The sequence below is a fragment of the Helicobacter cynogastricus genome (assembly GCF_900197855.1).
Lineage (GTDB): Bacteria > Campylobacterota > Campylobacteria > Campylobacterales > Helicobacteraceae > Helicobacter > Helicobacter cynogastricus.
Map to the genome: position 1 here is coordinate 62,320 of NZ_FZMQ01000015.1, position 57,671 is coordinate 119,990.

The 57,671-nt window shown below is 44.6% G+C and carries 47 protein-coding genes, 4 tRNA genes and 1 pseudogene (2 of these 52 only partly in view); 29 read left to right on the forward strand and 23 right to left on the reverse strand.

Annotated features, from left to right (window positions below):
- The 3 genes in view from C6H00_RS06885 to C6H00_RS06895 are tightly spaced (at most 3 nt apart) and all read left to right on the forward strand, a layout consistent with a single transcriptional unit that may run on beyond the window.
- Nucleotides 1-417 carry the final stretch of a glycoside hydrolase gene (locus C6H00_RS06885; protein ID WP_233704470.1) on the forward strand. It extends 1,704 nt beyond the left edge of the window, so the window shows 417 of its 2,121 coding nt (coding positions 1,705-2,121); the start codon falls outside the window, past its left edge; the stop codon is at nt 415-417.
- Nucleotides 414-3,629: a hypothetical protein gene (locus C6H00_RS06890; protein WP_104750258.1), complete on the forward strand. Its 3,216-nt coding sequence runs from the start codon at nt 414-416 to the stop codon at nt 3,627-3,629. The genes C6H00_RS06885 and C6H00_RS06890 overlap by 4 nt, the downstream gene beginning before the upstream one ends.
- A 3-nt stretch (nt 3,630-3,632) precedes the next feature.
- On the forward strand, nt 3,633-7,049 hold the full coding sequence (locus C6H00_RS06895) for a hypothetical protein (RefSeq protein WP_158655753.1): 3,417 nt from the start codon (nt 3,633-3,635) through the stop codon (nt 7,047-7,049).
- Between the two features lie 14 nt (nt 7,050-7,063).
- Here C6H00_RS06895 and C6H00_RS06900 read toward each other — a convergent pair.
- The 5 genes and pseudogenes from C6H00_RS06900 to C6H00_RS06920 form a co-directional block, all read right to left on the reverse strand.
- Nucleotides 7,064-7,585: pseudogene (locus tag C6H00_RS06900) on the reverse strand (restriction endonuclease subunit S); the annotation flags it as partial.
- Nucleotides 7,586-7,673: 88 nt separating this feature from the next.
- On the reverse strand, nt 7,674-8,273 hold the full coding sequence (locus C6H00_RS06905) for a restriction endonuclease subunit S (RefSeq protein WP_233704471.1): 600 nt from the start codon (nt 8,271-8,273) through the stop codon (nt 7,674-7,676).
- A 95-nt stretch (nt 8,274-8,368) separates the two neighbouring features.
- The gene (locus C6H00_RS06910; protein ID WP_267892011.1) at nt 8,369-8,962 is read right to left on the reverse strand and encodes a restriction endonuclease subunit S; all 594 of its coding nucleotides are present in this window, start codon (nt 8,960-8,962) and stop codon (nt 8,369-8,371) included.
- Nucleotides 8,922-9,518 carry a restriction endonuclease subunit S gene (locus C6H00_RS06915; RefSeq protein WP_104750262.1) on the reverse strand — a complete coding sequence of 199 codons (597 nt, stop codon included), beginning with the start codon at nt 9,516-9,518 and terminating at the stop codon, nt 8,922-8,924. Before C6H00_RS06915 ends, C6H00_RS06910 begins: the two co-directional genes overlap by 41 nt.
- A gap of 38 nt (nt 9,519-9,556) precedes the next feature.
- Entirely contained in the window at nt 9,557-11,599 is a 2,043-nt protein-coding gene (locus C6H00_RS06920; protein WP_104750263.1) for an HsdM family class I SAM-dependent methyltransferase, read from the reverse strand.
- Between the two features lie 103 nt (nt 11,600-11,702).
- On the opposite strand from C6H00_RS06920, the gene C6H00_RS06925 reads away from it, so the two are divergent.
- The 6 genes from C6H00_RS06925 (at nt 11,703) to C6H00_RS06950 (ending at nt 17,450) form a co-directional block, all read left to right on the forward strand.
- Nucleotides 11,703-12,191, forward strand: a complete 489-nt coding sequence (locus C6H00_RS06925) for a KdsC family phosphatase (RefSeq protein ID WP_104750264.1) — start codon at nt 11,703-11,705, stop codon at nt 12,189-12,191.
- Nucleotides 12,188-12,952 carry a polysaccharide deacetylase family protein gene (locus C6H00_RS06930; RefSeq protein ID WP_104750265.1) on the forward strand — a complete coding sequence of 255 codons (765 nt, stop codon included), beginning with the start codon at nt 12,188-12,190 and terminating at the stop codon, nt 12,950-12,952. Before C6H00_RS06925 ends, C6H00_RS06930 begins: the two co-directional genes overlap by 4 nt.
- Nucleotides 12,949-14,175: a glycosyltransferase gene (locus tag C6H00_RS06935; RefSeq protein ID WP_104750266.1), complete on the forward strand. Its 1,227-nt coding sequence runs from the start codon at nt 12,949-12,951 to the stop codon at nt 14,173-14,175. The genes C6H00_RS06930 and C6H00_RS06935 overlap by 4 nt, the downstream gene beginning before the upstream one ends.
- Nucleotides 14,169-15,194, forward strand: a complete 1,026-nt coding sequence (locus tag C6H00_RS06940; protein WP_104750267.1) for a glycosyltransferase family 4 protein — start codon at nt 14,169-14,171, stop codon at nt 15,192-15,194. The genes C6H00_RS06935 and C6H00_RS06940 overlap by 7 nt, the downstream gene beginning before the upstream one ends.
- Nucleotides 15,191-15,934, forward strand: a complete 744-nt coding sequence (locus C6H00_RS06945; RefSeq protein WP_104750268.1) for a glycosyltransferase family 2 protein — start codon at nt 15,191-15,193, stop codon at nt 15,932-15,934. The genes C6H00_RS06940 and C6H00_RS06945 overlap by 4 nt, the downstream gene beginning before the upstream one ends.
- 61 nt (nt 15,935-15,995) lie before the next feature.
- Nucleotides 15,996-17,450, forward strand: a complete 1,455-nt coding sequence (locus tag C6H00_RS06950; protein ID WP_104750269.1) for a DASS family sodium-coupled anion symporter — start codon at nt 15,996-15,998, stop codon at nt 17,448-17,450.
- Nucleotides 17,451-17,482: 32 nt separating this feature from the next.
- Here the strand turns inward: C6H00_RS06950 and C6H00_RS06955 are convergent, their stop codons facing one another.
- From C6H00_RS06955 to C6H00_RS07000, 10 genes are all read right to left on the reverse strand, one after another.
- Nucleotides 17,483-18,391: a PDC sensor domain-containing protein gene (locus C6H00_RS06955; protein ID WP_104750270.1), complete on the reverse strand. Its 909-nt coding sequence runs from the start codon at nt 18,389-18,391 to the stop codon at nt 17,483-17,485.
- Entirely contained in the window at nt 18,381-19,034 is a 654-nt protein-coding gene (locus C6H00_RS06960) for a hypothetical protein (protein ID WP_104750271.1), read from the reverse strand. Before C6H00_RS06960 ends, C6H00_RS06955 begins: the two co-directional genes overlap by 11 nt.
- Nucleotides 19,027-20,682 (reverse strand): ABC transporter ATP-binding protein, encoded by a 1,656-nt coding sequence (locus C6H00_RS06965; protein ID WP_104750272.1) that lies wholly within the window; start codon nt 20,680-20,682, stop codon nt 19,027-19,029. The genes C6H00_RS06960 and C6H00_RS06965 overlap by 8 nt, the downstream gene beginning before the upstream one ends.
- Nucleotides 20,683-20,685: 3 nt before the next feature.
- Complete coding sequence (gene copP / locus C6H00_RS06970) at nt 20,686-20,886, reverse strand: copper-binding metallochaperone CopP (protein ID WP_158655755.1); 201 nt, start codon at nt 20,884-20,886, stop codon at nt 20,686-20,688.
- Nucleotides 20,864-23,062 (reverse strand): copper-translocating P-type ATPase CopA, encoded by a 2,199-nt coding sequence (gene copA, locus C6H00_RS06975; RefSeq protein WP_104750274.1) that lies wholly within the window; start codon nt 23,060-23,062, stop codon nt 20,864-20,866. The genes copP and copA overlap by 23 nt, the downstream gene beginning before the upstream one ends.
- On the reverse strand, nt 23,059-23,763 hold the full coding sequence (gene pssA, locus C6H00_RS06980; protein WP_104750275.1) for a CDP-diacylglycerol--serine O-phosphatidyltransferase: 705 nt from the start codon (nt 23,761-23,763) through the stop codon (nt 23,059-23,061). Before pssA ends, copA begins: the two co-directional genes overlap by 4 nt.
- Nucleotides 23,763-25,679, reverse strand: coding sequence for an ATP-dependent zinc metalloprotease FtsH (gene ftsH, locus C6H00_RS06985; RefSeq protein ID WP_104750276.1), 1,917 nt, complete (start codon nt 25,677-25,679; stop codon nt 23,763-23,765). Before ftsH ends, pssA begins: the two co-directional genes overlap by 1 nt.
- Nucleotides 25,680-25,688: 9 nt before the next feature.
- Nucleotides 25,689-26,603: a 50S ribosomal protein L11 methyltransferase gene (gene prmA, locus C6H00_RS06990; protein WP_104750277.1), complete on the reverse strand. Its 915-nt coding sequence runs from the start codon at nt 26,601-26,603 to the stop codon at nt 25,689-25,691.
- A gap of 15 nt (nt 26,604-26,618) precedes the next feature.
- Nucleotides 26,619-26,993, reverse strand: coding sequence for a chemotaxis response regulator CheY (locus C6H00_RS06995; RefSeq protein WP_013469703.1), 375 nt, complete (start codon nt 26,991-26,993; stop codon nt 26,619-26,621).
- Between the two features lie 81 nt (nt 26,994-27,074).
- Nucleotides 27,075-27,692, reverse strand: a complete 618-nt coding sequence (locus tag C6H00_RS07000; protein ID WP_104750278.1) for an XRE family transcriptional regulator — start codon at nt 27,690-27,692, stop codon at nt 27,075-27,077.
- Nucleotides 27,693-27,877: 185 nt separating this feature from the next.
- Here C6H00_RS07000 and C6H00_RS07005 point away from each other — a divergent pair.
- From C6H00_RS07005 to C6H00_RS07035, 7 genes are all read left to right on the forward strand, one after another.
- Nucleotides 27,878-27,954, forward strand: a tRNA-Pro gene (locus C6H00_RS07005).
- 23 nt (nt 27,955-27,977) lie between these two features.
- Nucleotides 27,978-28,054: transfer RNA gene (locus tag C6H00_RS07010), tRNA-His, on the forward strand.
- A 35-nt stretch (nt 28,055-28,089) separates the two neighbouring features.
- Nucleotides 28,090-28,166 (forward strand) — tRNA-Arg (locus C6H00_RS07015).
- 1 nt (nt 28,167) lies between these two features.
- A tRNA-Arg gene (locus tag C6H00_RS07020) sits at nt 28,168-28,244 on the forward strand.
- 113 nt (nt 28,245-28,357) lie between these two features.
- Nucleotides 28,358-31,909 (forward strand): bifunctional proline dehydrogenase/L-glutamate gamma-semialdehyde dehydrogenase, encoded by a 3,552-nt coding sequence (locus tag C6H00_RS07025; protein WP_104750279.1) that lies wholly within the window; start codon nt 28,358-28,360, stop codon nt 31,907-31,909.
- Entirely contained in the window at nt 31,899-33,374 is a 1,476-nt protein-coding gene (putP, locus tag C6H00_RS07030) for a sodium/proline symporter PutP (RefSeq protein WP_104750280.1), read from the forward strand. The genes C6H00_RS07025 and putP overlap by 11 nt, the downstream gene beginning before the upstream one ends.
- 18 nt (nt 33,375-33,392) lie before the next feature.
- A complete protein-coding gene (locus tag C6H00_RS07035; RefSeq protein WP_104750281.1) occupies nt 33,393-34,046 on the forward strand; it encodes a tetratricopeptide repeat protein in 654 nt (217 codons plus the stop codon).
- A 51-nt stretch (nt 34,047-34,097) separates the two neighbouring features.
- On the opposite strand, the gene C6H00_RS07040 is transcribed toward C6H00_RS07035, so the two are convergent.
- The 6 genes from C6H00_RS07040 to C6H00_RS07060 are packed head-to-tail and all read right to left on the reverse strand — an operon-like array spanning nt 34,098 to nt 40,523.
- Complete coding sequence (locus tag C6H00_RS07040; protein ID WP_104750282.1) at nt 34,098-34,841, reverse strand: MIP/aquaporin family protein; 744 nt, start codon at nt 34,839-34,841, stop codon at nt 34,098-34,100.
- A gap of 12 nt (nt 34,842-34,853) precedes the next feature.
- Nucleotides 34,854-36,341, reverse strand: coding sequence for a glycerol kinase GlpK (glpK, locus tag C6H00_RS07045; RefSeq protein WP_104750283.1), 1,488 nt, complete (start codon nt 36,339-36,341; stop codon nt 34,854-34,856).
- Between the two features lies 1 nt (nt 36,342).
- Nucleotides 36,343-37,899 carry a glycerol-3-phosphate dehydrogenase/oxidase gene (locus C6H00_RS07050; protein ID WP_104750284.1) on the reverse strand — a complete coding sequence of 519 codons (1,557 nt, stop codon included), beginning with the start codon at nt 37,897-37,899 and terminating at the stop codon, nt 36,343-36,345.
- Nucleotides 37,900-37,909: 10 nt separating this feature from the next.
- Nucleotides 37,910-39,745 carry a selenocysteine-specific translation elongation factor gene (gene selB, locus C6H00_RS07055; protein ID WP_233704472.1) on the reverse strand — a complete coding sequence of 612 codons (1,836 nt, stop codon included), beginning with the start codon at nt 39,743-39,745 and terminating at the stop codon, nt 37,910-37,912.
- A 1-nt stretch (nt 39,746) separates the two neighbouring features.
- A complete protein-coding gene (locus C6H00_RS08580; protein ID WP_158655756.1) occupies nt 39,747-39,902 on the reverse strand; it encodes a hypothetical protein in 156 nt (51 codons plus the stop codon).
- 48 nt (nt 39,903-39,950) lie between these two features.
- The gene (locus tag C6H00_RS07060) at nt 39,951-40,523 is read right to left on the reverse strand and encodes a DedA family protein (protein WP_104750285.1); all 573 of its coding nucleotides are present in this window, start codon (nt 40,521-40,523) and stop codon (nt 39,951-39,953) included.
- A gap of 48 nt (nt 40,524-40,571) precedes the next feature.
- On the opposite strand from C6H00_RS07060, the gene C6H00_RS07065 reads away from it, so the two are divergent.
- Genes C6H00_RS07065 through C6H00_RS07075 form a run of 3 tightly spaced genes read left to right on the forward strand, consistent with a single transcriptional unit; the run spans nt 40,572 to nt 42,536 of the window.
- A complete protein-coding gene (locus C6H00_RS07065; RefSeq protein WP_199769212.1) occupies nt 40,572-41,387 on the forward strand; it encodes a flagellar hook-basal body protein in 816 nt (271 codons plus the stop codon).
- Between the two features lie 55 nt (nt 41,388-41,442).
- Nucleotides 41,443-42,093 (forward strand): outer membrane protein, encoded by a 651-nt coding sequence (locus C6H00_RS07070; protein WP_104750287.1) that lies wholly within the window; start codon nt 41,443-41,445, stop codon nt 42,091-42,093.
- Between the two features lie 44 nt (nt 42,094-42,137).
- Entirely contained in the window at nt 42,138-42,536 is a 399-nt protein-coding gene (locus tag C6H00_RS07075) for a DUF4149 domain-containing protein (protein WP_233704473.1), read from the forward strand.
- On the opposite strand, the gene fliP is transcribed toward C6H00_RS07075, so the two are convergent.
- Nucleotides 42,533-43,291 carry a flagellar type III secretion system pore protein FliP gene (fliP, locus tag C6H00_RS07080; RefSeq protein ID WP_407645541.1) on the reverse strand — a complete coding sequence of 253 codons (759 nt, stop codon included), beginning with the start codon at nt 43,289-43,291 and terminating at the stop codon, nt 42,533-42,535. The two genes, C6H00_RS07075 and fliP, sit on opposite strands and share 4 nt — an antisense overlap.
- A gap of 68 nt (nt 43,292-43,359) precedes the next feature.
- On the opposite strand from fliP, the gene glmU reads away from it, so the two are divergent.
- The 10 genes from glmU (at nt 43,360) to C6H00_RS07130 (ending at nt 56,583) form a co-directional block, all read left to right on the forward strand.
- Entirely contained in the window at nt 43,360-44,667 is a 1,308-nt protein-coding gene (glmU, locus tag C6H00_RS07085; RefSeq protein ID WP_104750289.1) for a bifunctional UDP-N-acetylglucosamine diphosphorylase/glucosamine-1-phosphate N-acetyltransferase GlmU, read from the forward strand.
- 115 nt (nt 44,668-44,782) lie between these two features.
- Nucleotides 44,783-45,571 (forward strand): 30S ribosomal protein S2, encoded by a 789-nt coding sequence (gene rpsB, locus C6H00_RS07090; protein ID WP_199769213.1) that lies wholly within the window; start codon nt 44,783-44,785, stop codon nt 45,569-45,571.
- The gene (tsf, locus tag C6H00_RS07095; protein WP_104750290.1) at nt 45,558-46,625 is read left to right on the forward strand and encodes a translation elongation factor Ts; all 1,068 of its coding nucleotides are present in this window, start codon (nt 45,558-45,560) and stop codon (nt 46,623-46,625) included. The genes rpsB and tsf overlap by 14 nt, the downstream gene beginning before the upstream one ends.
- A complete protein-coding gene (gene metK / locus C6H00_RS07100; protein WP_104750291.1) occupies nt 46,618-47,766 on the forward strand; it encodes a methionine adenosyltransferase in 1,149 nt (382 codons plus the stop codon). The genes tsf and metK overlap by 8 nt, the downstream gene beginning before the upstream one ends.
- A 9-nt stretch (nt 47,767-47,775) precedes the next feature.
- Nucleotides 47,776-48,393 (forward strand): NAD(P)H-dependent oxidoreductase, encoded by a 618-nt coding sequence (locus tag C6H00_RS07105; RefSeq protein ID WP_104750292.1) that lies wholly within the window; start codon nt 47,776-47,778, stop codon nt 48,391-48,393.
- Nucleotides 48,384-48,953 carry a TlpA family protein disulfide reductase gene (locus C6H00_RS08865; protein ID WP_233704474.1) on the forward strand — a complete coding sequence of 190 codons (570 nt, stop codon included), beginning with the start codon at nt 48,384-48,386 and terminating at the stop codon, nt 48,951-48,953. Before C6H00_RS07105 ends, C6H00_RS08865 begins: the two co-directional genes overlap by 10 nt.
- A complete protein-coding gene (ftsY, locus tag C6H00_RS07115; protein ID WP_199769214.1) occupies nt 48,953-49,837 on the forward strand; it encodes a signal recognition particle-docking protein FtsY in 885 nt (294 codons plus the stop codon). The genes C6H00_RS08865 and ftsY overlap by 1 nt, the downstream gene beginning before the upstream one ends.
- The gene (gene radA / locus C6H00_RS07120; RefSeq protein ID WP_104750396.1) at nt 49,821-51,161 is read left to right on the forward strand and encodes a DNA repair protein RadA; all 1,341 of its coding nucleotides are present in this window, start codon (nt 49,821-49,823) and stop codon (nt 51,159-51,161) included. Before ftsY ends, radA begins: the two co-directional genes overlap by 17 nt.
- A 21-nt stretch (nt 51,162-51,182) precedes the next feature.
- A complete protein-coding gene (locus tag C6H00_RS07125) occupies nt 51,183-52,847 on the forward strand; it encodes a phosphoethanolamine transferase (RefSeq protein WP_233704475.1) in 1,665 nt (554 codons plus the stop codon).
- Nucleotides 52,848-52,863: 16 nt separating this feature from the next.
- Nucleotides 52,864-56,583: an Eco57I restriction-modification methylase domain-containing protein gene (locus C6H00_RS07130; protein ID WP_104750294.1), complete on the forward strand. Its 3,720-nt coding sequence runs from the start codon at nt 52,864-52,866 to the stop codon at nt 56,581-56,583.
- Between the two features lie 275 nt (nt 56,584-56,858).
- Here the strand turns inward: C6H00_RS07130 and hypE are convergent, their stop codons facing one another.
- Nucleotides 56,859-57,671: the 3' portion of a hydrogenase expression/formation protein HypE gene (gene hypE / locus C6H00_RS07135; RefSeq protein WP_104750295.1), read on the reverse strand. The gene runs 177 nt beyond the window's last position; only the last 813 of its 990 coding nucleotides appear in the window; its start codon lies off the right edge, out of view; its stop codon occupies nt 56,859-56,861.

The following is a 57,671-nucleotide window of genomic DNA, read 5'->3' on the forward strand; positions in this document are numbered from 1 at the left end:
TGGTGGACTCCTAAAGAGGCCCCGCTATGGGATTTGTATTATAAAAAACACATTGAGGCGTTTTTTGCCAACAAAGACTTTTATATAGACACGCTATTGCATCCAGAAAAAATTTCTGCAGATCGCCTACGCACCAACCCCACCCCCTGCTTGACCCCCAAATATTTAAACCAGCAGAGTGTGCAAGCTTGCCAACTAATCCTAGAGAAACAACGCTTTGACGAGTCTAAAATCCGCAACTATTTAGAAAGCATGAGACTTTTAAGCGTGGATAATAGCCCCTGCTTGTATCTACACGCCAAAGAGCAATTACGCGGGTTTAATTCTAAAAACCCTCTCTGTCAAGCCCTGCAAACACGACCCCCTGATTTCTCTCCCCCAAGCCATATTTTAAAAAGGACACTTGTCAACCGATGAAAAAACATGCAGTATGGCCCTGGTTTGTAATCCCTAGTTTTTTGGGAATCTTTTTACTCAGCTTTTGGTTTATCGCGCGCACCCAGCACACACCCCCCAACAGCGCGCAATTCCCCCTAGAAAAAGAGGCTTTTTACCAAGCGGCACAAAGTCTTTATGACTCCATGCTCAATGCCCATAAAGAAGCCTCTGAAAATGCCCGCTGTGGTGGTGGTGCGGACCCTGATTATGATTCTATAGAGATGATCAAGCGCCATGCTAAAACTTGGATCAAGTTAGCCACACAGATGGTAGATGCACTCCCCACCATTAAGCAGATTCAAGTTAGCTTACCCCAAGCCCTAGCTACGCGCATTAGAAACTTTGAAATCTTGCATGCCCTCTCTTTAGTGCGCGCCAAGATTCCAGATGTGGATTGTTATGGTGATCGCAGACCCCCGGACTACGATGCTGTGGATAAGTACTTTGATTCCTTTACCCCCTATGCGCTTAAAAAAGAAGAATTTTTACAAGATTATTCTACGAGCTTAAAGCTCGTTTATGCGCTCTTGATCCAAAGCGCACAACAAGGGCTAGATATTAGCGCTTACTTGCGCTTCTTAGAGGAACAACCTGACAACACGCCCCTTGAGCTCAGACATGCAGGCAATTACAACATGGACGCTTCTAAAAATCCTTTAGCCATGACGCAATTAAAAGCCTTGTACTTTAGCACAAACTCCTATCTTTTTTTTACTGACACCATGAGTGATCTAGGGCGTTATAGTGCTGAAGCCTATTATAAGGAGATTTATAAGCCCTTAAACTTAGATTTAGAATTTACTAGGGCTTTGAACCAGTATTATATGAGCGTGCTTTGGCGTGTTTATGGGGTGGCTAAACTATTCAATCAAGCCCAACCCCTAGAGCAAACCCTTAAAAATTTTCCCCACATTTGTTTTAGCACGGCTTTATCTAAAGAGATCAAAACGGCGTGTCGCGGGGTCTTGGCGCGCCCTAACGCCCCCCTGCAAGACTACTTGCGCAACTTTCGCCTCATAGGCTTTGATAACCAACCCTGTCTCTATCTCACTCCCCAAAACACCCTTAAAACCTTCCGCTCTAAAAATCCCCTTTGCCGTGTGTTGCAAGCCCACCCCCCTAACATGGGCGCGCCTGTATTTAAAGACTTGATTCTAGCGTTTCAAAACGCCCAAGATTTTTTGAAAAATACCGCACCCACGCGCGATGCCCAGAATCTGCAAGAGTGGTTGCCCACTGCCAAAGTATATCTTAACGCCATTTTGCAAGCCACCCCTCTAGCCTCTTTGCAAGGCTCTAAGTGGGATTATTTGCTAGATTATGAGAGCCTGCATCTCTTAGCCCTCTTAGAGGGCAAACTAGCAGATTCCGATCAATTCAACGATCTTAAATTTTATTTTACCAACACCCCGGCACCCCTGTTAGCACAAGATTACGCACGCTTGTTGGATTTTATCTACACCCCCCTCATCCAAGCCTCCAAACAAGGGCTTGATCCTAGCTTTTATTTGAAAAATCTTAAAGACTCTCAATTCCATGCCATCCACCCCTGCGCTACAAAAGATTATTGCACTCTGCCCCCTGACATTCCTCCTAGCCCATGGCTAGAGGACTTTAAAAGCGCCGATCTGGCTATGGACTTTGCAGCACACAGCGGAAGTTTTGGGTTGGATTGGTTTAATGCGGATACGTGGTATAAAAGCCTCTCTGTTAGCCAACAGCAAGCCTTTAAACTATGGGATCTGCACTATAAAAAACGCGTGGAAGCCTTTTTTTATGCCAAAGATTATTATGTAGATACCCTAAAACACCCCGAGCGTCTTTCTGCAATGTACTTGCGCGCCAACCCCACCCCCTGTTTTTACCCCAAATATCTCAGCCCAAAGAGCGCGCAAAATTGCCAACAAATCCTAAAAGCACAGAGTTTTAACCCCTTTAGATACCGCGAATATTTGAGAAGTTTCATGCTCTTAGGCATAGACAATAGCCCCTGTTTGTATTTGAACGCCAAAGAAGAATTACGCGGCTTTGACTCCAAAAATCCCTCTTGTAAGGCCCTGCAAGCATGGGCGCTCTACACTCCACCCAAAGAGATCGCTTTGCCCCCCTTGTTTTTACAGCATGTAGAGGCGATGCGCACGCGCCTAGAAAGTGCCCTGCAAGAGGCGCACACACAAGACCCCATATGCGAGCAAGATCGCGTGCAATTTTTGCAAGGCGTGTTGCCTCAGCTAGAACAACAAGCCCAAAGCGCGCTAGAATCCTTGCCCCTATTTTCTAATTTTAAACCCAAGAATGACAAAGAAAAGGCGTTATTAGAGGGTATGCAACAACAAGCCATGTTTTTGCTCTTTGCGCTCTTAGAGGGGGGCTTTAAGAATGATTGCCAAAAAAGCACCCCCACCACAAAAGAAATTGCCCAAACTTTTATGCGTGCTCTAAATTTTATCTACCAACCCCTTATGCGCGCCCACGCGCAGGGGCTAGATGTGGTGTGGTATGTGCACACCCTAGCACGGATTCAAAAGAGCCATGAAGAAGATTGTGCACGTCGGGGCTGTGAGACTTTAGGCGATGATCTAAAAAGCTTTGTGAGGAGACGCTACTTTGTGGGAAACACCTATGATGGTGCTAACGCCTACCACATCACCAAAGATGTAGAAATAATAGAAATGATCTATGATTTTACTATGGGTAATTCTAATCCCCATTTGGGTCATAACCTCTTGGATACGCTCCAAAAGAAAAACAACACAGATCAAGAGGACGCAGAGGATCAAGAATACACAGAAGATCAAGAGGATATAAAGAATCCTATTAATTACTTCATTCTTAGGCGAGTCGCCCAGTTTTTAGACGCTCAAGAGGTTCTCTCTGTCGATCAGGGCGATGATGTCTATAACACCCCTCTTTTCTTCCCTAGATACCCTAGCGCGTGTTTGCGCCCGGAGTATTTGCGCCCTAGTACGCGAGCCGAGTGTATGCAGATGTTTAAAAGTGAAAAATACGATGTGTCCGCCTTGAAAGTGTATCTACAAGATTATATAATGGTGAGCTTGCAGGGTGTGCCCTGTTTGTACTTAGATGAGAAAAAGCAAATTAAGGGCTTGGGTTCTTCTAGTAGGCTATGCCAAAGCTTGCTAAAACCCTTGAGTAAAAAGGGATGGTTTTACCACGATGAAGGGCATTAGTTGATGTATAAGCGTGTTTTATGGGGGTTGTCTTTAGGGGTTGTTGTTATAGCCTTGATCGTGGCTTTGTTGTTTAAAAACCGCTTGGATACGCCCCAAGAGCGCGCGCCCACGCAGAACACCCCAGACACAAGCGCGTTCATCAGGGCTGCCCAAGAGTTATATGGCTCCATGATAAGCGGGCACAAAGCCGCTTCTATGTTAGCCCTTAAAGATGCCCCATGTTGGGTACACATGTCAGATCCCACTTACTACTACACAGACATGGTCAAAAAATACGCCCCCACTTGGATCAATCTAGCGACCAAAATGGTAGATGCCCTCCCTTTCATGGCGCATATCCAAAAGAGTCTGCCCCAAGATGTCGCCCAAGAGATTAGAAAGTTTGAAATTCTGCACGCCCTCTCTTTGGTGCGCAATAAGATTCCGGGTGTAGATTGCTATAATTTTAAAAAGAATGACACTTCTGTCAATCGTAGTGATGACGATGATGATAATGACGATTACGAAGATTTTACACCCGATCCCCTCAATCCCCAAGCCCTTTTAAAAAATTTCTCTCAGAGCTTAGAGATCATTTACCCGCTTTTAATCAACTCTTTTAAGCAAGGACTCCCCCTAGAATCTTATTTAAAAACACTAAGCCACCAAGAAAACCTAAGTGTTTCTGGAGATGAGATTGATAAACATTTAGAGAGCGTGCGCACCAACGCCACTAACAACACACAACCCCTCATCACTTCCTTAGAAACCTTGCGCCCTGTGTTGTATTCCTTCCTCTTTGATACACGCCTAGACGATCACGAGAACCTTGACTACTATTTGAATATCTACAAAAAACTAGGGCTCAATTTAGCACAGATCAATGCGTGGACGAATTACTACTATAGCCATGTGCAAACCCTCCTCAATGGCGTATTAGCCTTAGAAAAGTTGGGAGCACCTAAAAAGTCTCAGAAATCTCAGAAGTCTCATTGCACGCTTGTGGTAGGAAGCCATGGCGGGATGCGCTTAGAGCGCGATTGTAAGAGCGCTTCCGCTCTTAAGCCCTCCAAGCAGGATTCCCCTTTTAAAAGCGACCCTTTTTTATGCCTAAACCCCCTGTCTAAAGAGTATCAACACAGCTGTCAGGCCATTCTCACACGCCCCAATGCGGCTTTGCAAGATTATCTGCAACGCTTCCATCTTTTAGCGCTCAATAACCAACCCTGTCTTTATTTGAACCCCGATAATACCATGCGCGCCTTCCCCTCCAAAGAACCCTTATGCGCGCTGATTCAATCTAACCCTCCTAATGTGGGCGCGCCCTTGCCTAAAGATCTGCTTAAAGCTTTCAGCACAGCCCAAGAAAAGCTTAAAAACGCCCTAAACGCCCTTTATAGCGATGATCAAGAACCACATCAAAGTCTAGCGCAGGTGATGCCCGCTTTAAAGCAAAGCTTACGGGCCATCTTAGAGCACACTCCCCTAGCCTCTCTTAAAGGGAGCGTGTGGGATTCTCTCTTAGATTATGAGAGCATGCACCTTTTAGCCCTACTGGAAGCTTCTATCCGTCAAGATGCCATGTTGGGTCTGAGTTGGACTATCTACTTTATCAGAAAACCCGTCTCTTCGATCATGCAAGATTATCTAAATCTCTTGGATTTTGTCTACACCCCCTTAATTCAAGCCATCAAACAGGGGCTAGACCCTAAAGATTACCTGCAAAACCTGCAAAAAAAGCAAACTCCCCCTACTCTATGCGCGTGTGATAACCCCTATTTATGCGAAGCGCGAGACTGCGCCCTAAATGTTACTCCTGAAAGTCCAGAAGATGTGCTTTGGATCAAAGATTTTAAGAGCGCTGTTTTAAGCGCGCGTTTAGCCGTGCGCCAAAATATTTACACCACACCCACGCAACTTAAGTGGGGTATTGCTTCTGATTGGAGCAAAAGTCTCCCTTTAGAAATGCAAGAAGTGTTTAAGGCATGGGATTGGCATTATTACAACCGCGCGCGCGCATTTTTAGACATGCGCAATTTTTATGATAACTGGTGGGCGCACCCTGAGAGTGTGGGCGCAAACCAATTACGCCAAAACATCACCCCTTGCTTTGCCCCCCAGTATTTGGATAAAAACACTTCACAAACCTGTCAGCGCATTTTGACAGAACAGAGCTTTAGCCCTCCTCCTTTCAAAGACTATCTACAACGCTATAAACTCTTAATCATCCACAACACCCCCTGTCTTTACTTAGATTCTAAACAAGAGCTACAAGGCTTTGCCTCCCACGATCCTTCTTGTCAAGGCTTACAGGCGTGGGCTTTGAGTAGTCCACCTAAAATGACTTTACCCCCCTTGTTTTTACAAGGATTAGATCGCCTGCGCGCGCGCTTAAGCTTCATCTTAGAGGATGCCTACAAGCAAGACCCCACTTGCAAGCAAGAGCGCGCCTCTTTCTTTAAAAGCGCGCTTGTAGAATTGAGCACACAAGCCTCTAATGCTTTAAAAACTCTCCCCCTCTTTGTAAATTTTAAGCCCAGAAATGCTGTAGAGCAATCCTTAAAGGCGCGTATAGAACAAAACTCTATCTTAGAGCTTTTTGCCCTTTTGCAAGGCAGCGCAAAAGACCCGTGTCATCCTAAGCCAGCCAAACCAACCGCCAAACTCGCCCAACAAATCATTCAGGTGTGGGATTTTATCTACGCTCCCCTAGTGCGCGCCCATGCGCAGGGCTTAGATATTGCGTGGGCTGTGCAGACCCTTACTTGGAATAGGCAAGAAAATCCACAGGTTTCTAAGTGGGATAAACACCTAAAAACCTTGCGCGATTGGAGTAAACAGATTACGCCTGATGAGGGTAAATATGCCTTGCAACTTGCCCAAGATGTACGTATTGCCTCGCTTGTGCGCCAATTAGTGGGGTATGAGAAAACTTCCGAGCTCGCTTGGGATTTGGCTAATGTTTTCAAAGAAAACCCACCCAAATTCTTAAAAAAGAACAACACCTTCGACCTAGAGAAATATTGGAATATTTTCATCTTCGATTCAAGCGGGAGCAGTGCTCTGGATCTCTTGGCTTACCAACGCATAACCCAATTTTTACAAGGGCTAGACCTCGTGCGCGCACAACTAGATGATCCTAGCCAACTCAACCCCGTATTGCTCTACACCAATCCGAGCGTGTGTTTACATGCTAAGTATTTGCGCCCCAATATGCAAGCTGCATGCGCTAAACTTTTTAGCCAAAAAGATTATGATGTAACCGCCTTAAAAGCCTATTTACAAGACTATCTCCTAGTGAGTTTTAACAACATTCCTTGCTTGTACTTAGATATTAAGCATCAAGTTAAGGGCTTGGGTTTTGGGAATTCTCTATGCCAAAGCCTCTTAAAACCTATTAGACACAAAGGATGGTTTTTACATGATGAAGGGCACTAGGGGATGGGTGGTATCTAGCGCGCCTTGCTCACCACGCTAGCATACGCCCCTAATTTTTCCTCCCACAACGCTTCGACTTTCTCAATTTGGTGTTTCTCTAAAGCCCGTATAAAGTGTTCTATTAAGTCATAGGCGATTTGGTTATATGCATGGACGGGCAGGCTAAATTTTTCCTCTAAAAGCCTCTCTTTGTTGATTTCCCTATTGAAGCCGTATTTGTGTTGCACGCTATGCCTTAAAATCGTGGTGCAAAAAAGGGCTAAATGGCGGTTGAGTTCCTTTTCTTTAAGCCAAATGACCATGCAATGATCAGAAGCCACAAAGGGGTAGGGGTGGTAAAAGCAACTCCCCACACTCCCGCTATTGGCTAAAGTGATTTTGTTGGCATAGATTTTCATATAAGGGGGCGGGGCAACATAGCCATCCACGCCATTATTCATGGCACTTGAAGAGATATAAGCGATTTCCCCCTTTGTGTGATCCTCTTTTTTATAACGCCTCCCCCTTTCATAAATAAAGACTTCGCTAAAGCTAAATGCTTGCCATTTAAGATTTTCTAGGCTTACCCCCCCCCCCCCCCCAGTGGCAACAGGGCGTTATCTTTAAGTTCCATTGATAAGTCCTTTAATTTTTATCATAGATTGTATCCTCATACGCCTTTAATCTTTGATCCCACAATGCCATAACTTTTTCGATCTGCTGCTTTTCTAGGGCTTTGATAAAGTGTTCCATTAAGTCGTAGGCAATAGTGCCATCTTTGTGAGTGGGTAATTTTATGAAAAGATTCTCTAAGATACCTTGTTTAAAGGAGGTACTACCCCAACTAAAGGCACTAAAGGTTTTACGCATGCAAGTAATTAAAAATAAAGCCCTATACCGACTTAAGTACTCCTCTTTAAGCGTGAAAACTTTAATCTTATCCCCCGTAAAGTAGGGTTTGTCTTGGTAAAAAATCGTAGCAGTGTCCTGTCCAAAACTAATACTAGGAGCCTCATTTAAAAAAATAGGGTCTTCATCAATATAGCCCCTAATGCCGTTATTATTAGCTCCCCTAGCTACATAGGGGTATCCATCCACACAAAAGCGCACCTTATTAGCATCAAATTTTCTCTTAGGGGTGTTGATGTGAAAAAGCTCTCCTACTCTAAACTCTTGCCATTTTAAGCCACTAAGAGTAACATCTACCCCCCCCCCCCCCGCATAAATAGGGGTTATTTTTGTCAAATCCCATCATTTAACCTTTAGAATTTTTAAAGAATCTTAGCTCACTCTTTTTTAAGGTGGATTAATACGCCCCTTAAACTGGATTGAAAGCGTTCTTAGCCTTGATCTAGCACGCTAGTATATGCCCCCAACTTCTGATCCCACAACGCCTTAACTTTTTCGATCTGTTGTTTTTCTAGGGCTTTGATAAAGTGTTCTATGAGCTCAAAGGCGATCGCCTCCTTTTGGACGGGTAAGACGATTTTAAGGGGGTTTAGGGTTTTTTCAAAATCGCGCACCAAAATGCCCTGCAAAATCTTTTGGAATTTGTTAAGACAAGTGAGCATGAAAAGCGCGGTATGGCGGTTCAAGCCCTCAAATTTGGGATGTAGGCTCTTGGTGAATTGCCCGGTGTAAAAATCCTGCTCCATGTAGAAAAATTGCATGCCAATCATCCCCACCGCTAGGCAATTCCCCTTAATCTTGTGTTCCTCATCCAAATATTCCACCCACCCGGCAATGCCATTATTTAAACAAGTGCGGGTAAAGTAGGGATAAACCTGTTTGTCCTCTGCGTTTGCAATAAAATTAAAGCTATCTTTATTGAGCTGGGGGTTAGCTTGGATCTTAAACAAATCCCCCACCCTAAACTCTTGCCATTTTAAGTTACTAGGGGTAACACCATTGCCCCCCCCCCCCCCGATTTTCAAAGTGCGCGCTAAAGATATTTAAGGCGTGTGCTTCCTCTGGGGTTAGCTTGGTGTCCTCCAATCCTGTTACTTTTAGATACGCTTGAAGTTCCTCCAAGCGCTCCGCTTGAAGTTCCTTTATAAAGGCTTCCATAGCCTCAAAAGCGATTTCCCCATTAGGGGTGTGAGGGAGAGAAAAGCGTAACTTTTCCATATCGCTAATTGTGCAATTAGTGCCCCAACTTAAATGGGCGACCGACTTTTGTAAAGCGATAGCGACAAAAAGCCCGTTATGCCTGTTAAGAGAGAATTTAGGCACAAGAATCTTAAGATTATTCCCCGTAAAATAGGGTCTTTCTTGGTAAAACACGCTAAAAGTGTCCATCGCAAAACTTAAAGTATTGCCCGGGTTTAAAAAGGCTTTATCTTGTTTAATAAAGCCCCTAATGCCATTGTTACGCGCGCTCCGCACCACATAGGGGTAAAAACCCTCTTTAGGTGTGTCCTCAATCTCTAAGGTGTTGGCATGAAAAATCTTACAGCTAGAACGCACCTCAAAAATCTCCCCTAATTGCACCCCCCGCCAGCTTAAGGCTGCTAGAGCCTTCCAACTTGCTAGGCGGGGGTTAGCGACTTTCCCACTTCCCCTTTAAGCACTAAAGAAACTTCATAAGCTAGAAACTCCGCTACACTGCCCTTAAAGTCGCCCATTTGAGGCATGGTGTCGATTTTTTGATGCTGGGCATAGGTCCAGTCCTTGCCCTTTAAATTGATGGTGTCCTCTATGTAGTGGTCTTTATAAAAGTTTGTTGCGCGCTTTTTACCCAGCACTAGGGCAATCAGCTCAGCGTAACGCTCCTTAGCGTGATCGGTGTCGCGTAAATTTGTGCTCGCTCTTGCCTTTTTGCGCGCCGCTCTTGTGTAGCCATCATTGCTAAAGTCGATGAATTTCACTAATTTATCTTCAGAGTGAGGTGTGCCCACTTCAAAGACATAAATGGCAGTCTGCACACTGGACTTACCTACAAATAAATCTAGGGGCATTTTAATGCTGGCTATTAAAGTGCTGTGTTCTAAAATCTGTGCGGTGTAGGGCCATCCATTCCCACTTCCGGCGTTTTCTTGAATAATCACCACCGCGCGCCCTTTTTGCATCCTCTCTAAGGCCTGTTTTACAAAAATAAAGCCCTTGCCCTTTGCAGAGTAGGGCGGATTGAGCAAGAAAACATCCGCTTTAAAGGGTGTGTCTTTGCGATCGCCCTGTTCGTATTTAAGAGGCGCGCCCTCTTTAAAATCCACTAGGCTATCCTTGTGTAGCAAGTTCGCGCTTCCATCGCCTAGTAAGAGCATGTTTAACACTCCAAGCAGGTAAATGTCCGCGCGCTTTTCAATGCCCAAAAGCTGGTAAGCGCGGATATGGGCGATCTTTTCCTCTCTTTTTTGAGGGCTAGTGATTTTCTCTGTGCAATCTTTGATCATCTTGTTCATGCTAGAGACCAAAAACGCGCCCGAGCCAGTAGCATAGTCCCACACATAAGAGTCTTGATGGACCTGTGCGAGCTCGACCATTAAATCTACCACCATGCGCGGGGTGAGCACCACATCGTTCTTTTCGCTATCGGGCACTTCAAGCCACTTGGTGATCGAATTAAAGAGTCGCCCGGCGATGTCAGCTTGGCTGAGTTTTTTTACTAAGGGAAACACCCCCTCTAAAAAACGCCCATAAATGGTTTTTAGCGGGCTTTGCGTGGTGTTGGTGCTAGTGTAGCTGTTGCAAAACCATAGCTTGGAGTGGATAAACGCGCTTTTGAGTTCATCCACCACCATGTCGATTTTCTCTTGGGGTAAGTTTTTGGCATTTAAAAACGCCCTGATCCTGCCTAAAAAGGTGTGTCCATCATTGATGTCTTTATCCTGTTCGCTTTTTAAGTCCTCTAGGCGCAAAGGGGAAATCTTATTAGCCACCCCACTAGCTGCCATGATCATCCCCACGAGCAACGCCACGCGCTCATTAGGATTAATATTTAAAATCTCATCGTGTAAAAACTGGTTGAGCTTGTTGAGTTGTGTCTCGGTTTGGCTCTCTAAAGTTTCAATCGCTTGAGCGCGCGCCTCCTCGCTGAGAGTAAGATTGTCTAGCTTTCTCTCCAATTCTTCTAAATGGCTTAGAATGCTCAAGTCTTTAAAATCGCCGATCTTTTGGGGCACGGCTAGGTGTTTGGCGTGCAGGTAGTAAAGGGCGTATTCTTTATGCAACCTGCCTTCTTCTTCATAGCCATTAATCCCAATGGCGATCGCCTCGTTGTAGCTGTGACTATAATCTAAGATCGCATTGGCATAATGCAACGCGCCATTGAGAGCGTAGTCTTTAATGGCGTTGGGGTTGAGCTCTAAGTGTTTATCTTTGCTAAATTTTGCTAAACGCCCTTTAAGTCCCTTGACCTCTACCATCACGGGAATGTGGCGTAATTCTTTGGTGCTTAAAAGCAATTTAAGATCGGGATAATTGCGCCCACTCCCCCCACTCTTTGAGGGGGCTTGTTCTAGGGCGCGTTGGATTTCTTCATTAACGGGGGCTGTTTTGGTGTAATAGGGGATATGGAGCGTTTTTAACTCGGATTTAACTAAATCCTCAATGTGTTCTTCTTGGCTGGGCATATTTTCCTCTCACTAAAATGGGGTATTATAGGAGATTTTGACTTTGCTTTAACCTCCTGCTGTGCTAGAATACCCCTTATTTTCCAAATATTAAAGGAATGCCATGCACCAGATTAAAGTCTTTTTATGCGATTGTGATGGCACGCTCACTGATGGGGGCATGTATTATTTAGAAAATGGGCAACAATTTAAAAAATTCAGTGTCGCTGATGGGATTGGCTTTGAGTTGCTCAAAAGTGCGGGCATTAAAACGGGCATTCTCACCGGCGAGGTTACGCTCATCGTAGAACACCGCGCTAAAAAACTTAAAGTAGATTATCTCTATCAAGGCTGTAGCCCACAGGGCAAATTAGAGGCTGCGCGTGAAATTTGTGCTAAAGAGGGGATTAGTTTGGAGCAAGTGGCTTATGTGGGTGATGATGTCAATGATCTCCCCCTTTTAGAGCAAGTGGGGTTAAAAGCCTGCGTGCAAAACGCCCACGCGCATTTAAAGGCTTTGCCGGGGATTCTTGTGTCAGATAAAAGGGGCGGGGAGGGGGGAGTACGTGCGTTGGTGGATTGGATTTTATGCCATCCTAAGGTTCTCTTATGAAAGAAGCTTTAAAAGCGCGTATGCGCTCTTTGGCCACTTTATTGTCTAACAATTCTCTAGCCAAGCGTTGCTATCAAGGGCATGGGGTGATTTTTATGTTGCATGCTATCCCGCAAGTTTCCAGCGGAGTTGATCCTAGCGCGTCCTTTTTAGACCACTTTTTGGAGTGTTTGAAAAAGGCGGGTTATAGTTTTGTGTGTTTGGATGAGATTTGTCATCTGTTCACTCACAATAAGCCTTTTAAAAACATCGCGCATTTTACCCTTGATGATGGCTATGCCTGCACTCTGCACAACGCTCTGCCCGTCTTTAAAGCCCATAACGCTCCTTTTACAACTTATATTTGCACGGATTGCATTAGTAAAGAGGGCATGCTTGATTGGGCAAGTCTGCATACCCTAGCCCAAGAATCTTTGTGCACCATTGGCGGGCATACCAAGAGTCACCCACGCCTAAGTCAAATCAGAGAGAGAGAGAGAGTGCTAGAGGAGATTGCAGCGGGCAACACCCTTTTAAAGGAGCATCTAGGGACTGAGGTTGAACACTTTGCCTACCCCTATGGAGGATATAATGCGGCCGGACACAGAGAAGTTGAGATTGTCAAAGAATTAGGACTTAAAAGCGCGGTAACCACAAGAAGAGGCACACTCTACCCCACTCATAAGGATTTTTTAGCCTGCCTGCCCCGTGTGATGCTTACACAGAATTTTAAACTCCATGAGATTTGGCGTATCCGTAAATACCAAGTAGCGACTTTATGAAGGTTATTCACCTCAACGCTACGCTCACTGGAGGCGCGGCGCGCGCGTGTTTGCGCTTGCATAGCGCGCTTTTAAAGGAGGGGATAGATAGCTTCGTGTGGGTGCAGGATACACGGGGTGGAGTAGTAGATGATCGCATCTTATGCCCTAAAAGCACTCTGGGCAAATTTTGGGCGCATGTGCGCCCCTATTTAGACAAAGCTCCGATCTTGCTTTATCCCAAACGCAAAAAAGGCACTTTTAATTTAGGTTGGCTACCCTTTAGCCAGGTGGTAAGTGCGCTCAACGCTTTAAAGCCAGACATCGTGCATCTGCATTGGCTAGGGCGTGGGGTGTTACCTTTGAGGGATTTGCCCAAAATTAACGCGCCCTTAGTGTGGAGCTTGCATGACATGTGGGCTTTTAGCGGAGGCGATCACTACTACGATGATGAGAACGAACATACCTACAAACATTCCTGCATTTTAAATAGCCCTTTTGAGCGCGATTTAGCCACCTTAGGATTTGGCATGAAGCAAAGGGCTTATGCAAAAATTCCTCATTTGTGTATTGTGGGGGTGAGTTCTTGGATTTCTAGGTGTGCTGCTCAAAGTGCGCTTTTAAAAGATAAAACCCATGTCGTGATCCCTAATCCCATTGACATAGAACTTTACAAGCCCCTAGATAAAAACTTTTGCCGGCAACTCTTAGGGCTACCCACTTCTAAAAAATTAATAGGCTTTGGGGCGATGGAGATAGGCAACCCCATTAAGGGTTATGATCTTCTGCTAGAGGCTCTGCAAAAACTAGAGTCCACGCAGATAGAATTAGTGGTCTTTGGTGCAAGCGCGCATATGTTTAATTTACCCTTTAAGGTCCATTATTTAGGCACATTGAAAGATAATGCAAGCCTAGTTGCCCTCTATAACGCCCTAGATGTGCTCATTGTGCCCAGTCGCCAAGAGGCCTTGGGTTATACGGCAATGGAAAGCTTGTCCTGCAATACGCCCGTAGTAGCCTTCGCTGTATCAGGATTAAGAGATTTGGTTAAACACCAAGAAAACGGCTATCTAGCCCACCCCTTTGATACCACCGATTTAAAAACGGGCATAGAATGGGTCTTAAATGCTCCTGACTATCCCAAGCTTTGTGCTCATGCGCGCGCGCGGGTGTTAGAGCGCTTTAGCGAAGCGGTGGTCGCCAAGCAGTATCGCGCGCTCTATGAGAAAATCATACCATGTTAGACTACCTCATCATCACCCCTTTACCCGTCTTTTACAAGGTGAATCTTTATAACGAATTAACTAAATCCCTAAAAATTTGCGTGGTGTTTTTGGCAAGCCACACCCAAGAGGTGCGCTCCAAAGATTTTAACACCCTAGAAAAGGCGCGTTTTGATTATTGTATGCTTTTTGAGGGCGCGTTGCAACAACGCCCTATGTGGAACAATGCTACCAAATTGGTCAAAATTTTAAGACAAAGACCCTATAAAACGCTGTTGCTAGGGGGGTGGGATTGCTTAGAGTTTTGGGTGGGGGCGTTTTTAAGCTCCAAATCATGTAATGGTGTAGTGGTGGAGTCAAGCATTATGGAAAGCGCTACTGGTGGGTTTAAAGGTTTTTTAAAACGCCTTTTTTTAAAGCGCATCTCTAGGGCGTTTGTGTGTTCAAACCTACATGCTAAGCTTTTAGAAACTCTACACTTTAAAGGCGCGCTTAAGATCACGCACGGGGTGGGAATTATTAATAAGCCCAAGCTTATTAGAGGGGATCGCCCCTATATGCAAAAATTTATCTGTATCGCCCGCTTGACACCTGTAAAAAATTTAGAATTTTTACTTGGCGTGTTTGCTAAGTTGCCTAACCTATCTTTAAGCCTTGTAGGCACGGGGGAGTTAGAGAAATCATTAAAAAACATGGCAAGTTCGAATGTGGTCTTTTTGGGGGCGGTGGAAAACACGCGCCTAGGCGCGCTTTTGTGCGCACATGATGTTTTGATTTTGCCCTCTTTGAGTGAAACATGGGGTTTGGTGGTAGAGGAGGCTTTAGCTGTGAATTTGCCAGTCTTTGTAAGCAAGGCTTGCGGGGCGCAGGTGCTGGTGCAAGAGGGAGTTAATGGATATCTTTTTGATCCACAGGATGAAGCGCAGTTAAAAGAGTGCTTAGAAAAGTTAAGCCCTGCTAGTTACCAAACCCTCCTAGAGGGGGCTTTAAGCCGGAGTTTAGAGATTAAAGATAGCGCACAAATCAAGGCGTATTTGTGAAAATTTCTATCATTAGCGTTGTTTTCAATGGAGCTAAAACCCTAGAATCTGCACTCCAATCTGTTTTAACACAGCATTATCAAGAAGTAGAACACATCGTGGTAGATGGGGGGAGTTGTGATGGGAGTGTGGAGATTTTAAAGCGTTATGGCGCGCATTTGAGTTTTACAAGTGAACCTGATCAAGGACTCTATGACGCGCTGAATAAAGGCATCGCGCGCGCGCGCGGAGAGGTTATTGGCATTTTGCATAGCGATGATATTTTCGCACACCCCCAAGTCTTGCACAAGGTCGCTAAGAGTTTCCAAGAACACCCAACAGCGCAGATGGTCTATGGGGATTTGATCTATGTCAAAGACTCCCAAGTCGTGCGTTATTACCAAAGCGGAGAGTTTGACCCCAAACTCTTTTTTTATGGGCGTGTGCCCGCACACCCGAGCGTATTTGTGAAAAAGAGTGTCTATGATCGCTTTGGGGGCTATAAGATCGATTATAAAATTTCTGCTGATTATGAATGGCTGTTGCGAGTACTGGTGTTGGGTGGAGTAAAGTGGGTATATCTCCCTGAAGTGCTGGTAAAAATGGGGGTTGGGGGGTTGAGCACGCGCGGGCTAAAAAGCCTTTGGATTGCCAATAAAGAAAACTTGCGCGCGTGTAGGGAAAATGGAATCAAAGCCCACTGGGGAACGATGTTATTGAAATACCCCTATAAAATTAAAGGATTGTTTAAAAGGTCTTAAAATTAAGACTTTTTAATTATTTAATAGACTACAATAACCTAAAAATCCTCTAGGAATGCAGATGTCTCAAATTCTCTCTTTTTGGCATTACCTTGTGCCTGTGGGCGTGGGCTTAATTCTTTCTTTTTTGCCCGTTCCAGAGGGTTTAAACCCAGTGGCGTGGCTGTATTTTAGCGTTTTTATCGGCGTGGTTTTAGGCCTCATCATCGAGCCTGTGCCTGCCTCCTTTGTGGCTGTCATTGGAGTGGCGTTGTGCGTGCTCTTGCGCATAGGTCCTAGTCCTGAGCATGTAAGCCCCAGTGCAGCCATCGATTGGGGCTTAAAAGGCTTTGCTAATAAAACCGTGTGGTTGGTCTTCATCGCCTTTATGCTAGGTTTGGGTTATGAAAAAAGCGGATTGGGCAAGCGCATCGCTCTATGGCTCATCTCCCATTTGGGTAAAACCACTTTAGGTTTGGGCTATGCGGTCGCTCTAGCCGATCTAGTTCTAGCCCCTTTTATCCCCTCCAACTCTGCGCGCAGTGGGGGAATCATTTACCCCATTGTGGCCAATATCCCCCCTTTAGTAGGAAGCCATCCGGACAAAGAGCCCCAAAAATTGGGGGCATATTTGATGTGGGTGGGGATTGCGATCACTTGTGTAACTTCCTCCATGTTTTTCACCGCCCTAGCGCCTAACTTGCTCGCGATGGAAACCGCACTAAAAAGCAATGTGCCTGAAATCTCTTGGTTGGGCTGGTTTTTGGCCTTTTTACCCGCTGGGCTAGTGCTCTTTTTGCTCACTCCTTATTTGGCTTACCACCTTTGCAAACCCACGCTTAAGGGCTCTCAAGAGGCGTGTTTGTGGGCTAAAGAGGAGCTTCAAAAAATGGGCAAAATGCACCATAAGGAAATTTTGATGTGTGTTTTAAGTCTGCTCACTCTGGCCCTTTGGATTGGGGGCAAGGCTTTTGGGGTGCAGGCGACCACGACCGCGCTTTTAGCGATGGTGCTGATGGGACTTAGCCGTATCATTAGTTGGAAGGACATTATTTCCAATAGCGCAGCTTATAATATTTTCTTCCTCTTTGGGGGGCTGATCACGCTGGCTAGCGGGCTTAAGAATGTGGGCTTTTTGCAGTATTTGGGGGATTTGACTCAAAGTTTTATGGTGAATTTGGGCTTTTCTAGTCTTAGCATGGTGGTGATCTTGGTGGTCGCTTTTTATCTTTTGCATTATTTCTTTGCCAGCACTACTGCTCATGTGAGCGCGCTTTTAACCCTCTTTATTAGCATGGGGGCGGGCATGGCCGGGGTTAATGTGCAAGAATTGGCCCTCTTTTTAATGTTAGGCTTAGGACTGATGGGGATTTTAACCCCCTATGGTACGGGGCCCTCTTTGGTGTGGTATGGTAGCCATTACATACCGGGCGCGCAGTTTTGGAAGCTAGGGCTTATCTTTGGCTTGCTGTATTTGATCGCCCTTTGTGTGCTCTGCGTGCCTTGGGTGGAATTAGTGGCGCATCGCTGGCTATAAAAGACGCGGGACTATCTGTGTGTCTAGTTGTCTTAACTCTTAGTATTAGATTTGTTGGCCGCTCCATAGGCAAATCTGACATAGATGGCTAGACTGATAAGTAGAGCAGAGACCCCAGCAGTCAAATACACAGCGTAGATGATCTTATTGGGCGAACTAATACTAAATTTAAAGACTAACATTAGGGCTTCAATGGCTAAAGCAATGATAATCGAGCCTAAAAAACGAATCATGGTGCGGTGGATGGCGTGGTGGCTATCCCCACTATTCTTACCTAAGACTTCTTCTTCAAAGATAGCCTTGACAAGGTCGACGGTGGCTAAAGCTAGAGTTAATAACACAATGGGATGGAAAACCTCTTTAACATCAAAGCTACTAAAATGCGTGAAAGCGGTGTAGAGACTTGAGAGGCTTTTAATAAAGAGGAGCAAAGAAACAAGAGATAGGGTGATAGAGATGCCAAAATACATCACCACACTACCTTCAGCAAAGATTTTATAATGCTTAGAAGAAGAGCTTAGAGCGATGGCAACCTTGATGGGGATGTGCATGCACACCACATAAAACAATTCCTCCTTATCATTATAGATAGGATAGGCAGCTGTAACCACTAATCCGCGATTGCTTCTTGTAGGGTAGGGATTGGTTAAAATACAACGGCGTTCAGCAATAGCTTCATAAAAATACCCTCTTTCTAAAGAGTTTTGCGCAAAGTTGCCCTTAACATTGCCTTCTTCATCGATCAGGTTTCCATTCACATCCAAAATAAAAATATCTTCTTTAATGCGCACTTCTTGTTTAATGCGCTCCATAGCAAGTTGGATATATTTTAAAGTAGGTTCTTTGAGGTAATTTTTAATGTTTTGGGTTAAGAGGTAAGAAACATAGGCGTAAAGCTCACTTTTTACTTTAGCGTATTCAGTAACATCTTTAGAGAGCATGGCCAGTCTTTGGAGAGGATTTTAATTGGCTTTCTAAGGCCTGCAAGCTTTTTTGATAAAGCTTGTTGAGAGCTTGAACAAGCGCGTCATTATAAATTTGTAAATCGCTACGGCGATCATTGGGGTCGCTATCTAGTCTGTTAGCCCGCAAGATGGGTTGTTGCACCCTTGCATGGATTTCTAACCCACAAAAGGGAGTGTGGGATTGCGCACATTCAAACTTAAGCGTGCTAGTAGCACTCAATAGACGCAAAACGCGCACGGGATCAATGCCGTTATTATCGGTTGCCTTAAGCAAGGCTTGGGTTTCTTTTAGGGTTTTTGGAGTCTTCTCAAAAGCGAGTCGTATTGTACCCTGAAGTCTAGCACTAGGAGCATCGGTGGCACTAGGATAGCCAAAATGCGCCAAAAGAAGACCCACGCCTTTTTGAAGGGCATCTGTGTAGTGCTTTTGGTAATAATGAGGCACAAAATCCTTAAAGAAAGTCAGATTAGGAGGTTGCAAGGCGACATAGCCCTTTGGGGGCACTTTAGGAGTTGTGCTTTCATATTTTAAATCTAAGGAGGGAGGAGTGAAAATTCCATGCGTGCAAGCTTCAAAAAAAATCAATGTGAAAAAACCTATATAAAGTCCTTTAAGCAAAGGATTTTCCTTGCAACGCGCCACAATCTAGGGTGTAAATATGGCTAGCAATGTCTAAATTCGCTTGATTATGTGAAATGAGAATAATCAAGCGGCCCTCTCTTAAATTATAGATAGTCTGCTTGATTCCCTCCTCTGTAACGCGATCCAGAGCTGAGGTGGCTTCATCAAAGATGAGCACGCTAGCATCGCGATAAAGCGCGCGCGCGATAGCGATTCTTTGGCGTTGTCCCCCGCTTAAATTTGCCCCAAATTCCTCTAAAGGTGCGCCTATTCCACCTAATGCCTGCACAAACTCTAATGCCTGTGCTTGTTTCAAACAAGCATGCACCTTTTCCTCTTGAATGTCCAAACCATAGGCGACATTTTCTGCAACACTGCCTTTAAAAATAAAAACCCTTTGGGTTACAATACCGATATGATCGCGCAGGCTCTTTTGTTGTAAAGATTCAATGGGCATTCCATTAATCAAAATATCTCCAAAACTAGGCTCATAGAGCCGTAAAATCAAATTGATCAAAGAGCTTTTCCCGCTCCCACTTTTGCCCTGTATGGCAACAATTTGATTTATTGCCAAGTGTAGGTTAATGTTTTGTAAAGCGTATTGATTAGATTGCTCATAAGTTAGATTCACATCTTTAAATTCAATGGCGCGAATAGGTTCTTGCAAGGTTTGTGTGCCATCGCTAATAGCTGGAGTGCGCCCTAAGATTTCAGAAATTCTCTCCCCTGCTACAAACGCTTCTTGAAAATTGGAGGCAATTCTTACCAATCGCTTAAAGGGCGTGTAGAGCATAAATAACGCGGTGATGAAAGAAAAAAACGCCCCCACGCTAATATGCCCTCTGATTACCTCCAGCCCACCTAAATAAATCACCAAAGCAATAGCCAGCGAGCCCAAAAGCTCCATCAAGGGCGAGGATATTTCAGCCACAGCAATATTCTTAAGCCCGAGCTTAAAAAACATTTCATTTTCTTTTCGGAAAGCTTGGGTTTCTAGCATTTCTCCATTAGAGGTCTTGATCACCTCAATATTGTGAAAAATCTCTGATAAGCGCGCGGTCATATTCGCATTGGTCTCTTGATTGGCTTTGGAAAGTTTTTTGACCTTGCGGATGATTTTACTCAAAGGAAAAGCCGCTAAGGGCATGATCACCAAACCCACTAAAGCAAGCTTAGGGCTTTGATAAATCACCACACCTATTAAGCCCAAAACGGTTAATCCCTCTCTAATTGACTCTGCTAAATAGTTGGACAAACTAGCGCGCACTAAAGCAATGTCATTAGTGATACGCGCAATAAGCTCCCCTTTTCTAGTGCGGTTAAAAAAACCTATTTCCATTTTTAAAAGGGTTTCTAGCATTTGGTGGCGTAATTGTTTGATGATGTCCAAACCAATATAATTTGTAAAATAAGTTTGAAGATACATGCCCGCACTCTTACCAAAATACGCCAAAATCACCAAAAAGGGCAAAATGGTGAGCATATGCACATCTTTTTTAATAAAGATGTCATCTAAAGTTGGTTTGACTAAATAAGTCCCCCAAGCCGTGCTCAAAGCCACCACAATAGAGGCTAAAAAAACCACAATAAAAGACTTATAATGCCCCCGCAGGTGGGGGTAAAAACGCTTTAAAAAAAGTTTCAAATCTTAGCCTAATTCATAGCCCGCGTCTAAAATCGCCTCTTCAATCGCCTCTGCACTAGCAGGTGCGCTAAATTCCACGTGCACGCTTTGCTTGTCTAAATCCACTTCAATATAACTCACCCCTTCCAACTCTCCGACAAACTTTTCAATCTTGTCTACACAATGCTGGCAGGTCATGCCCTTAACTGGAATGTCTATTTTCATGCGATCCTCTAATTTTAAGATGTGCTCCTCTAAGCCTTTGGGCATTGAGCACTACGCTCACACTGCTCAAACTCATGGCCAAACTCGCTAACATAGGATTAAACATAATGCCTAGTTTGTAGGCCACTCCGCAGGCTAGCGGAATTGCCACGCTATTATAGCAAAATGCCCAAAAGAGGTTTTGTTTGATATTGGCGATTGTGAGCGCGCTAAGTTTCATCGCACTCACCACCGATTGGATGTCATTATTAAAACTCACCACATCAGCCACCTCTAAGCTCGCATCGCTCCCCTTAGCCATCACCACCCCCACATCACTTAAAGCCAAGCTAGGCGCGTCATTAACTCCATCTCCGACCATCATCACCACCTTCCCCTGCGCCTTAAGCTCTTGAATGACCTTTAATTTGTCCTCCGGTTTAGCCTGTGCGTGGTAGTCTTGAATACCTAGCTGTGTAGCAAGAGCGCGCACATTTTCTAGATTATCGCCGCTTAAAAGAGTGGTTTTAACTCCTGAAGCCTTGAGTTCAGAGATAGCCTCTTTGCTCCCCGCTTTGAGACTATCTGCTAACACCACTACACCTAAAATCTGTGTTGGTGTGCCAACAAAAACCTGAATACCCTCCAAAGCCCCAAAAGGATTTGATAGATTAAAAAACTCCAAATTCCCCGCTTTGATAATTTGATCACCAACCACCCCCTTAATCCCAAAGCCGGGTTTAGCCTGCACTTCTTGGACTTCTTGCAAAGCGATTCCCTGTTCTTTAGCATAGGCTACAATGCCCTTAGCAATAACATGCTCGCTTTGTGCCTCCAAGCTTGCGCACAAACTCAATAATTCTAATTTATCTACCCCTTCTACGACGCGCACCTCTTGCACAAGAGGCGTGCCTAAAGTGAGAGTACCGGTTTTATCAAAGATAATATGATTGACATTTTTAGCCTTTTCTAAACTCACCGCGTCTTTAAAAAACAATCCTAATAAACTCGCCTCTTTTTGAGCAACTAGCAAAGCCATCGGGGTAGCTAGCCCTAAAGCACAGGGGCAAGAAATCACCAACACGGCGATAAACACTTCTAAGGCGCGTGCAAAATCTCCCAAAGCTAACCACACCAAAAAAGCCACACTAGCAATACCTATGACTATGGGCACAAAAACCCCAGCGACTTTATCAGCCAAGCGTGCGATGGGAGCTTTAGAACCCTGAGCTTTGGCAATGAGGGTTAAAATTTTGGCTAAAGTGCTTTGAGCTTTGGTGTGTGTGGCGCGCATCTGAAAGGTGGTCGTGGTGTTAAGAGTGCCCGCAAATAAATCCATTCCCTCTTTTTTATACACGGGCAGACTCTCTCCACTGAGCATAGATTCATCCACTTCAGCCTCCCCTTTAAAAAGCACGCCATCTACAGGGATGTAGCTTCCGGGCAAAATCTGTAAAATATCTCCCTTTTGCAAACTCTCAAGGGGCACTTCTACACTCTGCCCATTTTCTATTTTAAGCGCGTTGGGGCTTTGGTGGCGCATCAAGCTTTGCATAGCCTCTAGGGCTTTGTCTTTAGAATTTTCCTCCACGCGTTTGCCCGCCATCACAAAGAGCAAGATCACACATACACTCTCAAAATAATACCCCTCTATAGGCGCATGTGTATAGGCCCTAAAAAGCAATACAAGGCTATACAGCAAAGCCGCGCTTGTGCCTAAGGCAATGAGGCTGTCCATATTGGGTTGGCGCGCCCATAATGCCTTGAAGCCGTGCACATAGAAATTTCGCCCCATATGCATGACCATTAGACTCAACAAAAGTTGTACAATGCCATTAATAAAGGGATTTTTTAAAAAGGAGGGTAGGGGCAATAGAGGAGCAAACATAGAAAGAGCCAACACACCTAGAGTGCCCAACAAAGTTAAAACCAATTTAACATTGGGAGTTAAAAAAGAGGGGTTTAAAAACGCGTTTGGCGTATTTGTGGCTATGCGAGGCTGATAGCCTAGTTTTTCAATCTGTTTAAAAACATCCTCTAGACTAGCTTGATTTTCATCATAAACAACAAAGGCTTTTTTGCTAATTAGGTCTACTCCCACCTCTTGGACAAATTTTTTACGCCCCAAAGCGCGTTCAATACCACTAGAGCAAGCACTACAAGTCATACCCTCTATATAAAATTGTGTTTTAGTCATTTTGGATTACGCTTAAAGACAATTTTGGTCATTAAAAAAAGCCAGCGAATAATTCCATAAAAGAGATAGCAAAACATAAAAGTGCCTAAAACTTCTAGTGGGCGCACAAAGAGCAGAAGCAAGAAAAAGACAAGCAAGACAAAGAGTTTTAAATTCCAACGCACCTTTTTAAAATTGGGGTAGCGGACATTGCTCACCATCATCACGCCTAAAAACACGATATAAATTAAAAAAAATTTCCCCCAACCCTCTTTTAAGATGCCATACTTGGTATCAATGAGAATTCCTAATACTACTAGCACAGCTGCGCTAGGAATAGGAATCCCAATGAAAGAATAGGGGTCGGTGGTTTGTGTGGTAACATTAAAGCGTGCCAAACGAATCGCCCCAAAGATCACAAAAAGCGCGCAGGCCGCCATGCCCCAACGCCCATAAAAATGCCCAGCATAGAAGTAAGCCACTAAGCTAGGCGCAACCCCAAAGGCCACCACATCAGCCAGCGAGTCAAACTCTAAGCCAAATTTGCTTGTGGTGTTAGTTAGGCGTGCAATGCGCCCATCTAAACCATCTAAAACCAAGCTCCCCACTACCAACCAACACGCCATCACAAAATCCCCTTGAGAAGCATAAAGCATGCTCATCATGCCCAGAAAAATACTGCCAGCAGTAAAGAGGTTGGGGAAAAGGTATAGAGGTTTCACTAACTGGCGTGTTCTTCTAGAGGTACAAGGCGCGTTTGTAAATTGTGCGTCGATTCGTATTCGCTAATGATCTCGCGCACCCGCTCTCCCGTGATAACCTCTTTTTCAAAGAGTTCATCAACCATCATTTCAATCGCTTCCTTGTAATCACTTAAAGTCTGCTTGACATGACTATAGCGTTCTTCCAAGAGGTTTTTAATGAAATTGTCCATCTCTTCGGCCATTTTTTCGCTAAACTCCCTACCACCTCCTAGTCCCCCACCCAAAAACGAATTGCGCTGTTTTTCAAGCACCATCAATCCACTCACATCACTCATGCCATAGTAACTCACCATGCCCTTAATAATGTCCGTGGCGCGCTCTAAATCATTGCTTGCCCCGGTGGAGATTTCTTTTAAAAAGACATCTTCAGCCGCGCGCCCGCCTAAAAGTACATCAATTTCAGCGATGAGCTCGTGCTTTTGCATAAGGTATTTATTTTCTTCGGGGGTGTTGAGCGTATAGCCTAGTGCTGCCATCCCTCTTGGAATAATAGACACTTTATTGACTCGCGCTGAACCCTTTGTCATCTCAGAAATGACTGCATGTCCGCTCTCATGGTAGGCGACAATCTTTTTCTCTTTGGGAGAAATGCGTCGACTTTTTTTCTCTAAGCCCGCAATGCCCCGTTCGACCGCTTCTTTTAAGTGTTGTTGTTTGACCTCTTTTTGGTTATTGCGCCCGGCCAGCAAAGCGGCTTCATTAATGATATTGGCCAAATCCGCCCCAGCTAGCCCGGCGGTAAGCTTGGCAATTTCTTGCAAGTCCACATCATTAGCTAGTTTTACTGGCTTAATATGCACCTTTAAAATCTCCACACGCCCATTAAAATCGGGTTTATCCACCAAAACTTGGCGATCAAAACGCCCGGGGCGCAAGAGCGCGGGGTCTAAAATTTCAGGGCGGTTAGTGGCAGCTAACACGATCACAGGCGCGTTTTCTGAGCCAAAGCCATCCATTTCAGCCAAGAGTTGGTTTAGGGTTTGCTCTCTCTCGTCATTGCCACTAATCATGCCCCCGGCTGCGCGACTTTTCCCAATCGCGTCAATCTCATCAATAAAGATAATACTAGGGGCTTCTTTTTTAGCAATGTCAAAGAGATCGCGCACACGACTGGCCCCTAAGCCTACAAACATTTCAATAAAACTACTGCCCCCCATAGAGAAGAAAGGCACGCTAGCCTCTCCGGCCACTGCTTTGGCCAGCAAGGTTTTACCCGTCCCGGGAGGTCCTACTAAAAGCACTCCCTTAGGAATTTTAGCCCCTAAAGAGGCGTAGCGATCGGGGTATTTGAGGAAGTCTACTATCTCTACGACCTCCTCTTTTGCCTCCTCATTGCCGGCCATATCATTAAAGCGTACTTTTGGCTTTTCAGCATTGATGAGTTTTTTAGAACTACCCATCCCAAAAATCCCTCCCCCCATGTTCTTTTGCATGCGACTGGCCATAAACATCCATAGCCCCAAGATCACCAACACGGGCAAAAGCCAGCCCAAAATGTCGGTAAAAAAATTAGACTCACTAAAACCAGAATAATTAATTTTTTGCGCGTCCAAGAGAGGCACTAAGGAGAGATCGGGCACGCGTTTGGCTACATAGATGGTCTTGTTATTGCCCTCCTTGCTAGTAGCCTTAATGAGAGTTTGACCGATACTGACACTATCGACCTCTTTTTTCTCAATGAGTTCCTTCATCTCGTGATAACTGACATTTTTAGTACTAGTGGATAAAAAGCGATCTCCAAGACCTTCATCTGAGTTCATTACCCGCATCGCGACAAAAATGACGATGGCAAAAATAGCGAGCAAAAACAGAGGATTTTGTAAAAGAGGCTTTTTAGAATTGGGGTCGTTTGGACCCTTGTGATTATTTTCCATAAAATTTCCTTATGTTTGTTTCGCACGCTCTAAGCGTAGACACACCCACTCATTCTGATTTAGGCATTCCAATATCCTAAAGCCTTTGTTATAGATGTCCAAAATTGCGTCTTTTTTAGATTCCAAAATGCCAGATAAAAATACCATTGTCCCCTCAGCACTCGCCTCTAACACTGCCGGATAGAGCTCTGCAATCACCTCGGGGATAATATTAATAGTAATAAAATCATAAAAAGTATTCTTGGGGATTTGCTCTACAGAGCCATGCCAAATGCGATCTAGGGCCAATCCATTTTTAGCAAAATTCTTTGTGCTCTCTGTAATGGCTAGTGTGTCCGTATCGCATGCATGGATTCTTGCCCCCAGTTTGGCTAATGCCAAACTCAAGATTCCACTCCCACAACCAATGTCTAGGGCTAGTCTACCTTTTAAACAAGAAAGACGCGACAGCATTTCTAGTATCATCGCGCTACTTTCATGCCTCCCCGTGCCAAACGCCAAAGCGGGATCGAGGATAATAGTATTTTCATCACCTAAGGAGGACACCCAACTGGGCACAATATGAAATTTACCACAAGTGATGGGGGTGGTATTTTCTTGATAAGTCTTGATCCAATCCAAAAGATCATGGACGCTAGTATGGTGATAAACCCCTATATCGTTTTGTTGAGTTCTTTGGGTGAGCGTTTCACAAAACAGACGCAAATCTTGAAGTAAGGGTGCAGGCTCTTTACTAGAATAGATAATAAAGGCTTGCTCGGGTATCACATCGCTAGAGTTACCAAAGTAATCAAAATCCATATTTTTAAGGGTGTTAAATAAAACCTCTTCGATTGCCTCTTGGGTAGTGGAGAGTAAAAAATCAGCAAAAAGATCGGGATACTTTGTAGGGACAACAATGGTTTTGAAATAAATATCTTTCAAGCGCACCCCATGTTATCAATCATTAGTCCCCAACACAACCTCCAGCTTTTCTTTAAGCACCTGGGGAGTAAAGGGCTTGACGATGTAGTTATTCACACCCGCTTTTAAGGCTGTAATCACTTCTGCTTTTCCCCCTTCTGTAGTGATCATAATGATTGGCAGGTCTTTAAAACGCCCGTCAGAGCGCACTTTCTTCACCAAGTCTAGGCCATTCATCTCGGGCATATTCCAATCTGTGATGAGTACCCCTGTGGTGTCATTAGCATCCAGCTTCCCCCAAGCTTCTACCCCGTGCTCGGCTTCCATAATATCCTCGTAGCCCAAGCGTTGCAAGGTGTTTTTAATGATCCTTCTCATAGTAGAGCTATCATCCACAACTAAAATTTTCAATCTCGCTCCTTGGTCGGCTTAGTTACATTAGCCCATGTTAGCATATTTAACTAACGGCTATCTTTAAAAGTGATCCCCCTCTTAAAGACTAAAGGTGTGCAAAACCCCCACTACACGCCCTAAAATGATAATTTCCTCCAAGCTCTGTAAAACAATGGGTTTGTAGGCGGGATTATCACTAATTAGAGAAACTTCTGGGCGTTTGCTGATGCGTTTGACATAATATTCTCCTCCCAAGTCTATAACATACACCGCTCCCTCGTAACAACTCCCATCATTTTGAAAAAGCAAGAGATCTCCCTCCTTGATGAGGGGCTCCATAGAATTACCCATAGCTTGTAAAAGACCCAAATGCTCTGTAGAGGCGATACCAAAGTGCCTCTTTAGGAATGATTTGCTTTGAGGAAGAAAGGTCATGTTATTTTCGTCAGAAATTTTGTCATGCGCCTCATGTGTTTTCGCATCTTTGATGTAGGGCACCATCACCACATCCTCAACCTTGCGGTGTGTGGAAGTGAAAAAGTGCAAATCTGTATTGAGCGCGTTAGCGAGCTTTTCTAAGGTGTCTAAGGTAATATTGCTCTTTTGTTCACTTTCATAGCGCTTGATACTCTGCAAGCTTACGCCACATTTGAGTGCTAATTCTTCTTGTGTCAAATTGTTGGCATTTCTAAGTTGCTTTAGTTTTTCTTTTAACATAGAAACTCCTTTCAAAATTACTTGTGTTTTTGGCCTATACAATAGGATCGTTAAGATATGGTTAAAATAGTCGTATCTGTGCCTATATTATACGCAATCTTGTTTATTTTTCACTCAGCAAAAATGTTGAGAATATCTTGACAAATTATAAAGTTTTAGGTTATAATCAAAGTTTGTTATACAAGCGGGGCGTGGCGCAGCCTGGTAGCGCACTTGGTTTGGGACCAAGGGGTCGAAGGTTCGAATCCTTTCGCCCCGACCATTCGGTGTGGCGTTAGTTTTATGGTGGGTGTAGCTCAGTTGGTTAGAGCACCAGATTGTGGTCCTGGGGGTCGTGGGTTCAAGCCCCATCATCCACCCCATACGCATATACACACTCCTCATTAAAGATTTTTTTGCGCTTGTAGCTCAATTGGATAGAGCACCAGACTTCGGATCTGGGGGTTAGGGGTTCGACTCCCTTCAAGCGTACCATGCGCTTGTAGCTCAGCTGGATAGAGCAACGGCCTTCTAAGCCGTAGGTCGCAGGTTCGAGTCCTGCCAGGCGCACCATCGTTACCAATTCACACTTCAACACATCCTTTTAGTGCGCTCTAGAAGGCCTTATTAACCTAAGTATTTTATACTCCAAAAGTTCACTTTCCATAACCTTTTTTGGAGTCAATATGCCGATTCAAACACCTCCTGCTGATCTTGTCAAATCTGCGCTTAACCTTGCTGCGACCCTTCAAACAAAAATCAGCGATCATCTCAGCCACGAAGAAAAAAGTTTTCACAATAAAATGCAAAAACTCTTAGATAACCCGGCCAATAAGGTCATGCTAATTGAGCTTTTGGATCGATCTTTTCGGTGTCAAAATAATCACACCCGCTTTCATCTTATTGAACATACCTTAAAGAAATACGGCATTGCGGATTTCTTTAGTAGCCTTGAAAAGTTTCTACTAATGGGTTTTTTGCATGTAGGTAAATTTGCTCCCTCTATGAGCGTACCTTTTTTTGTAGACAAAATCCGTAATAACACCAAAGCGATGGTTTTAGACGAAAGTGCTGATGCTCTTAAGGCCGTTATTGAACAACGAGAAGGCGAAAATATCACTCTTAATATTAACCTTATCGGAGAAGAAGTACTTGGCGAATCAGAAGCAGCCTATCGCATGCACAAATACCAAGAAGCGATCAAATCTAGTTATATCAAGTATATTTCCATCAAGATCACGACCATTTTTTCCCAAATTTATCACATTGATTTTGCCCACTCTAAAGCAGAAGTTGTCAAACGCTTAGATGCCCTCTATGCCCTAGCCCTAGAGCAAAAAGAACAACATGGAGTAGAAAAATTTATCAATTTGGACATGGAGGAATATAAAGACTTAGAACTCACGATTGTCGCCTTTATGGAATCCATTGCTAAATTCCCTATTAGCGCGGGAATTGTGTTGCAGGCCTATATCCCAGATTCCTATCATTATCTTCAAACCTTAGTCGCTTTTTCTAAAGAAAGAGTGCTTAACGACTTGCCTCCTATTAAAATCCGTTTTGTGAAGGGGGCAAATATGGAGAATGAAGAGACTATCTCTTCTATCAAGGGTTGGGAATTGCCCACATTTTCTAGCAAACAAGACACCGACTCTAATTATAACAAAATGTTAGAGTATGTCCTAAGCGATGAAAATTACAAATATATTCACATTGGAATTGCCTCGCACAATATTTTTGAAATCGCCTATGCCTACACTCGTATCCACGCACTCAACGATCCTATTGCTTTGGAGCATTTTAGTTTTGAGATGTTAGAGGGGATGAGTTTTCAAGCAAGCCGTGAGCTCAAAGAGATGCACAAACTTATTCTTTATGCGCCCGTGTGTGACACCGCTCATTTTAATAACGCGATCGCTTATTTGGTGCGCCGCCTAGATGAAAACACCGCCCCGGACAATTTTATGAAAGCCTTTTTTAATTTGCAGGTGGGATCGCAAGCATGGAAAGATCAAGAAGATCGTTTTGTGAAAAGTTTAAAGGGTATGGAGAACCTAGACAATCGCCCTCGCCGTACACAAGATCGTAATACCATTCCTCCGGGTCTTAGCACTTATCCAGCTGGTCGTCCTTTTTTCAATGAAAGCGACACAGATTTTACCCTAAAAGCCAACCGCCAATGGGCACAAAAAATTGTAGATAGAACGCGCAACGCCCCCCCCGTTGAGCTTGCCCCCGTTGTGGGCAAAACATGGCCTACTCAAGAGCTCAAACATTGCGATGTTTTAGATAAAATCATGTACAAAAAAATCGCTTCTGTGTTTTTAGCCGACACCAACACTATGCAAGAGGCCCTCACTTTGGCTCAAAAGAGCACTTTTGCCAACTTGAGTCTCCATGAAATTCACAGCCTTTTAAGTCAAGTAGCCCAAAAATTTAGAGAAAGGCGTGGGGAACTCATTGGTCTGTGTGCCCTAGAAGTGGGGAAAACCTTTGCCGAGAGCGATGCTGAGGTGAGTGAGGCGATCGACTTTTTAGAATTTTACCCTCATAGTTTGCAAACTCTTTTGAAAGAATATCCCCATGTGAGTTTCAAACCCAAAGGAGTAGGCGTTGTAGTCGCTCCTTGGAATTTCCCGGTGGGAATTTCTGTGGGCAGTATCGCTAGCGCGTTAGCTGGGGGTAATTGTGTGATTTACAAACCCTCTAGTTTGAGTATGGTAGTGGGTTATCGCCTATGTGAATGCTTTTGGGATGCAGGGATACCCAGAGACGCACTCATGTATTTGCCCTGCAGGGGGGCGGATTTGAGCGCACATCTCTTGAATGATTCGGCCGTGCGCTTTGCCATCTTGACAGGCTCTGAGGACACAGCCTATGAGATGCTCAAGGCCAATCCCACTTTGCACTTAAGCGCAGAAACGGGGGGCAAGAACGCCACCATTGTAACCAAAATGGCCGATAGAGAGCAGGCGGTTAAAAATATTGTCCACTCTGCTTTTAGCAACTCTGGACAAAAGTGTTCGGCAACCTCTTTGCTCATCTTAGAAGAAGAGGTTTATGAGGATCAGAATTTTAAAAAAATGCTTGTAGATGCAACCAAGTCTATGAGTGTGGGCGATCCTTTAGAATTGCACAACAAGATTGGCACCCTAGCCTCTCCGCCCAGCCCCAAAGTGCAAAAGGCGTTGCATAATTTAGAGCCCCATGAAGAGTGGGTACTCAAACCAGAGATTATTCAAGATAAGCCCCATTTAATGAAACCTTGTATCAAGTATGGCACACGCCCGGGGGATTATACCTATAGCACTGAACTATTTGTCCCTCTACTCTCTGTGATGAAAGCCAAGGATTTAAAAGAGGCGGTAACTTTAGCTAATGGCACAGGTTATGGCTTAACCGGAGGCTTAGAATCTTTAGATGAGCGCGAATGGGCATATTTTCAAGAAAATATTCAAGTAGGCAATGCCTATATTAATAAACCCACCACAGGGGCGATCGTCTTGCGCCAGCCCTTTGGAGGGATTAAAAAATCTGCAGTGGGTTTGGGGCGTAAAGTGGGCAGTTACAACTACGCCTTACAATTTGTTCAAATTGAAGAAAACACGCCCCCAGCTCCTATGCAAGGGGCGCATCTCCCCTTTATCCAAGCCCTAGAAGCCTGCCTAGATTCTCAAGAAAGTGCACAGATTATCCTCAATCTTGCTCACGACTATGCTCATCATGCAAACCATTTTAATACTCTGCATGAATTTATCAAAATTAGAGGGGAGGAAAACTGGTTTGGCTACACTAAGGTTGCCAATGTTGCTTACCGCATCACACCCCAAGATGGCTTATTAGAGCTCTTTAGCGTGCTTTTAGCCACAGCTATCTGTGCCATTCCTCTAACAATCAGCGTGGATAACCCTCCTAGCAATCCTCATTTTAAATTATTCCTAGCATGTATAGAGGGTATGCAACACCTCTTTAAGCCCACAATTCTTTATGAAGATTTAGATGCTTTTGTGGCTAAAGTGGGGGATTTTGCACGGGTGCGTTATTTTGCTTCCGGCCCAGACGCTCTTTATGAAGCTAGTAGTGCTTTAGGGATGGTACTTGCCAATGCCAAACCTTTGCGATGTGGGCGTTTTGAATTACTCAATTACCATTTAGAAAAATCTATAAGTATTTCTTACCATCGTTACGGAAACTTGGGCGCACGGGGTTTGCAAGCAAAGGACACGCATGCACATTAGCTATCAAATTTTGATTGTTTTTGTGCTCTATTCAGCTTTAATGCTCTACATTGGGTTTTATTTTTATCGCAAAAATGAGACTACAGAGGATTATTTTCTAGGCGATCGCTCTATGGGTCCTGTGATCAGTGCTCTGAGTGCGGGGGCGAGCGATATGAGCGGTTGGCTTTTGATGGGCTTACCCGGGGCATTATATGTAGGCGGATTGGTCAATAGCCATATTGCCATAGGGCTTACCATCGGAGCATTTATTAATTGGTCTTTAGTGGCTAAGAGATTACGCGTTTATACTAGCGTGATCGCCAATTCCATCACTATTCCTGATTATTTTGAAACCCGTTTTAGCGATGATAAGCATATTTTGCGCTTCATTTCTGCCATTGTGATTTTAATTTTCTTTACCTTTTATGTTTCCTCTGGGCTAGTGAGCGGAGCCAAACTCTTTGAGGCTACCTTTGGGGTAGGGTACACCCGCGCGCTCATTGTGGGCACTCTTATTATTGTTACCTATACTTTTTTAGGGGGCTATAAGGCGGTTTGTTGGACCGATCTTATTCAAGGGTTATTAATGATGGGTGCGCTCATCGCTGTGCCCTGTATGATGCTCTATCATTTAGGCGGATTTAGCACAGGTTTTGCCGAAATTGCCAAAATCAAACCAGAGAATCTCACCTTTTTACAAGGGACTTCTGTTGTTGCTGTGATCTCTAGCTTGGCTTGGGGCTTGGGTTATTTTGGCCAACCCCATATCTTGGTGCGCTTTATGTCCATTCGCTCCATCAAGGAAATCCCGCAAGCAACCGCCATTGGGATTGGGTGGATGGCCATTAGTTTAGCGGGGTCTTGCTTGATTGGACTATTGGGCGTGGCCTATGTGGCCAAGTTTCATCTTAGTCTTGCCGATCCAGAAAAAATTTTCATCCACATGAGCGCGACTCTTTTTAATCCTTGGATAAGTGGGGTGCTCTTAAGCGCGATCTTAGCCGCTGTGATGAGCACAGCTAGCTCGCAACTTTTAGTGAGTTCCTCTACCATTGCTGAGGATTTTTACTCCAAAGTCTTTAACAAACAAGCTCCCGTGAAAATGGTGATGGTGGTGAGTCGAGCTTCTGTGTTGGCAGTTGCCTGTGTGGCCTTTTTTATCTCCACCGATCGCAATGCCAGCGTGCTTAAAATCGTCTCTTACGCATGGGCAGGTTTTGGGGCAAGCTTTGGCACCGTGATTCTCTTTTCTCTTTTTTGGGAGCGCATGACTAGGCTTGGAGCAATTATGGGTATGATCTTTGGGGCTAGCACCGTGATCTTGTATGATCAATTCGGCAAGGGATTTTTGGACATCTATGAGATCGTGCCCGGCTTTATCGTTAGTTCGATTGCCATTGTAGTTTTTAGCCTGTTAAGTTCTGTGCGCCCGGGCACAAAAGAGGCCTTTGATCGAGTGATTCAAGAGATCAGAAAAACTTAAATTAATTTAAGGAGGCATATGTTTTTCAAAAGAGCGTTGGTTGCGATGTTTCTTGCCTCCTATTTATTAGGTGTAGTTCAGGCTAGTAGCTTAGAAAAGTTGTATGAGCAAGGGCACACAGCCTACCAGTCGACTGATTTTAAAGCGGCCTTGAAAGCTTTCCAGCAGATGGCTAAGATGGGCGGTGCGGATGCTTATCTTTATTTGAGCGACATGTATAGCAATGGTTTGGGCGTAAAAGAAGACAAGGTGCAAGCCAAAGCGTATAGACTAAAAGCCACCCAAGCCTTTGAAAAGAAAATTAAAGCGGGCAAGGGGGCTCAAAGAGATAGCCAAGATCACGCGAGTGCCTATGAAAGGTTAGGCTATTTGTATAAAGATGATCAAAAGACTATCCAAAAAGCCCTGCAATACTACCAAAAAGCTAAGGTTTATCTCTATTTGGGCGAGATGTATGAGTATGGACATGTGGGGCTTAAAAAGAATCGCAAAAAGGCTAAAGAGTTTTACACCAAAGCTTTACAAATCAAGGATCAAAAAGCTTGTGCTACACAAAAGTTAGTCCAACTGCACCACAAAGCACTGGAAAATGCACCTGAGCTTGGGGGTGAAGATCCTTGTGGTGATCTTAGCTATGGCGGAACTGCTAAGGTATTTGAGCTTGGAGAGTGAGGGATTGGTCTAAGCCCCCTAAATAGCTGCTTGTATGCAGGCAAGCAATCCCTAGCCTAAAAATATCTTTAAGCCTGTTGCTAAGACTCCACCCAACAAGGGGGCGAAGAAGGGAATCCAGCTATAAGAAAAATCCGCAGAAACTTTTAAAGGCAAGAGGGCTAGCACAATTCTAGGACCCATGTCTCTTGCTGGGTTGATCGCATAACCGGTTGTAGAACCTAGACTGAGTCCAATCACCCACACTAACAAAGCTACAGGCAACGCACCAATGCTACCTAGTCCGATTTTAGCATGGGCATCCTCAGCAATGGAGATCGAGGAATTAGCGATGTGCAACACTACAAACACTAACACAAATGTTCCCAAAGTCTCGCTTAGAAAATTAGAAACAGAATTTCTAATAGCAGGTTCTGTGCAAAAACAAGCCCGTTTTGCGCCTTCATCTGTGGTGATTTTGAAGTGATCGTAATAAGTAGCATAGACTAGCAACGCCCCTAGCATCGCCCCTAAAAATTGTCCCATCAAGTAAAGCCACACACTCCCCCAAGGGACTTTTCCAGCTAGTGCTAGGGCGATGGTGATAGCTGGATTTAAATGCGCCCCGCTATGAGGTCCAGCGACCACCACCCCCACAAACACCGCAAACCCCCACGCGGTTGTGATCACCATCCATTGAGCCGGTCCGCCCAAATTTCCGCACTTAGTGCCCTCCAAACAACACGCAGCGACCACGCCATTACCTAGCAAGATTAAAAGAGCTGTGCCTAAAACTTCATAAACAAAAATTTCCATACAACTCCTCCTTTAAGTTAACCAAGCTCTTACGCCCTGAATGGCTTTTTTCCAAAAGCGCAACATTTCGTCTACTTTTGCTCTCTCAAGTTTGGGGCTGAAAGTTTGATTAATCGCCCATAAAGATTTGATTTCCTCTAAATCTTTATAAAAGCCCACTGCTAAGCCTGCCAAATAACCCGCGCCCATCGCCGTAGTCTCAGTGTTTTGGGGGCGGATAATAGGAGTGTTTAAAATATCTGCTTGAATTTGCATTAAAGAATCGCTCACACTAGCACCCCCATCTACGCGAATTTCCCTAGAAGGGTGCCCAGCATCCTTTTCCATCTCTTTAATGATGTCATGCACTTGAAAGGCGATCCCCTCTAAGATCGCTCGTGCGATATGCCCATCTGTAGTCCCTCTACTGATTCCAAAAATGCCCCCTCTAGCATATTGATCCCAGTAAGGCGCGCCTAGTCCTGTGAGAGCAGGCACGCAGTAAACCCCGCCATTATCCTCCACCGTGGCAGCTAAATTATTAATATCTGCAGCGGTGCGAATCATTCTTGCCCCATCTCTTAGCCACTGAATAGCCGCTCCGCCTACAAACACGCCCCCCTCTAAGGCGTAATGGGTTTTGCCCCCAATCTGCCAAGCGATCGTGCTTAAAAGATGGTTTTGGCTAGTAACGGGGGTTTCTCCAGTGTGCATGAGTAAAAAACAACCCGTCCCATAAGTGTTTTTCACCATGCCCGGCTCTACGCACATTTGCCCAAAGAGCGCGGCTTGTTGATCCCCAGCAATGCCACCAATGGGAATAGCACTCTCCACCCAGCGCGTGGCGGAATGCCCATAAATTTCACTCGAGGATTTTACTTCTGGTAACAAGCTAGGAGGAATATTAAAGAGCTCTAAGAGTTCACTATCCCATTGCAAAGTGTGGATATTGTAAAGCATGGTGCGACTCGCATTGCTCACATCGCTCACATGCACCTTGCCTTTAGTGAGGTTATAGACTAGCCAAGTATCTATGGTGCCAAAGCACAGATCCCCCTTTTCTGCTCTAAGCCGCGCTCCCTTGATATGATCTAAAAGCCAAGCAATTTTAGTGGCAGAAAAATAAGCATCGATCACTAGCCCCGTCTTGGCCTGAATCATAGAGGCGTGGGTTTTTTTAAGAGTTTCGCACAAATCGGCGGTGCGCCGATCCTGCCAGACAATGGCGTTATGAATGGGTTCGCCCGTGTGGCGATCCCATATGATGGTGGTTTCTCTTTGATTAGTAATCCCAATGGCAGCGATCTCTTTAGCGTCCAAGCCTGCTTTGGCTAAAGCCTCCGTCAAGGTGGCAATCTGTGTTGCCCAAATCTCTTTAGCGTCATGTTCTACCCAACCAGACTTAGGGAAAAATTGATTAAAGGGTTTTTGAGCGATAGAGACCACCTGCCCTTGTTTGTTAAAAATGAGTGTCCTTGATGAGGTGGTGCCCTGATCTAAGGCCATAAGATATTGTTGCATGTTAATCCTTTGTGATGAGATGTGCCTTAGCCAAATCTTGGAAGCTTTGGATTTCTTGAGCGATTTTTGTTTGATCCCAGCCAAAATACTCCCCTACGAATTGCGCTACGCTGGGCGCGCTCTCATAAGCGGCTTTAGCATCCAAGAATAAAAGGCGTATGCGCCTAGAGAGCACATCTTCTATGCTCTGTGCCATTTCATGTTGGAGGGCATGCAACACTTGGGCAAAAGTGTAGGGGTACTTGTGGTGGATTTGCTGGGCTAGAGTGGGGTTTTTGGATTGAGAGTCTAGAATTTTGCGCGCTTCTGTGCCATAGACTTTTAGGTGTGCAGGTAAAGAATCTTTGCAGTAACCATGAAGTTTAAGAACTTTAGTCATACAGGGCTTGTAAGGGAGAAGTTGTTTTTGAATACAGATATCTAAAGTTTCTTGGGCCATGTGGCGGTAAGTGGTCCATTTTCCCCCATTAATATGAACTAGGTGATTAGCAGAGACATAGATTTTATGGTTACGAGGGGCTTTTTTTGTCTCTGTATTGCCCGTAGCAATCAAGGGTCTAAGCCCTGCAAAACAAGAGAGAATGTCTGATCGTTGCGGGGGATTTTTCAAATAATCTTTCAGAGTGTCGAGCAAAAATTTTATCTCTTCTTCTAAAGGGAGGGGGTTGTCTTGGACCTCTTGAATGGGGGTGTCTGTAGTGCCCACTACAAGCTTGTCATGCCAGGGAATCGCAAAAAGCACCCTTCCATCAGAGGTTTTAGGAATGATTAAAGCGTTGTCTGTGGGCAAGAATTTACGATCAAAGACCAAATGCACGCCCTGACTAGGGGTAATGTGATTTTCCTGCGTGCTAGGATCCATTTTGTTAATGGGGTTAGTAAAAACGCCCGTAGCATTGATCACCACCTTGGCGCGCAGGGTGTAAGTTTTGGCATGGATGTTATCGCATGCCACCACCCCGCAGATTTTTTGGCGATCGTCTTGAAGAAGTTTTAGCACTTCCATGTAATTAATGAGAGTAGCTCCATGAGCATGCGCGCTTAAAGCTAGGGTGATTCCTAGTCGTGCGTCATCAAATTGCCCATCATAGTAGCGCACTCCACTAGTAAGCTTATTTTCTAGGATAGCTGGCAGAGCCAAGCGGGCTTTTTCTTGGGTGAGGATACTACTAGGTTTGGGGTTTAACTTACCTGCCATTAGAGCATAAATTTTAAGGCCAAAACCATAGAAGAGGGTTTGTAAAAAATTTGCACAAGGGATAATAAACGCCTGAGAGCGGCACAGATGAGGGGCATTTTGAATTAAATAGTCGCGCTCATGCAGAGCTTCATAGACTAAAGAAAAATTTCCCTGAGCCAAATAGCGCACCCCTCCGTGCAATAATTTAGTTGAGCGGCTAGAAGTTCCATGCGTAAAATCTTTACGCTCTAAAAGCAAAGTTTTATAACCCCTAGTGGTGCTGTCTAGGGCGATTCCTAGTCCAGTCGCCCCGCCCCCAATAATGATCACATCCCATAAATCTTTATTAAGATGATTTAGCTGATCAGTGCGTTGCATGCTATTCCTTTTAAGGTTTTAGGGTGCGTCTACCCTGTGTGTTGATGGTTTTGCCTAAGCTATCAAAATATTCTAGATAGGCGATAAGAAATTTACGCGAGAGGGGAAGATGCGTTTTTAATAAGGCGATGTCTAAGTAGCCATGATTTTTTAGAAGTTGCTTCATCAATGCTAAAACATCTTGTAAAACCCCGTAAGCCACAAACACATTATGACACAAGCGCACAACTTTACAGGCATGGCAGAGAGATTTGAGCGCATTATCCCCAACCACGCGATCGATGTTTAATAAGTCGTAGAGGTTGTAGGGAGCTTGGGGGGCGTATTTGGCTTGCTCAATGTGTTTATAAAGCGTGTCTTGCACTTTTGTTTGCGCCTGCTTGAGCGGCACGCCCTTACGCACCCAAAGCCCCCCGGATTTCTCTAAAAAATGGGCTCTCTGCAGGGCTTCAAAGGCTAAAGTTGCTAAGTGTGTGCTGATATGACTATGCATGGCACATAAGCCCTTGACACTCAAAAGAGCATAAGGGTTATGGCTATAAATCTCATGAATTTTATGCTTGAGATTTTCTAAGGCAGTGTTAGGATAGAGCACCATCGCCTGAGAATCCAAAATTGTATGGGGAATTTCTTTGGCAATTTCTAGGGCTTGGGCGTGGTTGCGCCCAAAGCGTTGCAAGCAAGAGAGAAGCCCAAAACCTTTTTTGTGCGCTTGGCTTAACAGATTAAAAGCCTCAGTCCAATTTTGCACCGCCAACGCCTGAAGCAGAGCGATTTTAAGGGGTTTTTTGAGCGGATCGATAATGGGGTTTAACACCAACGCGCCCCCCCACACCCGCCCAGAGCAACTTAAGATCAAACGATCGTAAAAACAGGCAAAAACTTTTAAATTAAAAATAAGAGTAGCAAAAGGGGGGCTTAAAAGTAAAACCTTAGCGTTGCATTTGAGCGTGCCTAATTGCACCTGCACCTTTTGATTATGTTTGAGCGCGGGGGCGTTTTTGGGCGATAAGAGTTGCACATCTATAGCATTAAAAGCGCGCAAGACTCCCTTTTGACTTAAGAGCATGCCTACTTGTATTTCTGTAATTTTCACATCGCCTAGCAACAGGGCGGCGCGTTGGTGGGCATGCGCTTGGGCTACCTCAACGCCGTGTTGGTGTAGGGCTTTGATACGAATTGCTTTTTCTAAAGCGGGGATATAGACTACCTGCCCGGTTTTAATCTCTCCACCTAGCAAAGTCCCACTCACAGCTACACCCCGCCCTGCCACCACAAACACACGATCGACATAGAGTCTAAAGAGGTCTTTGAGTGCGTTATCTTGGGTTTGTTTAGAGAATGGATGAGTTAGCAAAAAGTTTTTGAGCACTTCAAGACTGCTAGGATCATAGATACTGCATTTAAAAAGTCCTAGAGTGTTTAGCTGGTATTCTTCAAGCACGCTAGAGATGGCTTTTTCTAATTCTTGGGTCTTGGGACATCGATCTATTTTGCTGATCACCACAAGCACAGGGATACGCAAAAGAGACAACACTAATAAATGCTCCAAAGTCTGTGCCTTAATACCCTCTAGGGCATCGATCACCAATAGAGCTAAATCTAGGGCAAAACTCCCAGAAATCATGGTCGCCACCAAGCTTTGATGACCCGGGACATCTACAAATCCTAAGGTGCGCTGCGCACCCTTAAGATGGCTAAAGCTTAGATCAATGGTCATTCCCCTCTCTTGCTCTTGGGCACTCGTGTCCCCCTCAAATCCGCTTAAGGCCTTGATGAGCGCGCTTTTGCCATGATCAACATGCCCACACACCCCTAATAAAAAATACGTCTCCCCTATAGCCACACTACTCTACTTGCGCAGGTTCGCCATCATTAGGGGCGACTTTGGGAGGTTTTTTATGTTGCTTGTGTTTTTTTGTAGGGGCTGCTGAATTAGAAGGACACTGGCAACAACCGCCCAATAATAACAACGCTAGACCTATAGAAAGTAGTTTGTCCATGTTCTCTCCTTAATGTGGTTAATTTTAGCGTTTTTGACGCAATTCTGATCAAATCTTGGCACTCACTTTTTTTAACACCCACCAAAGACCTATCAACAAGATACCAGCACCTACAGGCACAAGATAGGCATACCCACTTAAAGTATCGGCCAAATGACGCACCCACGCACTAGCATAAAAAGCCACCAAACCTACAAGACAAGCCCAAAGTGCACAAGCCCCGGCATTTAAAAGTGCAAATTTTTTCAGATTATACTTACTAAAACCAATGGCTAGAGGCAAAGCACTCTTGACTCCATAAATATACTTATTGCCCAAAATCAACCACACGCCATATTTTTGTAGCCATACATGTACGAGGGCAAATTTACGCCGGTGTTTAGAAAAATAGACATAGAGGTCTTTTTTTTGTGTGCGCACCAATAAAGCTAGCCCCATGCTCCCTACAAAATTGCCCGCACCTGCTACAACAATACTCATGAAGATATCCATCGCTCCCATAGAGCTTAAAATAGCAGCGGCCACAATCCCTACATAGCCACTTCCTAAAGAATAGACAAAGAGCAAGAGATACCCCCAAGTGGCAAATAGTTGTTGGAAATGCATAATAGTCTCTTGCATGTGTTCCCTTATGTTTTTGGCTATAATAGCACATTACAAGGAGTTCACATGACAAATGGATATTATGACGCAACAGGGGGCATGGTTACAGAATTTAACCGCCTCGATCAGATTTCTAACAACCTAGCTAACCTCAATACCAATGGTTTTAAGCGTGATGATGTGGTGGTGGGAGACTTTTTGCGTCTTTATCAAAATTACCGCGATCAACTGCCCCTACAGGATCAAACAAAGCAGGCGGCAAAATACTTAAACAGGAATCTTAATCGTGTACCTATCATCAGCGAACGCTATACAGATTATAGCCTAGGGGCCGTGCAAAAAACAGATAACGATTTGGATTTTGCTCTAAGCGATCCCAATGCTTATTTTGCAGTGCAAACCCCTCAGGGCATTGCCTTTACAAGGGATGGAAGCTTTACCATCGATTCGCAGGGGTTTTTAAGCACTAAAGATGGCTACCATGTATTGAGTCGGGAAGGACTTGAGAGTGGAGGGGGGATTCAAATGTTGCCCGGGGCGCGCGTGAGTGTGGGAAATACTGGAGCGGTCTTTTTTCACGATGGAAATGAAGAGGTGCCCGGGGGAAATATCGCCGTGGTAGGGTTTCAGAGCCAAAAACTGCTAAAGAAAATTGGGAATAATTTATACACCTACCCTCAAAATAGGATGGCTGAAAGGGTGGAACTGAACGCGCCCATCGTGCGGCAAGGTTTCTTAGAAAAAAGCAATGTCAACGCCGTGCGCGAAATGACTCGCTTAATTGAAGCCAATCGTTTGGTGGACATGTATTCTAAAGTCTTGCGTACGCATATGGACGATATGCATGCTGAGGCAATCAGCAAGTTGGCAGCGCGGGCTTAAAATAAATGCGTTTTTGCCCGATCTTTGCCTCTATGTTGACAAAAAGGAGTTTCTTATGCGCACCTTAAAAACCTTAAGTCTCTTGGGGGTTTTAGTGGGGGGGTTATCTGCTGAAAAGAGTGCGTTCTTTGTAGGGGCTATGTATGAAATGGGGGGAACTTCGTTCAAGGCGAAGGTGCTAGGACAAGGTACTAAAAATGCCATTTTCCCCAAAAATGCAATCACACAGGGAGTTGGAGCGCGCATTGGTTATAACCAGCTCTTTGGCCAAAAGGGTTGGATCGGCCTGCGCTACTATGGCTTTTATAACTGGGGTCTTACAGATTTTGGCAAGGTGATCTCTAATAGTAATGTAGCATTCACCAATAACAGCTTTAACCTCTCAGGTTATGGGGTGGGCTTGGACTTACTAATCAACCTAATTAACACGACTGGTTTTAGCTTTGGGGTCTTTGGAGGTATAGCCATAGGGGGTAACACTTGGTCGTTAGTGAAAGGCAATAACCCCCAAACCAAATTCCAATGGCTTTTTAATGGTGGGGTGCGCGCTGTCTTGGCTAGACATAGTGGGATTGAATTAGGTTTTAAAGTTCCCATGATGAATGCTAACTACACAGAATATTTTAATGGTACAGAGGTTAATGAGAGTGTGATTCGCCTCAAGAGAGATTGGGCGTTCACGGCGGCTTACTATTTCTTGTTCTAATGTTTTTGAGATTTTGGTATGTACTAATCCTCTTGGGATTGGGGATGGGCGTTGGAATAGTGTTCTTTGCAGGAGCTGGGGTTGCTCCCATTATTTTTAAATCCGGTTTGCTCTCACAAGGCGATGCGGGGGTGCTCATGGGGCGTATCTTTGTGCAGGCCAATGCGTTTTTGAATGCCTTAGGCGTGTTGCTCGGGTTGGATAGCTTATATCTTTTGCTCAAGCGATCTAGGCGGGCTTTGCTAGCACTTTTAGGTTTGCTTAGCGTGGTTTTAATCGCTCTTTTTAGTTTCTACTACACGCCTCATATTTTGCACGCTCAAGCTATAGGCGAAACAGCGACACAGGCTTTTGCTCAAATGCACACACAAAGTGAAATTCTCTTTAAGATTCTGCTTGTTTTGCTCTGTGCTGGCTTTGTGGGTCGTGTGTGGCGGCGTTAGCTAATATGTTTGAAGCTGGCCACCAAATTTTCTACCAAAAGATTAAAGCCATCTACCAAGACAAAAACTAAAATTTTGAAAGGGAGAGAAATCATCACAGGGGGGAGCATCATCATCCCCATTGCCATCAAAATAGAGCTGACCACCATATCAATTACCAAAAAGGGCAGATAGAGCAAAAACCCGATCTGAAAAGCAGTTTTAAGCTCACTGATCATAAAGGCGGGCACAAGCACGCTCAAGGGCACGCTATTGACATCTTTAGGATTTTCTAAATGGCGGATTCGAAAAAAGAGAGCTAAATCTTTTTCACGCGTGTTTTTGAGCATAAATTCCTTGAAAGGCACAACCCCCCTTTCAAAGGCTTGCGTGTAAGAAATTTTTTCAGCTAGATAGGGTTTGATAGCAATCTCGTAACTCTTTTTGACACTAGGTTCCATGATAAAAAAAGTCAAAATTAGAGCTAAGGACACCAAAATTTGCGTGGGGGGAGTTTGTTGCGTGCCTAGGGCAGTGCGTAAAAAGGAAAACACCACGATTAGACGGATAAAACTTGTCATGACCAAAATCAAAGAAGGGGCTAAGACTAAGAGCGTGAGCACCAAGACGACATTTAAAGTCGTAACTAATTGTGTAGGCGTGTGTGGTGCGCTTAAGGATAAATCAATCGTAGGAATCACTGGATCTTTAGGGAATTCCACCCCCCCAAGTCCTAGAGCTAAAATTAAAAGCCCTAACACCAATCTTAATAACAATACGCACCTCGTTTTTATGAATCCCAAAGTATAGTGCATTTGTGTTAAAATCGCTTAAAAGGATGTCCATGGCTCTCTCTATTGTGATCTTGGCTGCAGGCAAGGGCACGCGCATGCGCTCTAGTGTGCCTAAAGTCCTGCATAAAATTTGTGGGCGTGAAATGCTTTTTTGGGTGCTGGATGTCGCCTTAGATTTGAGCGATGATGTGCATGTGATTTTGCAACACCAACATGCTCTTATCACGGAAAAAATCAAACACACCTTTAGCAACGCAAGTATTGCTTTGCATTTGCAAGACTTGCGTTTTCCAGGCACGGGGGGGGCACTCATGGATACACACAAACAGCCCATTTTAACCAAGCATAAACAAGTGCTTGTATTGAACGCAGATATGCCCTTGATCACCCAAGAATCCCTAAAACCCTTTTTAGAGATTAAAAACACCAACGCATTGGGGGTTTTTCATTTAGACCAGCCAACAGGCTATGGGCGCGTGGTGCTAGAAGATGGGCGCGTGGTAGCCATTGTAGAAGAAAAGGACGCGGATACGCAAACCTTGAGTATCCCTAATTTAAACGCTGGCGTTTATTTATTCAATCAAGAGTTTTTACACGCGTTTTTGCCTCAACTAGATAACCACAATGCACAGCAAGAATATTATTTGACGCAATTAGTAGGTTTAGGTGGGGGGGACTTTACCCCCATTTTTGTAAATCCTGCGTATTTTATGGGAGTAAACTCTCAAAACCAGCGCGCACAGGCTGAAGAGGCGATGCTTCATCGTCTAAGAGAGAGCGCGATGGAGGCGGGGGTGTGCATGCAACTCCCCCACACCATTTACCTAGAAAAGGGGATTAGTTTTGAGGGGGCTTGTGTGTTAGAACAAGGGGTGCGGCTTGTGGGCGAGTGCCATCTGAAAAATGCCCATATCAAGGCGCATAGCGTGATTGAAAATAGCGTGATTGAAAATAGTACTATAGGACCTCTAGCTCACGCACGACCTGGCTCTGAAATAATCAATAGCCATGTAGGTAATTTTGTAGAGACCAAACAAGCCAAATTGAGCGGTGTCAAAGCTGGACACTTGAGCTATTTGGGAGATTGTAGTATTGATCGGGGGAGCAATGTAGGCGCGGGCGTGATCACTTGCAACTATGATGGCAAGGCCAAACACAAAACCATTATTGGGCAGAATGTTTTTATTGGAAGCGATACCCAGCTCATCGCTCCCTTAAACATTCCTTCCAATGTTCTTATAGGCGCAGGAAGCACTATCACAACTAATATGCAAGAGGGCGATCTAGCTTTAAGCCGCACACCCCAAGTTAATAAGGCGGGGGGGTATCAACGCTTCTTTGAGGAAAAAAAGGATTAGCTTAATCTGACCTTTATATTGAATGCGCTAAAATCGCGCGTCTTTTAGACAAATCCACACACACCCATACTTAAGGTCTTCGGTCGGGTGTGGCGGCAAACTTTAAGGAGTAACTATGATCACAATGAAAGACTTGTTGGAATGTGGGGTGCATTTTGGGCATCAGACAAGGCGTTGGAATCCTAAAACTGCGCGTTTTATCTTTGGAGTGCGCAAGAATATTCACATCATCGACTTGCAAAAAACTTTGCGTTATTTCCGCTATACCTACAATATAGTGCGGGACGCAAGTTCTGAGGGCAAAACTATCATGTTTGTGGGCACTAAAAAACAAGCCAGCGATGCGCTCAAAGAATATGCGATGCAGGTCAATGTCCCCTATGTCAACTACCGCTGGCTAGGCGGAATGCTCACCAACTTTAGCACTATCCGTAAATCCGTACGCAAGCTAGAAATCATGGAAGACATGGAAACTAGCGGACAGATCGACCTGCTCACCAAAAAAGAGAAGCTCATGATCTTGCGCAAAAAAGAGAAACTTGAAAAGTATCTAGGTGGAGTGCGCCACATGAAACAAATGCCTGACATGATGTTTGTGGTCGATGTGGTGAAAGAAAAAATCGCGGTGGCTGAGGCGCGCCGTTTGGGTATTCCCATCATCGCTCCCCTAGATACCAATTGCGATCCTGATTTGGTAGATTACCCCATCCCCGGTAATGATGATGCGATTCGCTCTATCCGCCTCTTTTGTAAAGAAATGGCTGAAGCGATTACAGAGGGTCGGGAACTTGTAGGCCGTTCTGAGGAATCTCAAGAGATGATACCAGTGAGTGATGAGGAACGCATCGAGGTCTTAGAAGAATTACATCAAGAAGAGCAGGGAGAAGTCCATGAGTCAAATTAGTGCTGCACAAGTTAAACAGCTTCGCGAGATCACCGATGCGCCCATGATGGATTGCAAAAAAGCTTTAGTAGAGTGCGGAGGGGATTTAGAAAAAGCTATTGAACATCTACGCCAAAAAGGTTTGAGTAAAGCGGTTAAAAAGGCCGATCGCGTGGCTTCTGAGGGGGTGATCGCCCTAGAGGTAGATGCCAAACAAGCTATTATGTTAGAAATCAATAGCGAAACAGATTTCGTAGCTAAGAACGACCACTTCAAAGCATTGGTGCACAAAACCCTAGAAGTGGCAAAACAACACCACTCTAAAACCCCTGAGGAACTTTATAAAGCTCCCTTAGAGGGAGGCAGTTATGAGTCTTACCTGCATGCTGCGGTGGCTAAAATTGGGGAAAATATCGTAGTGCGTCGTTTAGCCCATGAAAGTGCCAAAGAAAACGAAGCCTTAAATGGTTATTTGCATGCTAATCACCGGGTTGGAACCCTCATTAAAATCACCCACACTAACCCGGCTAACACCGACAAACTGCGCGAACTAGCCCGCCAAATCGCCATGCATGCTGCTGCGATGAAACCAGTTGTTTTAGATCACCACGCCTTCACTCCAGAGTTTATCGCTCAGGAAAAATTAGCCCTAGTGGCTGAATTGGAAAAAGAAAATGAGGAAGCTAAACGCTTGGGCAAACCTCTTAAACATATCCCAACCTTTGTGAGCCACGCTGAGTTAACCCAAGAGGTGCTAAACCAACAAGAGGAAGCCTATAAAAAAGAGCTTAAAGAGCAGGGTAAGCCAGAAAAAATCTTTGATAAGATCATTCCGGGCAAGATGGAGCGCTTTATTGCTGATAACACTCTTTTAGATCAACGCCTCACCCTGCTAGGGCAGTTTTTTGTGATGGATGATAAAAAAACCATCGCGCAAGTTTTAAAAGACAAGGGAGCAGAGTTACAGGACACTTTGAGCATTAGTGCGTATGTGCGTTTTGAAGTGGGCGAGGGGATTGAGAAAAAAAGCGAAGATTTTGCAGCCGAAGTGGCTGCGCAAATAAGCCATGACTAATTATCTTTTTTCCTCAGAATCAGTTACTGAGGGACATCCAGATAAAATGGCCGATCAGATTAGCGATGCCATTTTAGATTACATTATCGAGCGCGACCCGCATGCGCGCGTGGCGTGTGAAACCTTGCTATCCAATGGCTTTTGCGTGATTGCAGGTGAACTTAAAACTAAAATTTATGCCCCCATGCAAGAGATCGCGCGCGCAGTAGTGCGCGACATTGGCTACACAGATGCGCTTTATGGTTTTGATTACCGCAGTGCGGCTGTGCTCAATGGGATTGGCGAGCAAAGCCCAGATATTAATCAGGGTGTAGATCGCGCCGATGGGGAAGTGGGAGCAGGCGATCAGGGCTTAATGTTTGGCTACGCCTGCAATGAAACCCCCTCTTATATGCCTTTGCCCATTCACTTGGCCCACTCCATCACTTCTAGTTTAGCCCAAGCGCGTAAAAGCGCGACCTTGCCTTTTTTGCGCCCCGATGGCAAGGCACAGGTTACAATCCGCTATGAAGATGGAAAACCTGTGGGGGTACATACTATTGTCGTCTCTACTCAACATTCTCCTGAAGTGGATCAAAAGCACCTCAGAGAAGCCGTGATCGAGGAAATTGTCTATAAAGTGCTCCCTAAAGAGTTCCTTAATGATAATATCATTTATCATATCAACCCCACAGGTAAATTTGTGATTGGTGGACCACAGGGAGATGCGGGTTTAACGGGGCGTAAAATCATTGTAGACACTTATGGGGGAAGTTGTCCACATGGGGGCGGGGCTTTTAGTGGTAAAGACCCCTCTAAGGTGGATCGTAGCGCGGCCTACATGGCGCGCTATATTGCCAAAAATTTAGTAGCTAGCGGGATTTGTGCTAAAGCCACGATCCAGCTTGCTTACGCCATTGGGGTTATTGAGCCAGTTTCTGTCTATGTGAACACGCATGGCACAAGTAAGCATAGTCCTCAAGAATTAGAGGCTTGTGTGCGCGCCCTTTTTAAGCTCACTCCCAAGGGAATTATCCAAAGCCTCGATCTCTTGCGCCCTATTTATCGTCAAACGGCCACTTATGGGCATTTTGGACGCGGGAGCTTTAGTTGGGAACAATTAGACAAGGTAAAAGCTATTCAAGAGTATTTTAAACACTAAGGAGATCCCATGTTGTCTTTAGAAGCCTTTCACTCTCTCTTACAACGTCGTTTTGCATGCAAAAAATTTGACCCTAGTCGCCCAGTGGCTAAGGAAGTGCTTGAGGAAGTGCTCAAAGCTGCTTGGCTAGCTCCTAGCTCTTACAACACCCAGCCTTGGGAGTTTTTGGTCTTACAAGGTGCGCATAAAGATGCCCTCCTGCCCCATGTGAGTTATAACGCGCAGATGATTCAAGATGCAAGCGCGCTAGTGGTGGTGGGCTATATGCACTCTAGTATGCTCAAACACGATTATTTTGCCAGCTTTTGCCCCCCCTCTTATTTGGAGCGCATTGGCGATGGGGTGAATACTTTATTTAAAGAGAGATTGCAGGGGGATTCAACTCTCATTGATGGGTATTTAAAAGAACAATGCTATATCGCTGTGGGACAGATGTGTCTAGCAGCCACGCTTTTAGGGGTGGATTCGTGCATTATTGGCGGTTTTGATCCCCAGGGGGTTAAACAGGCATTGAGCACCTTTATTAACCCTCCCAAAATTGCCTGCTTAGTTGCGTTGGGCAAGGGAGCGATGCCTCCCACCCCTAAAGCACGCAAGTCTAAGGGGAGCGCGATTCGGTGGCTCTAAAATGCGCTCTTATTTTGCTTTTGCTAGGTCTGAGTGCTTGCTCCGATCAGCATAAGAAAAAAGAGAATACCCTTACAGAACCCGCAACCAAAACTAAGGAGCTTCCTACAACATGGGAGTTTCTCAACCAGCAAGGACAAATAAGTATCCTCAAACACACCCCAAAGGGACTAGAACTTCAAGGAGTGTCTGCTCAACCTATTTTCATGCTATTTTTGAGCTTAGAACCCAAATTTGCCCCCTATAGTGCTCTGTTAAAGCATTTGCAGAGTAATTTTAAAGAGGTGAGTTTTGTTGCCGTGTTGGATAAACCCTATAAACAAGAAACCATTGATGCCTACATCAAAGCCCACACACTTAAATTTACTTTACTCAACCCCAAAGACAATTTAGATTCGTTGCGCGTAAGTTTGGGTTGTACGCAGTGGCAACTCCCCTATTTTTTCCTCTATAAACCTGATGGTTCTTTATATCAAAGCTATCACGGCGCGGTGGTTGAAGAAATGTTGGCTAAAGACATTCAAGACTTGCTCAACACCCAAGCAATCAAGAAACAATGATGTTTAACTTTTTTAAAAAAACCATCCAAAATGTAGCATCTTTGCTCAAGAGCAAAGATGCGGTGTTCAGTAAGGACGAACTCGAGGAAATCTTAATCGGCTTTGATGTGCAATTTGACTTGGTCGAAAAACTCTTAGAGCACCTGCCCGAGCAAATCAAGCGCAACCATTTAGAAGTAGCCTTGATGCGCTTTTTACGCAAGGAAAGCTACTACGATCAAGTGTGCTTAAAGCCTATTGACACCAAGCCCTTAGTTTCGCTGATTTTAGGGGTGAATGGGGCGGGTAAAACCACCACCATCGCCAAACTGGCTAAAAAACACCTGCTAAACAAGCAAAAAGTCCTGCTAGGTGCAGGCGACACCTTTAGGGCCGCGGCGGTCAAACAACTCCAACTTTGGGGGGAGAAGTTGCAATTAGAGGTGATTAGTGCGGGGCAAAATAGCGATCCTAGCGCGCTAGCTTATAACACCATTGAGGCAGGGATCGCGCGGGGGGCAGATCAAATCATCATCGACACTGCCGGGCGTTTGCACAACCAAACCAACCTTAAAAACGAGCTCTTAAAAATCTCACGAGTGTGTAGCAAGGCGTTAAACAATGCCCCTTACTATAAAATCCTAATACTAGATGGCACGCAGGGCAGCTCCGCCCTCGAGCAGGCTAAGATTTTCCATGAGAGTTTGGAGCTAGACGGAGTGATTGTCACTAAGCTAGATGGCACGAGCAAGGGGGGATGTATTTTGAGCATTCTTTATGAATTGCAACTGCCTATTTTGTATCTGGGCGTGGGGGAGAAAGAAAACGATTTAATCCCTTTTGAGGAAGTGGAGTATGTCAAAAGCCTTTTAGATGCAATCTTTAAAGATGGGCAAGAAATCTAGGGTTTTTGAGTGCCAACATTGCGGGTTTATCAGTCCTAAGTGGTTAGGCAAGTGTAATAATTGCAACCAGTGGGAGAGCTTTGTTGAGATCAGCCCCAAAGAGCTAGAAAGCCTAAAGCCCCTTAAAAATTCCCCCAAACTTTCAGCCATTTCTATTACAAAAGTTGAGCAAGAGAGCATTAGCACCTTTAGCTCCACGCAAAAAGAATTAGACATCGTGCTAGGTGGGGGGATTGTGCCCGGGGGGTTGTATTTGATTGGGGGGGCTCCGGGGGTGGGCAAAAGCACGCTGTTATTAAAGGTGGCTGGGGGGCTAGCGGGCACGGGCTTAAGCGTGCTGTATGTGAGCGGGGAGGAGAGCGCAGGGCAGATTCGCCTAAGAGCGGACCGGCTTGCTTGCGTGCAAGAAAAGCTATATCTACTCAATGAAATCGATTTAGACACGATCAAGGCGCATTTACTCGGGGCTAATTACGCCGTCTGTGTGATCGACTCGATTCAAACCCTCTATTCAAGTGCGGTAAGCTCGGCTCCCGGATCGATTTCTCAGGTGCGCGAAATCACCTTTGATTTAATGCGCCTAGCCAAACAAGAGCAGATCGCCATTTTTATCATCGGGCACATCACCAAAGAGGGCTCGATTGCTGGACCCCGAGTGTTAGAGCACATGGTCGATGCCGTGCTTTACTTTGAGGGCGATCCCAGTAGAGAGCTTAGAATTTTACGCAGTTTTAAAAACCGCTTTGGAGCGACTAGTGAAGTGGGCATTTTTGAAATGCACACAGAGGGGCTAATGAGCGCTAAAGAAGCATCTAAGCTCTTTTTCTCCCAACAGCAAAGCCTAGCGGGCAGTGCTTTAAGTGTGGTGTTAGAGGGCTCGCGCGCGCTCATTTTAGAAATTCAAGCTTTAGTGTGTGAGAGCTCTTTAGCTAACCCTAAAAGATTAGCCACCAGCTTTGACACCAACCGCTTACACATGCTCTTAGCTTTGCTAGAGAAAAAGCTAGAGATTCCGCTCAATCGTTATGATGTCTTTATCAATGTGTCCGGGGGGATTAAAATCAGTGAAACCAGTGCGGATTTAGCCGTGATTGCTAGCATCCTCTCAAGTTTTAGAAACCGACCCATCAGCAATAAAACCGCCTTTATTGGGGAGGTGGGGCTGACGGGATCGGTGCAAGAAGTGCCTAATTTAAATATCCGCCTTAAAGAAATGGAGAATTACGGCTTTTTAAAGGCGATTGTGCCTAAAAGGCCCAATTTAAAAACCTCTATCGCCTGCTATGAAGCTAAGGATGTGTCCCAAATCATTGAGTGGATGTAAATAAGACTTTAAAGGGGCAATATGGGCAAGATTGTCTTAGATCGTCGTTTCTTTTTGATGTGGCTTGTGCCTGTGGTGGTAGCATTTTTTGCTACAGAGGCGCATGGTTTTCAAGAAACTCTATGGCATGTGTTAAAAGTCGCCTTTTATGGTTTTTTAGTCTTTTACATTTACTATCTTCTCTTAAGCTTGATCAAATCCCCCCGCTTGGTGAGAGTGGCCAAAAACGCCATGCTGTGCTTAGATTTGGGGCTAACCTTTGTAGATTTATACGCTTCTTATTATTTTCAAATGGCCTTCACACGCTCTTTAGTGGGCACAATCTTGGCTACAAACCTTAGAGAAAGTGGGGAGTTTTTTGAAAGCATGGTTTTGCCCCATTTGGGCTTTATAGGGTTTTATTGGATCGCTTGTTTGCTCTTTTTGTATATGGTGCGTGTGCAAATCCCTTTGCAACCCAAGCAAAATCTAAAAATCTTTACAGGAAGCTTTTGCATTTTTTGGGCGCATAATATCGGGGTGTTTTATCTGCAAGATCGCCACAGCTTTTTAATCAATCCTAATATCCCCACTCGCGTAATGCCCATTGTCAAAGAAATTTACGCTATGGTTAGCGTACTAGAGCAATACCAGCAAAGCAAGGCGATTTACACTAACCTCAAACAACCTTACCCTAAAGATTATTTGAGTGTAGAAAAAAACAGCGTGCCTAATGTGGTTTTGGTTATAGGCGAGAGCGCTTCACGCCATTTTATGGAAGTTTATGGCTACAGCGTGCCCAACACTCCCCATTTAAGCAAACTAAAGACGGAAAAAAACCTCTATCTTTTTAACAATGCTATCTCTCCCTTTGCTAACACCCTTCCAGTTTTTCAGGTTCTCTTAAATTATGGCAACATGGAGAGTCAAAATACCCCATGGTGGTCGCAAAGAAACTTAGGGCGTATCTTTGAGATGGCAGGTTATCAAACCTTTTGGATCGACTCTCAAGACGATCTAGGCAATCATCTAGGTTTTTCGCTTGTTTCGTACTCCTTTAATAAGCGTTATTGGAGCAATGGCCCTACAGATGTCCCTAACGCGACTTTAGATGAATGGGTGATTGGGGCGTTTGAGCAACGGGCCAAAAGCCAACTCACTTCTAAGAACTTTATGATTTTCCATCTCTTTGGTAGTCATTTCACCTATACCAAACGCTTCCCCAAAAGTTTTACCAAATTCACCCCAGCAGACATTCCTTATCAAAACCTGCATGTACAAAATGAAGCAGATAAGCAAATTGTCGCCGATTATGTTAACTCACTTTATTACAACGATCAAGTATTAAGCGACATCTTTAATCTGTTTAAAAACAAAGATGCCATTATTTTCTACCTCTCCGATCACGCCGAAGATGTCTATCAAAGCGCACATTACTCCGGGCATAAATGCTCAAATTATGGCGTAGAAATCCCCTTTATGATCTATGTAACCGACACCTTTAAACAAAAGCACCCAGATAAGCTCAAGCGTATCAGCGAGGCACTCAATAAGCCCTTTATGAGCGACGATCTCATCCATTCATTACTACCCCTTGTAGGAATCCACACTAAGGACAATTTAGAGAGTAAAAATCTCTTTAGCCCTCAGTTTGATACCCACAGAAAACGGGTATATTGTAACAGCAATGTCTATAAGTCCCATTAAAACATACGGAGTCCCCATGCCCTACATCCACAACACCCTTTTTACTCCCTACACTTTAGAGCAGGAATTGCCTAAACTCTATCATTTTGAGCAGACAAAAGAGCAAGCTAAAGCAGTCTTAGAAAAAATGACAGCCCTCAAGTTGCAAAACTTTAAAACCAGCAACGAACACCAGTTTGAAGATGGCTTCATTGCTAAGGTCTTAGAACTCTTGGGCTGGGAGTATCTACGCCAAGAAGAAAAGATCATCCAAGACAAACTAGAAAAGCCCGATTTTTTACTCTTTGCTAGCCCAGGGTTAAAACAAGAATACCAAGCCCTAGACAAAGCAGAAAGATACGCCAGTAACGCCTTTTTCAGTGTGATCTGTGAGAGCAAGGCTTACAGCGTCGCCATAGATAATAAGAAAATTACCCACAATCCCCATTACCAACTTTTAGGCTATCTCAATGCGTTACGGCACAATTACGGCTTTTTAACCAATGGGCGAGTGTGGCGTTTCTATGACGCGCGCAAGCCCACTTATAATAAAGTCTTTTTTGAGATCAATTTAGAACTCATCTTGCAGACCCAAAACCTCGATCACTTCCTCTACTTTTACCATCTTTTTAACGCCGCCAACTTTTTGCCCCAAGAAAATCAAGACCCCCAAATCAGTGCCACACTCCAAGCCAACGAGCAACACAAGAGCGCTGTTGAAAAAGATTTACAAAATCTCATCTATGGCACAGAGGGCTATGACTTCTCTTTATTTGAAGACATCGGCAAAGCCCTATACGCACGCAACCCTGATGCAAAACTAGACAAGATTTATCAAAACACCCTCTATTTTCTCTTTAGATTACTTTTTATTGCCTACTTTGAAGACAAGTTTGAGGACACGCTCAAAGAGCACATTTGTTTTAAAGACTATTTGAGTGTCCGCAAATTGCTAAAAATGTTAGGCGATAGAGATAATAGTTATGTGGGTATGGGGCAACTCGAACAACTCTTTGCCATCTACAATGAGGGCAATGAGAATTACGCCATGCCCTTGTTTGATGGCGGACTCTTTGAGCCTGAAAAAACCGCCCTTTTTAAAAAGGGCAAGATCATCAGCGACAAACTCTTAAAACAGATTTTAACCCATCTCCTCTACTATGGAGAATCCCAACGCGGTTACGCCACCCTAAGCGTGGTGCATTTGGGGAGCATTTACGAGGGGTTGATGTCCTACTTCTTTGCCCTAGCTGATGAAGAATTGCACTACTGCACCACACCCAAAGGGGAGGGCTATTATGACAATTACGACTACCAAAAAATCCAAAAGCAAGCCAAAAAAACCCAACACTACGCTAAGGGGCAAATTTATCTCAAAAACACCTCCAACTCTAGGAAGTCTAGCGGAAGTTTTTACACCCATGAGGACATCACCAAAAGCTTAGTAGAGCACGCCCTAGCAGGCTTGAATGATGACAATGTCCTAAATTTTAAGATTTTAGACAATGCCTGTGGGAGTGGCGCATTCTTAATAGAAGCCCTCAATCAGGCTAGTCAAAAGGCTTTAGGCTTTGAAGCCTTGCGCCCCCTCTTACAAGAGGAGATCAACACCCTAAGCGCGCAAGTGCAAGCCTATAACCCCGCTTATGAAGTCGATGAAGCGGCGATCTTAAAACGCCTGCTTTTAAAGAAAATGATCTATGGGGTAGATGTCAATCCCTTTAGCATCGAGTTAGCCAAACTCTCTTTATGGATTGATAGCTTTATCTTTGGCACGCCTTTAAGCTTTTTAGAGCACCATATCAAGTGCGGAAATGCGCTCATAGGTTGCTCTTTAAAAGAATTTGAAGCCTTTTTGGGTGAAAGCGGGAAACTCTTTAATGACAACTTCTTTAAGGAATTTGAAACCCTGAAAACCCTCTTTAGCGATTTGGCTAATATCCCCGATAGCACAAAAGAGGAGATTGGACGCTCTAAAAAACTCTATGGCGAGTTAAAGCCCCACCTAGACCAACTCAATCTCTATTTAAATTTTTACAACACCCATAGAATCATCACCCACAAAGCAGACCCCACCCTCAAAGAGTTTTGGAGAGAGAAAGCGCAGGGTTTAGAGAGTGTCGGGCTAGAGCAATTACACACCCCAGAGTATGCAGAGGTCAAAGAGTGCATACAAGCCCACGCCAAAGAGTTTAAATTTTTCAACTACGAAATAGAATTCCCTGAAATCGCACAAGGAGCAGGGGGGTTATTTGCTCTGCAACACAGCGGCTTTAATGCCATCATCACCAACCCCCCTTGGGAGAAAACAATCTTTGATGAAAGCGAGTTTTTTAGCTCTTTTAGGAGTAATTACCGCACCTTTAGCCTTGCTGAAAAAACCAAGTTTAAAGACGAAGCTCTAGACAAAGACTACATTAAAAAAGAGTTTGAAACCCAGCAAGCCCATATCCAAACCACCAACGCCTATTACAAAGCCGCTTACCCTCTATCCAGTGCAGGCATGCATGGCAATCTCTTTAGATTTTTTATTGAGCGCAATTTGAGCCTGTTAGCTCCTGAAGCCAAGCTAGCCTTAGTCATTCCAAGTGCCTTAATGCTAGAAGAGGGGAGTTTGCATTTAAGAGAACATATTTTAAAAGCACATGCCCTAGAGTTTTTCTACAGCTTTGAAAACCGCCAAGGCATTTTCCCCGATGTGGATAGCCGTTACAAATTCGCTTTGCTAGGCATTAGCGCACAAAAGCACACTAAGCCCATTAAAACACTCTTTTACTTAGAAAATCTCAGCGACATCACCAAGCAAAAACCCCTTTTGATCTCCCCGACAGCTCTACTAGAAACCCCCAAATGCGCGCTTAAGGAAGTGCGAAACGCCCTAGATTTAGAGATTTTAGATCATTGTGCCGCTCAGTTTTCTAGGCTAAGTGAGGGGTGGTTGGATTTTAGGCAAGAACTCAACATGACAACCGATAAAGACTTGTTTATCCCCCCTAACAAAGTGCAGGGCAAAACCATGCCCATGCTAGAGGGCAAACATATCCACCAATTTAACGCAGAATTTAGCCCACCCCGCTACAAGGTCAATCAAAGCAAACTAGAAGAAAAACTAAAAAGTAGAGAACAACACCGCGCCAAAAAAGGGGGATATAGCGGGGCGATTGCCTATGAGTATCAATATTTGAGGTTGGGGTATAGAGAGGTTGCATGCGATACGAATGAAAGAAGTTTTATTGCTAGCTTAATGCCTAAAAACCACGCCACGAGCAACACGACATGGGTTAGTGTGCCCTACATTTACACCCCAAAGGGCATACTAGAAACCCCGCCCTTGCAAACCCTCTTTGCTTTGGGTTTGTTTAATTCTTTGGTAGTAAATTATTACTTGCGTAGCGTAATACAAATTGACGCGCATAAAGTTTATGTCTATCAACTCCCCCTCCCCCAGCCTAGCCTTGAAGAGATCAAAGACAACCCCCTTTACTTTTCGCTCGCTAAGTCTGCCCTAGAATGCCAGCTTTATTACGATTCAGCTAACCACTTCAGTGAGCTAAAAACTCTCTTTACAACCCCTTTAGACATCCCCAAAACCCAAAAGCTTTTAAACACCAAACGCGCAGAGTTGGATATTCTCATCGCCCGTGATATTTACGCCCTAAGCCGCGAGCAATTCTTGCACCTACTAGATTCATTTAGAGTCTTGCAAAACAAACAACCGGGGTTTGTGGGGTTAGTGAAGAGTTTGTGGGAAGAATAAGGGGAAAATTAAAGAAGTTATGGCACAATAATCCTAGCGGTGCCTAGAGGGCATTGCCCCCCGGGCATTCACTGCTTAGTGAAGTGGTTGGGCTAGAACCACTAACACCGCTAAGATTACAAGCAATTTCATGGCGTGTCTCCTTTCCGGAGCGCCACCCTCTGCGACCCCCGACCCATAAGCCTAGAACACTAGACCATTACGCCAAATAGCCCAAAAGCAGACCACCATGTGCGCCATAAGAAAAAATTATAACAAAGATTTTGTTTGTATGCCTAACAAATACGGGGCAATAGCTCCCCCTCAGGGAGTTCTAAATAACGCCTAGAACCCCATGCGCTCAGTAGATGCACACAAGGATGACGTGTTTCTACCACGCGCCCAATGACAGACGGGTTTGCTCCGCCCTTTTTAAGGAGCGCGCACACTTCTAAAGCGTCTGTTTCTGCAACACTGAGCACACACACTCCCTCATTGGCTAAAGCGTAGGGCTCAAGCCCTAAAATCTCACACACCCCAGCTACTCCCTCCAAGATGGGGATTTTAGACTCCTCTAGCTCGATCCCCACACCAGAGGCTAGAGTCCATTCATTGAGCACAGCAGCTAGCCCCCCGCGTGTGGCATCTCTAATGGCATAAATTTTATAAGAGCTATTTAACACTCCTTCTAAAACACTAAAGAGCTGTTTGCAATCGCTTTGTAGCAAAGTATGTAATTGGATTTCATGACGCAAAGAAAAGAGTAGGGCCCCATGCGCGCCGATGCAATCGCTCACAACCACGCTTTGCCCCGCTCTGAGGTTGCGTGCGCTCAAATGCGGGTAGAGCACACGCCCTAGCGCGGTGGTGTTAATAAAGATTTTATCCACACAGCCCTTAGGCACGACCTTAGTATCTAGTGAGAGCAATTTAAGTCCACCTAGTTCTAACTGCGCACGCACGGAGGCTAAAATCTGCTTTAAAAGCGCGATCTCTAACCCCTCTTCTAAGATAAAACCCATGCTTAAAAACTCTGGGCGCGCCCCACGCACGCACACATCATTGGCACTTCCACACACGCTCAATTTACCAATATCCCCCCCGGGGAA

Coding starts and splice junctions, on each gene's coding strand:
- C6H00_RS06890 (WP_104750258.1), top strand. CDS start 414: ATGAAAAAACATGCAGTATGGCCCTGGTTTGTAATCCCTAGTTTTTTG.
- C6H00_RS06895 (WP_158655753.1), top strand. CDS start 3,633: ATGTATAAGCGTGTTTTATGGGGGTTGTCTTTAGGGGTTGTTGTTATA.
- C6H00_RS06920 (WP_104750263.1), bottom strand. CDS start 11,599: ATGCCCAGCCAAGAAGAACACATTGAGGATTTAGTTAAATCCGAGTTA.
- C6H00_RS06925 (WP_104750264.1), top strand. CDS start 11,703: ATGCACCAGATTAAAGTCTTTTTATGCGATTGTGATGGCACGCTCACT.
- C6H00_RS06930 (WP_104750265.1), top strand. CDS start 12,188: ATGAAAGAAGCTTTAAAAGCGCGTATGCGCTCTTTGGCCACTTTATTG.
- C6H00_RS06935 (WP_104750266.1), top strand. CDS start 12,949: ATGAAGGTTATTCACCTCAACGCTACGCTCACTGGAGGCGCGGCGCGC.
- C6H00_RS06940 (WP_104750267.1), top strand. CDS start 14,169: ATGTTAGACTACCTCATCATCACCCCTTTACCCGTCTTTTACAAGGTG.
- C6H00_RS06950 (WP_104750269.1), top strand. CDS start 15,996: ATGTCTCAAATTCTCTCTTTTTGGCATTACCTTGTGCCTGTGGGCGTG.
- C6H00_RS06955 (WP_104750270.1), bottom strand. CDS start 18,391: ATGCTCTCTAAAGATGTTACTGAATACGCTAAAGTAAAAAGTGAGCTT.
- copP (WP_158655755.1), bottom strand. CDS start 20,886: ATGAAAATAGACATTCCAGTTAAGGGCATGACCTGCCAGCATTGTGTA.
- copA (WP_104750274.1), bottom strand. CDS start 23,062: ATGACTAAAACACAATTTTATATAGAGGGTATGACTTGTAGTGCTTGC.
- ftsH (WP_104750276.1), bottom strand. CDS start 25,679: ATGGAAAATAATCACAAGGGTCCAAACGACCCCAATTCTAAAAAGCCT.
- C6H00_RS07000 (WP_104750278.1), bottom strand. CDS start 27,692: ATGTTAAAAGAAAAACTAAAGCAACTTAGAAATGCCAACAATTTGACA.
- C6H00_RS07025 (WP_104750279.1), top strand. CDS start 28,358: ATGCCGATTCAAACACCTCCTGCTGATCTTGTCAAATCTGCGCTTAAC.
- putP (WP_104750280.1), top strand. CDS start 31,899: ATGCACATTAGCTATCAAATTTTGATTGTTTTTGTGCTCTATTCAGCT.
- C6H00_RS07035 (WP_104750281.1), top strand. CDS start 33,393: ATGTTTTTCAAAAGAGCGTTGGTTGCGATGTTTCTTGCCTCCTATTTA.
- C6H00_RS07040 (WP_104750282.1), bottom strand. CDS start 34,841: ATGGAAATTTTTGTTTATGAAGTTTTAGGCACAGCTCTTTTAATCTTG.
- glpK (WP_104750283.1), bottom strand. CDS start 36,341: ATGCAACAATATCTTATGGCCTTAGATCAGGGCACCACCTCATCAAGG.
- C6H00_RS07050 (WP_104750284.1), bottom strand. CDS start 37,899: ATGCAACGCACTGATCAGCTAAATCATCTTAATAAAGATTTATGGGAT.
- C6H00_RS08580 (WP_158655756.1), bottom strand. CDS start 39,902: ATGGACAAACTACTTTCTATAGGTCTAGCGTTGTTATTATTGGGCGGT.
- C6H00_RS07060 (WP_104750285.1), bottom strand. CDS start 40,523: ATGCAAGAGACTATTATGCATTTCCAACAACTATTTGCCACTTGGGGG.
- C6H00_RS07065 (WP_199769212.1), top strand. CDS start 40,572: ATGACAAATGGATATTATGACGCAACAGGGGGCATGGTTACAGAATTT.
- C6H00_RS07070 (WP_104750287.1), top strand. CDS start 41,443: ATGCGCACCTTAAAAACCTTAAGTCTCTTGGGGGTTTTAGTGGGGGGG.
- C6H00_RS07075 (WP_233704473.1), top strand. CDS start 42,138: ATGGGCGTTGGAATAGTGTTCTTTGCAGGAGCTGGGGTTGCTCCCATT.
- glmU (WP_104750289.1), top strand. CDS start 43,360: ATGGCTCTCTCTATTGTGATCTTGGCTGCAGGCAAGGGCACGCGCATG.
- rpsB (WP_199769213.1), top strand. CDS start 44,783: ATGATCACAATGAAAGACTTGTTGGAATGTGGGGTGCATTTTGGGCAT.
- tsf (WP_104750290.1), top strand. CDS start 45,558: ATGAGTCAAATTAGTGCTGCACAAGTTAAACAGCTTCGCGAGATCACC.
- metK (WP_104750291.1), top strand. CDS start 46,618: ATGACTAATTATCTTTTTTCCTCAGAATCAGTTACTGAGGGACATCCA.
- C6H00_RS07105 (WP_104750292.1), top strand. CDS start 47,776: ATGTTGTCTTTAGAAGCCTTTCACTCTCTCTTACAACGTCGTTTTGCA.
- ftsY (WP_199769214.1), top strand. CDS start 48,953: ATGTTTAACTTTTTTAAAAAAACCATCCAAAATGTAGCATCTTTGCTC.
- radA (WP_104750396.1), top strand. CDS start 49,821: ATGGGCAAGAAATCTAGGGTTTTTGAGTGCCAACATTGCGGGTTTATC.
- C6H00_RS07125 (WP_233704475.1), top strand. CDS start 51,183: ATGGGCAAGATTGTCTTAGATCGTCGTTTCTTTTTGATGTGGCTTGTG.
- C6H00_RS07130 (WP_104750294.1), top strand. CDS start 52,864: ATGCCCTACATCCACAACACCCTTTTTACTCCCTACACTTTAGAGCAG.